The organism is Mycolicibacterium neworleansense, from assembly GCF_001245615.1.
GTDB lineage: Bacteria > Actinomycetota > Actinomycetes > Mycobacteriales > Mycobacteriaceae > Mycobacterium > Mycobacterium neworleansense.
Genome location: NZ_CWKH01000001.1, coordinates 1,885,963 through 1,941,270 on the forward strand (window position 1 = coordinate 1,885,963; position 55,308 = coordinate 1,941,270).

The 55,308-nt window shown below is 67.0% G+C and carries 63 protein-coding genes and 1 pseudogene (2 of these 64 cut by a window edge); 30 read left to right on the forward strand and 34 right to left on the reverse strand.

Annotated features, from left to right (window positions below):
* Window positions 1–47, forward strand: partial view of a limonene-1,2-epoxide hydrolase family protein gene (locus tag BN2156_RS08825; RefSeq protein WP_090512470.1) — the 3' portion only. Its footprint begins 388 nt before the window's first position; 47 of the gene's 435 nt are visible here — the last part of the coding sequence; the start codon falls outside the window, past its left edge; the stop codon is at window positions 45–47.
* A gap of 7 nt (window positions 48–54) precedes the next feature.
* Here BN2156_RS08825 and pspM read toward each other — a convergent pair whose 3' ends face one another.
* The 5 genes from pspM to pgsA all read right to left on the reverse strand — a co-directional run bounded on the left by pspM (window position 55) and on the right by pgsA (window position 3,416).
* Entirely contained in the window at window positions 55–873 is an 819-nt protein-coding gene (gene pspM / locus BN2156_RS08830) for a phage shock envelope stress response protein PspM (protein ID WP_090512473.1), read from the reverse strand.
* Between the two features lie 20 nt (window positions 874–893).
* Window positions 894–1,709: a phage shock protein PspA gene (gene pspA / locus BN2156_RS08835; protein ID WP_090512474.1), complete on the reverse strand. Its 816-nt coding sequence runs from the start codon at window positions 1,707–1,709 to the stop codon at window positions 894–896.
* A gap of 199 nt (window positions 1,710–1,908) precedes the next feature.
* On the reverse strand, window positions 1,909–2,250 hold the full coding sequence (clgR, locus tag BN2156_RS08840; protein ID WP_090512477.1) for a transcriptional regulator ClgR: 342 nt from the start codon (window positions 2,248–2,250) through the stop codon (window positions 1,909–1,911).
* Between the two features lie 94 nt (window positions 2,251–2,344).
* On the reverse strand, window positions 2,345–2,833 hold the full coding sequence (locus tag BN2156_RS08845; RefSeq protein WP_090425257.1) for a CinA family protein: 489 nt from the start codon (window positions 2,831–2,833) through the stop codon (window positions 2,345–2,347).
* Window positions 2,811–3,416, reverse strand: coding sequence for a CDP-diacylglycerol--glycerol-3-phosphate 3-phosphatidyltransferase (pgsA, locus tag BN2156_RS08850; protein WP_090512480.1), 606 nt, complete (start codon window positions 3,414–3,416; stop codon window positions 2,811–2,813). Before pgsA ends, BN2156_RS08845 begins: the two co-directional genes overlap by 23 nt.
* Window positions 3,417–3,458: 42 nt before the next feature.
* On the opposite strand from pgsA, the gene BN2156_RS08855 reads away from it, so the two are divergent.
* Window positions 3,459–3,980 carry an amino-acid N-acetyltransferase gene (locus BN2156_RS08855; RefSeq protein WP_264035412.1) on the forward strand — a complete coding sequence of 174 codons (522 nt, stop codon included), beginning with the start codon at window positions 3,459–3,461 and terminating at the stop codon, window positions 3,978–3,980.
* Between the two features lie 57 nt (window positions 3,981–4,037).
* Here BN2156_RS08855 and BN2156_RS08860 read toward each other — a convergent pair.
* A pseudogene (locus tag BN2156_RS08860) lies at window positions 4,038–6,439 on the reverse strand (DNA translocase FtsK).
* 158 nt (window positions 6,440–6,597) lie between these two features.
* Between BN2156_RS08860 and BN2156_RS08865 the strand changes: the two are divergent.
* The 3 genes from BN2156_RS08865 to BN2156_RS08875 are packed head-to-tail and all read left to right on the forward strand — an operon-like array spanning window position 6,598 to window position 8,605.
* On the forward strand, window positions 6,598–6,912 hold the full coding sequence (locus tag BN2156_RS08865) for a putative quinol monooxygenase (protein WP_090512483.1): 315 nt from the start codon (window positions 6,598–6,600) through the stop codon (window positions 6,910–6,912).
* Entirely contained in the window at window positions 6,912–7,739 is an 828-nt protein-coding gene (locus BN2156_RS08870; RefSeq protein ID WP_090512485.1) for a mycofactocin-coupled SDR family oxidoreductase, read from the forward strand. The genes BN2156_RS08865 and BN2156_RS08870 overlap by 1 nt, the downstream gene beginning before the upstream one ends.
* The gene (locus BN2156_RS08875; RefSeq protein ID WP_090512489.1) at window positions 7,736–8,605 is read left to right on the forward strand and encodes an SAM-dependent methyltransferase; all 870 of its coding nucleotides are present in this window, start codon (window positions 7,736–7,738) and stop codon (window positions 8,603–8,605) included. The genes BN2156_RS08870 and BN2156_RS08875 overlap by 4 nt, the downstream gene beginning before the upstream one ends.
* On the opposite strand, the gene BN2156_RS08880 is transcribed toward BN2156_RS08875, so the two are convergent.
* Window positions 8,602–9,009 (reverse strand): group III truncated hemoglobin, encoded by a 408-nt coding sequence (locus BN2156_RS08880; protein WP_090512491.1) that lies wholly within the window; start codon window positions 9,007–9,009, stop codon window positions 8,602–8,604. The two genes, BN2156_RS08875 and BN2156_RS08880, sit on opposite strands and share 4 nt — an antisense overlap.
* Window positions 9,010–9,083: 74 nt before the next feature.
* Between BN2156_RS08880 and BN2156_RS08885 the strand changes: the two genes are divergently transcribed.
* On the forward strand, window positions 9,084–9,704 hold the full coding sequence (locus BN2156_RS08885) for a helix-turn-helix transcriptional regulator (protein WP_090512495.1): 621 nt from the start codon (window positions 9,084–9,086) through the stop codon (window positions 9,702–9,704).
* Window positions 9,704–10,141, forward strand: a complete 438-nt coding sequence (locus BN2156_RS08890; protein ID WP_090512499.1) for a hypothetical protein — start codon at window positions 9,704–9,706, stop codon at window positions 10,139–10,141. Before BN2156_RS08885 ends, BN2156_RS08890 begins: the two co-directional genes overlap by 1 nt.
* 212 nt (window positions 10,142–10,353) lie before the next feature.
* On the opposite strand, the gene BN2156_RS08895 is transcribed toward BN2156_RS08890, so the two are convergent.
* The 3 genes from BN2156_RS08895 to thyX all read right to left on the reverse strand — a co-directional run bounded on the left by BN2156_RS08895 (window position 10,354) and on the right by thyX (window position 13,742).
* On the reverse strand, window positions 10,354–12,030 hold the full coding sequence (locus BN2156_RS08895; protein WP_090512502.1) for a ribonuclease J: 1,677 nt from the start codon (window positions 12,028–12,030) through the stop codon (window positions 10,354–10,356).
* Window positions 12,030–12,878 carry a 4-hydroxy-tetrahydrodipicolinate synthase gene (gene dapA, locus BN2156_RS08900; RefSeq protein WP_235625350.1) on the reverse strand — a complete coding sequence of 283 codons (849 nt, stop codon included), beginning with the start codon at window positions 12,876–12,878 and terminating at the stop codon, window positions 12,030–12,032. Before dapA ends, BN2156_RS08895 begins: the two co-directional genes overlap by 1 nt.
* Before the next feature lie 111 nt (window positions 12,879–12,989).
* Window positions 12,990–13,742 (reverse strand): FAD-dependent thymidylate synthase, encoded by a 753-nt coding sequence (gene thyX, locus BN2156_RS08905; protein WP_090512507.1) that lies wholly within the window; start codon window positions 13,740–13,742, stop codon window positions 12,990–12,992.
* A 182-nt stretch (window positions 13,743–13,924) separates the two neighbouring features.
* Between thyX and BN2156_RS08910 the strand changes: the two genes are divergently transcribed.
* The 7 genes from BN2156_RS08910 to BN2156_RS08940 all read left to right on the forward strand — a co-directional run bounded on the left by BN2156_RS08910 (window position 13,925) and on the right by BN2156_RS08940 (window position 19,849).
* On the forward strand, window positions 13,925–14,791 hold the full coding sequence (locus BN2156_RS08910; protein WP_090512510.1) for a DMT family transporter: 867 nt from the start codon (window positions 13,925–13,927) through the stop codon (window positions 14,789–14,791).
* 266 nt (window positions 14,792–15,057) lie between these two features.
* On the forward strand, window positions 15,058–15,264 hold the full coding sequence (locus BN2156_RS30540; RefSeq protein ID WP_131725147.1) for a hypothetical protein: 207 nt from the start codon (window positions 15,058–15,060) through the stop codon (window positions 15,262–15,264).
* Between the two features lie 437 nt (window positions 15,265–15,701).
* Window positions 15,702–15,983 carry a hypothetical protein gene (locus BN2156_RS08920; RefSeq protein WP_090512514.1) on the forward strand — a complete coding sequence of 94 codons (282 nt, stop codon included), beginning with the start codon at window positions 15,702–15,704 and terminating at the stop codon, window positions 15,981–15,983.
* Between the two features lie 70 nt (window positions 15,984–16,053).
* Window positions 16,054–16,839 carry a bestrophin-like domain gene (locus BN2156_RS08925; protein ID WP_090512517.1) on the forward strand — a complete coding sequence of 262 codons (786 nt, stop codon included), beginning with the start codon at window positions 16,054–16,056 and terminating at the stop codon, window positions 16,837–16,839.
* Between the two features lie 81 nt (window positions 16,840–16,920).
* A complete protein-coding gene (locus BN2156_RS08930; RefSeq protein ID WP_090512519.1) occupies window positions 16,921–17,532 on the forward strand; it encodes a TetR/AcrR family transcriptional regulator in 612 nt (203 codons plus the stop codon).
* Window positions 17,529–18,605 carry a DUF1214 domain-containing protein gene (locus tag BN2156_RS08935; protein WP_090512522.1) on the forward strand — a complete coding sequence of 359 codons (1,077 nt, stop codon included), beginning with the start codon at window positions 17,529–17,531 and terminating at the stop codon, window positions 18,603–18,605. Before BN2156_RS08930 ends, BN2156_RS08935 begins: the two co-directional genes overlap by 4 nt.
* The gene (locus BN2156_RS08940; protein WP_090512525.1) at window positions 18,602–19,849 is read left to right on the forward strand and encodes a sulfotransferase family protein; all 1,248 of its coding nucleotides are present in this window, start codon (window positions 18,602–18,604) and stop codon (window positions 19,847–19,849) included. The genes BN2156_RS08935 and BN2156_RS08940 overlap by 4 nt, the downstream gene beginning before the upstream one ends.
* Before the next feature lie 21 nt (window positions 19,850–19,870).
* Here the strand turns inward: BN2156_RS08940 and BN2156_RS08945 are convergent, their stop codons facing one another.
* On the reverse strand, window positions 19,871–20,659 hold the full coding sequence (locus tag BN2156_RS08945; RefSeq protein ID WP_090512527.1) for a FadR/GntR family transcriptional regulator: 789 nt from the start codon (window positions 20,657–20,659) through the stop codon (window positions 19,871–19,873).
* Window positions 20,660–20,729: 70 nt separating this feature from the next.
* Here BN2156_RS08945 and BN2156_RS08950 point away from each other — a divergent pair, with 70 nt between their 5' ends.
* On the forward strand, window positions 20,730–21,659 hold the full coding sequence (locus BN2156_RS08950; protein ID WP_090512530.1) for a proline iminopeptidase-family hydrolase: 930 nt from the start codon (window positions 20,730–20,732) through the stop codon (window positions 21,657–21,659).
* Between the two features lie 46 nt (window positions 21,660–21,705).
* A complete protein-coding gene (locus tag BN2156_RS08955; RefSeq protein ID WP_090512534.1) occupies window positions 21,706–23,112 on the forward strand; it encodes an APC family permease in 1,407 nt (468 codons plus the stop codon).
* Here the strand turns inward: BN2156_RS08955 and BN2156_RS08960 are convergent.
* Complete coding sequence (locus tag BN2156_RS08960) at window positions 23,089–24,291, reverse strand: winged helix-turn-helix domain-containing protein (RefSeq protein ID WP_090512536.1); 1,203 nt, start codon at window positions 24,289–24,291, stop codon at window positions 23,089–23,091. The genes BN2156_RS08955 and BN2156_RS08960 overlap by 24 nt on opposite strands.
* A 96-nt stretch (window positions 24,292–24,387) precedes the next feature.
* Here BN2156_RS08960 and BN2156_RS08965 point away from each other — a divergent pair, with 96 nt between their 5' ends.
* Complete coding sequence (locus BN2156_RS08965) at window positions 24,388–25,497, forward strand: DUF4303 domain-containing protein (RefSeq protein WP_090512539.1); 1,110 nt, start codon at window positions 24,388–24,390, stop codon at window positions 25,495–25,497.
* Here the strand turns inward: BN2156_RS08965 and BN2156_RS08970 are convergent.
* Both BN2156_RS08970 and BN2156_RS08975 read right to left on the reverse strand, forming a co-directional pair.
* On the reverse strand, window positions 25,479–25,985 hold the full coding sequence (locus BN2156_RS08970; protein ID WP_090512542.1) for a dihydrofolate reductase: 507 nt from the start codon (window positions 25,983–25,985) through the stop codon (window positions 25,479–25,481). The genes BN2156_RS08965 and BN2156_RS08970 overlap by 19 nt on opposite strands.
* The gene (locus tag BN2156_RS08975; protein WP_090512545.1) at window positions 25,982–26,782 is read right to left on the reverse strand and encodes a thymidylate synthase; all 801 of its coding nucleotides are present in this window, start codon (window positions 26,780–26,782) and stop codon (window positions 25,982–25,984) included. Before BN2156_RS08975 ends, BN2156_RS08970 begins: the two co-directional genes overlap by 4 nt.
* Window positions 26,783–26,824: 42 nt before the next feature.
* Between BN2156_RS08975 and BN2156_RS08980 the strand changes: the two genes are divergently transcribed.
* Entirely contained in the window at window positions 26,825–27,574 is a 750-nt protein-coding gene (locus tag BN2156_RS08980) for a dienelactone hydrolase family protein (protein WP_090512546.1), read from the forward strand.
* A gap of 22 nt (window positions 27,575–27,596) precedes the next feature.
* Entirely contained in the window at window positions 27,597–28,514 is a 918-nt protein-coding gene (locus tag BN2156_RS08985) for an HpcH/HpaI aldolase/citrate lyase family protein (RefSeq protein ID WP_090512549.1), read from the forward strand.
* Between the two features lie 7 nt (window positions 28,515–28,521).
* Here BN2156_RS08985 and BN2156_RS08990 read toward each other — a convergent pair whose 3' ends face one another.
* Genes BN2156_RS08990 through dapB form a run of 4 tightly spaced genes read right to left on the reverse strand, consistent with a single transcriptional unit; the run spans window position 28,522 to window position 30,656 of the window.
* Window positions 28,522–28,986: a hypothetical protein gene (locus BN2156_RS08990; protein ID WP_162839212.1), complete on the reverse strand. Its 465-nt coding sequence runs from the start codon at window positions 28,984–28,986 to the stop codon at window positions 28,522–28,524.
* 13 nt (window positions 28,987–28,999) lie between these two features.
* Entirely contained in the window at window positions 29,000–29,455 is a 456-nt protein-coding gene (locus BN2156_RS08995; RefSeq protein ID WP_090512551.1) for a flavodoxin family protein, read from the reverse strand.
* Window positions 29,452–29,922: a hypothetical protein gene (locus tag BN2156_RS09000; RefSeq protein ID WP_090512554.1), complete on the reverse strand. Its 471-nt coding sequence runs from the start codon at window positions 29,920–29,922 to the stop codon at window positions 29,452–29,454. The genes BN2156_RS08995 and BN2156_RS09000 overlap by 4 nt, the downstream gene beginning before the upstream one ends.
* Window positions 29,919–30,656 carry a 4-hydroxy-tetrahydrodipicolinate reductase gene (gene dapB, locus BN2156_RS09005; protein ID WP_090512556.1) on the reverse strand — a complete coding sequence of 246 codons (738 nt, stop codon included), beginning with the start codon at window positions 30,654–30,656 and terminating at the stop codon, window positions 29,919–29,921. The genes BN2156_RS09000 and dapB overlap by 4 nt, the downstream gene beginning before the upstream one ends.
* A gap of 197 nt (window positions 30,657–30,853) precedes the next feature.
* Between dapB and BN2156_RS09010 the strand changes: the two genes are divergently transcribed.
* Window positions 30,854–31,624 carry an META domain-containing protein gene (locus tag BN2156_RS09010; protein WP_090515688.1) on the forward strand — a complete coding sequence of 257 codons (771 nt, stop codon included), beginning with the start codon at window positions 30,854–30,856 and terminating at the stop codon, window positions 31,622–31,624.
* Window positions 31,625–31,626: 2 nt separating this feature from the next.
* Here BN2156_RS09010 and BN2156_RS09015 read toward each other — a convergent pair whose 3' ends face one another.
* Window positions 31,627–32,139, reverse strand: a complete 513-nt coding sequence (locus BN2156_RS09015) for an HTH-type transcriptional regulator AldR (protein WP_090512559.1) — start codon at window positions 32,137–32,139, stop codon at window positions 31,627–31,629.
* 94 nt (window positions 32,140–32,233) lie between these two features.
* Between BN2156_RS09015 and ald the strand changes: the two genes are divergently transcribed.
* The 3 genes from ald to BN2156_RS09030 all read left to right on the forward strand — a co-directional run bounded on the left by ald (window position 32,234) and on the right by BN2156_RS09030 (window position 34,595).
* Complete coding sequence (gene ald / locus BN2156_RS09020; protein ID WP_090512560.1) at window positions 32,234–33,349, forward strand: alanine dehydrogenase; 1,116 nt, start codon at window positions 32,234–32,236, stop codon at window positions 33,347–33,349.
* Window positions 33,350–33,447: 98 nt separating this feature from the next.
* The gene (locus BN2156_RS09025; RefSeq protein ID WP_090512563.1) at window positions 33,448–33,999 is read left to right on the forward strand and encodes a DUF4334 domain-containing protein; all 552 of its coding nucleotides are present in this window, start codon (window positions 33,448–33,450) and stop codon (window positions 33,997–33,999) included.
* Between the two features lie 125 nt (window positions 34,000–34,124).
* Window positions 34,125–34,595: an Hsp20/alpha crystallin family protein gene (locus BN2156_RS09030; protein ID WP_090512566.1), complete on the forward strand. Its 471-nt coding sequence runs from the start codon at window positions 34,125–34,127 to the stop codon at window positions 34,593–34,595.
* Here BN2156_RS09030 and bla read toward each other — a convergent pair.
* The 6 genes from bla to BN2156_RS09060 all read right to left on the reverse strand — a co-directional run bounded on the left by bla (window position 34,587) and on the right by BN2156_RS09060 (window position 41,219).
* Window positions 34,587–35,471: a class A beta-lactamase gene (gene bla / locus BN2156_RS09035; protein WP_090512569.1), complete on the reverse strand. Its 885-nt coding sequence runs from the start codon at window positions 35,469–35,471 to the stop codon at window positions 34,587–34,589. The genes BN2156_RS09030 and bla overlap by 9 nt on opposite strands.
* Before the next feature lie 18 nt (window positions 35,472–35,489).
* Window positions 35,490–36,821 (reverse strand): M16 family metallopeptidase, encoded by a 1,332-nt coding sequence (locus BN2156_RS09040; RefSeq protein WP_090515690.1) that lies wholly within the window; start codon window positions 36,819–36,821, stop codon window positions 35,490–35,492.
* Window positions 36,808–39,063: a polyribonucleotide nucleotidyltransferase gene (locus tag BN2156_RS09045; RefSeq protein ID WP_090512571.1), complete on the reverse strand. Its 2,256-nt coding sequence runs from the start codon at window positions 39,061–39,063 to the stop codon at window positions 36,808–36,810. Before BN2156_RS09045 ends, BN2156_RS09040 begins: the two co-directional genes overlap by 14 nt.
* 291 nt (window positions 39,064–39,354) lie before the next feature.
* A complete protein-coding gene (gene lppU, locus BN2156_RS09050) occupies window positions 39,355–39,855 on the reverse strand; it encodes an LppU family putative lipoprotein (RefSeq protein ID WP_456152350.1) in 501 nt (166 codons plus the stop codon).
* Window positions 39,856–39,865: 10 nt separating this feature from the next.
* Window positions 39,866–40,135, reverse strand: coding sequence for a 30S ribosomal protein S15 (gene rpsO / locus BN2156_RS09055; protein WP_003880490.1), 270 nt, complete (start codon window positions 40,133–40,135; stop codon window positions 39,866–39,868).
* A 97-nt stretch (window positions 40,136–40,232) separates the two neighbouring features.
* Window positions 40,233–41,219 carry a bifunctional riboflavin kinase/FAD synthetase gene (locus BN2156_RS09060; protein ID WP_039319177.1) on the reverse strand — a complete coding sequence of 329 codons (987 nt, stop codon included), beginning with the start codon at window positions 41,217–41,219 and terminating at the stop codon, window positions 40,233–40,235.
* A gap of 80 nt (window positions 41,220–41,299) precedes the next feature.
* On the opposite strand from BN2156_RS09060, the gene mntR reads away from it, so the two are divergent.
* The 3 genes from mntR to BN2156_RS09075 all read left to right on the forward strand — a co-directional run bounded on the left by mntR (window position 41,300) and on the right by BN2156_RS09075 (window position 44,476).
* Entirely contained in the window at window positions 41,300–42,019 is a 720-nt protein-coding gene (gene mntR / locus BN2156_RS09065) for a manganese-binding transcriptional regulator MntR (protein WP_090512576.1), read from the forward strand.
* A gap of 73 nt (window positions 42,020–42,092) precedes the next feature.
* The gene (locus tag BN2156_RS09070) at window positions 42,093–43,262 is read left to right on the forward strand and encodes an LLM class flavin-dependent oxidoreductase (protein ID WP_162490757.1); all 1,170 of its coding nucleotides are present in this window, start codon (window positions 42,093–42,095) and stop codon (window positions 43,260–43,262) included.
* Complete coding sequence (locus BN2156_RS09075; RefSeq protein WP_090512579.1) at window positions 43,259–44,476, forward strand: SfnB family sulfur acquisition oxidoreductase; 1,218 nt, start codon at window positions 43,259–43,261, stop codon at window positions 44,474–44,476. Before BN2156_RS09070 ends, BN2156_RS09075 begins: the two co-directional genes overlap by 4 nt.
* 10 nt (window positions 44,477–44,486) lie before the next feature.
* Here the strand turns inward: BN2156_RS09075 and truB are convergent, their stop codons facing one another.
* Genes truB through BN2156_RS09090 form a run of 3 tightly spaced genes read right to left on the reverse strand, consistent with a single transcriptional unit; the run spans window position 44,487 to window position 47,037 of the window.
* Window positions 44,487–45,407 carry a tRNA pseudouridine(55) synthase TruB gene (truB, locus tag BN2156_RS09080; RefSeq protein WP_090512582.1) on the reverse strand — a complete coding sequence of 307 codons (921 nt, stop codon included), beginning with the start codon at window positions 45,405–45,407 and terminating at the stop codon, window positions 44,487–44,489.
* A complete protein-coding gene (gene pptT, locus BN2156_RS09085; RefSeq protein WP_090512584.1) occupies window positions 45,404–46,078 on the reverse strand; it encodes a 4'-phosphopantetheinyl transferase PptT in 675 nt (224 codons plus the stop codon). Before pptT ends, truB begins: the two co-directional genes overlap by 4 nt.
* The gene (locus BN2156_RS09090) at window positions 46,075–47,037 is read right to left on the reverse strand and encodes an ACP phosphodiesterase PptH (protein WP_090512586.1); all 963 of its coding nucleotides are present in this window, start codon (window positions 47,035–47,037) and stop codon (window positions 46,075–46,077) included. Before BN2156_RS09090 ends, pptT begins: the two co-directional genes overlap by 4 nt.
* A 158-nt stretch (window positions 47,038–47,195) precedes the next feature.
* On the opposite strand from BN2156_RS09090, the gene BN2156_RS09095 reads away from it, so the two are divergent.
* Window positions 47,196–47,792 (forward strand): DUF3558 domain-containing protein, encoded by a 597-nt coding sequence (locus BN2156_RS09095; RefSeq protein ID WP_090512589.1) that lies wholly within the window; start codon window positions 47,196–47,198, stop codon window positions 47,790–47,792.
* A gap of 26 nt (window positions 47,793–47,818) precedes the next feature.
* On the forward strand, window positions 47,819–49,462 hold the full coding sequence (locus BN2156_RS09100) for a CocE/NonD family hydrolase (RefSeq protein ID WP_090512591.1): 1,644 nt from the start codon (window positions 47,819–47,821) through the stop codon (window positions 49,460–49,462).
* Here the strand turns inward: BN2156_RS09100 and BN2156_RS09105 are convergent.
* Window positions 49,451–50,014, reverse strand: a complete 564-nt coding sequence (locus BN2156_RS09105; RefSeq protein ID WP_090512594.1) for a DUF1802 family protein — start codon at window positions 50,012–50,014, stop codon at window positions 49,451–49,453. The two genes, BN2156_RS09100 and BN2156_RS09105, sit on opposite strands and share 12 nt — an antisense overlap.
* Window positions 50,011–50,277 (reverse strand): DUF2277 domain-containing protein, encoded by a 267-nt coding sequence (locus BN2156_RS09110; RefSeq protein WP_064884276.1) that lies wholly within the window; start codon window positions 50,275–50,277, stop codon window positions 50,011–50,013. The genes BN2156_RS09105 and BN2156_RS09110 overlap by 4 nt, the downstream gene beginning before the upstream one ends.
* A gap of 44 nt (window positions 50,278–50,321) precedes the next feature.
* Here BN2156_RS09110 and BN2156_RS09115 point away from each other — a divergent pair, with 44 nt between their 5' ends.
* Window positions 50,322–51,077, forward strand: a complete 756-nt coding sequence (locus BN2156_RS09115) for an enoyl-CoA hydratase (protein WP_090512596.1) — start codon at window positions 50,322–50,324, stop codon at window positions 51,075–51,077.
* Between the two features lie 12 nt (window positions 51,078–51,089).
* Here the strand turns inward: BN2156_RS09115 and BN2156_RS09120 are convergent, their stop codons facing one another.
* Window positions 51,090–51,533 carry a MerR family transcriptional regulator gene (locus tag BN2156_RS09120; RefSeq protein ID WP_090512599.1) on the reverse strand — a complete coding sequence of 148 codons (444 nt, stop codon included), beginning with the start codon at window positions 51,531–51,533 and terminating at the stop codon, window positions 51,090–51,092.
* A 45-nt stretch (window positions 51,534–51,578) separates the two neighbouring features.
* Here BN2156_RS09120 and BN2156_RS09125 point away from each other — a divergent pair, with 45 nt between their 5' ends.
* Window positions 51,579–52,190 (forward strand): class I SAM-dependent methyltransferase, encoded by a 612-nt coding sequence (locus tag BN2156_RS09125; protein WP_090512601.1) that lies wholly within the window; start codon window positions 51,579–51,581, stop codon window positions 52,188–52,190.
* Window positions 52,191–52,269: 79 nt separating this feature from the next.
* Here BN2156_RS09125 and BN2156_RS09130 read toward each other — a convergent pair whose 3' ends face one another.
* From BN2156_RS09130 to BN2156_RS09140, 3 genes are all read right to left on the reverse strand, one after another.
* Complete coding sequence (locus BN2156_RS09130; protein ID WP_110811027.1) at window positions 52,270–53,277, reverse strand: IS481 family transposase; 1,008 nt, start codon at window positions 53,275–53,277, stop codon at window positions 52,270–52,272.
* A 116-nt stretch (window positions 53,278–53,393) separates the two neighbouring features.
* Window positions 53,394–54,728, reverse strand: coding sequence for an MATE family efflux transporter (locus tag BN2156_RS09135; RefSeq protein ID WP_090512605.1), 1,335 nt, complete (start codon window positions 54,726–54,728; stop codon window positions 53,394–53,396).
* Window positions 54,729–54,730: 2 nt separating this feature from the next.
* Window positions 54,731–55,308: the 3' portion of a DHH family phosphoesterase gene (locus BN2156_RS09140; RefSeq protein WP_090515693.1), read on the reverse strand. 427 nt of this gene lie beyond the right edge of the window; the window shows 578 of its 1,005 coding nt (coding positions 428–1,005); the start codon falls outside the window, past its right edge — the gene reads right to left on this strand; its stop codon occupies window positions 54,731–54,733.

Consider the following 55,308-nt stretch of genomic DNA (forward strand, 5'->3'; position numbering starts at 1 on the left):
GCGGCCTGGTCGGCGCCGTCGTGCCGTCACTGCGCACGTCGTTGTAGGAGCGATTCAGGCGCGGCGCAGCTGACCGAGTTCGTCGAACGCCTGCGCCCAGCCGATCAGACGATCGGTGGCGCCGGTCAGCTCGCTGCGGTAGCGCTGCTGGGACAGCGGGGACGCCGCGCCCTGGCCGCTGTTCACCGTCGACACGAGTTGCGCTGCGGCAGTGACCATCTCGTTGTACTGCCGCACGCCCTGACCGAGCTGCGCGGTGAATGCGTTGATGGTCGGCACCAGGTGCTGACGCGACTGCGGGGCATTACTGATCGCCCGCTCCATCGAGACCACCTCGGTGGCGGTGGCCGCCATCGTCCGCGCGGTGTGGTTGGCCACCGCGGTGAGTTCCCGTAGTTCGTCGGCCGGGAGCATCCGACCACGCTCCAACACACCGAGTAACGAGAACATGCCCCGCTCGGAGGCCATCAGCGCCGCCATCGGTTGACGGGCCGCCGAGCCCCATGGCGGCAACCGACGCCCGGAGACCGGCCGCTGCACCGGAAGCGGTTCCGCGCGCAGCCACCGGTAACGCAACCAGAACAACGTCGCCGGGAAAGCCGCGCCGGCCGCCAGCGCCCCGCTGATGATCAGGCCCCAGACCGGTGTGCTCCACGACGCCAGCAGCGCCGTGACCAACACCCAGAACACGCTGGACAGGGTGAAGAACACCCCGAAGCGCACCGCCCACCGCCGTTTGCGCAACAGCTTCGCGCGCGGATCGGCGGCGGCGCTGAGCTTCTCGGTCAGCGCGCCGGACAGATCGGCCGCGGTGTCGATAGCCCGCTGCGCCAACGATCTCCAGGCGTCCGGTCGACCGGTCTTGGTAGCCATGATCTAGAACACTCGAATCGCTATTGCCCGAGCGGATTCTCGGGCGTGGCCTGAGGCTGGTTGGTCGCCGGGGAGGCCGGCGTGGCGGGAGCGGCGTCGCCGCTGGGCAACGCGTCACCGCGCATCGAGGCGCGGATCTGCTCGAGCCGCGAATGGCCGGCCATCTGAACGCTGGCCTGCTGGACCTCCATCATGCGGCCCTGCACCGAGTTCTGGGCCAGCTCGGCCTGCCCGATGGCATTGGCGTAGCGGCGCTCGATCTTGTCGCGGACCTCGTCGAGGCTCGGGGTGTTGCCCGGCGCGGCAACCTCACTCATCGAGCGAAGCGAGGCGCTGACCTGCTCCTGCATCTTGGCCTGCTCCAGCTGCGACAGCAGCTTGGTGCGCTCGGCGATCTTCTGCTGCAGCATCATCGCGTTCTGCTCGACGGCCTTCTTCGCCTGAGCGGCGGCCTGCAGGGCCTGATCGTGCAGACCCTTGAGGTCCTCGACGCTCTGCTCGGCGGTGACGAGCTGGGCCGCGAACGCCTCGGCGGCGTTGTTGTACTCGGTGGCCTTGGCCGCGTCACCGGCGGCCGTCGCCTGATCGGCCAGCGTCAGCGCCTGCCGGACGTTGACCTGCAGCTTTTCGATGTCGGCGAGCTGGCGGCTGAGCCGCATCTCCAGCTGGCGCTGGTTGCCGATGACCTGGGCGGCCTGCTGGGTGAGTGCCTGATGCTGCCGCTGCGCGTCCTCGATGGCCTGCTGGATCTGCACCTTCGGGTCGGCGTACTCGTCGACCTTGGAGCTGAACAGCGCCATCAGGTACTTCCACGCCTTGACGAACGGATTGGCCATGAGTTCGTTCCGCCTTATCTGTCGGGCTCGTAGGCCCTTGCCCGGGCCTGTTCAGGTTGCCGCAATTCCTCTGATGCCAACTTATCGGTTCCGGACAGGCAGCCACAGTCCCGCTGGCTGTTCGCATGGGGTGTTTTGCGAAAATTCGCGCCACGCCCCCGAGCAGCGCAATCAGGACGGCGCCGGAAGCACGCTCATCTCACGCAACGGCCATCGACACGGCCTGCGGAATGACCACCTTGGTGGCCATGTCGATGTGAGCGACATTGGCGTGGGCCGGCACCTGGACCGCTGCGTCGGCGTGTTCGCGCTCGGCCATGTTCTCCCCCGCATCGGTGAGAACCCGCGACAGTGGCACGTCCAGGGCGTCGCAGATGGCGCTGAGCAGTTCGCTGGAGGCCTCCTTGCGACCCCGCTCCACCTCGGACAGGTAGCCGAGGCTCACGCGCGCCGCGTCGGACACTTCGCGCAACGTGCGCCCCTGCTCGGTGCGGGCGGTACGCAGCACGTCGCCGATCACCTCACGCAGCAATGTCGTCATCGCGCTCTCCTTCGCCTCGCCTGTCAAGGTTCGCTAAAACACCAACGCCGCCGGCCGCCGCAAGGTTCCCGACCGCACCAGCGAGAGATTTCGGTTACTGGTTTTCGACCAGGAAGCGCAACCGGGCGATCGCCTCGTCGACGGCGGCGCGGCGGATATCCCAGCGTGAGCCGGACAGCGACAACTCGATGACCTCGGTGTCGACGGGGCCGGCCAGCCCAATGAACACCGTGCCCACCGGGTGTCCGCCGTGCGGTTCCGGCCCGGCCACGCCGGTCAGGCCGACGCCCCAGGTAGCTGCGCAACGCTGCCGGGCGCCAACCGCCAGGGCCCGTGCGGTGGGAGCCGCGACCGGGCCGACCGCGTCGAGGACCTGCGGAGCCACCCCGGCCAACCAGATCTTGGTGTCCTCGTTGTAGGTGACCAGCCCGCCCTGCAGAACCGCACTGGCCCCGGACACTCCCGCCAGCGTCGCCGCCAGCAGCCCGCCGGTGAGCGACTCGGCGGTGGCCACACTCTGCGAGCGCACCGTCAGGTCGGCGACCAGGGCCCTCGCGTCGTCAGTGAGCAGCGGATCGTCCACGCGAATCCCTGATCGCGGAGATGACGTAGTCGGCGCCGGTGAGCACGGTCAGCACGACTGCGGCCCACATGATCACCCAGGCGACGTTGAGCCAGATGGCCGGCCACGCATGCAGCGGTAGCACGAACAGCCCGATGGCCACGGCTTGCACCAGGGTCTTGAGCTTGCCGCCACGGCTGGCCGGGATCACGCCGTGGCGCAGCACCGCGAAACGCAGCACCGTGATTCCGATCTCACGGGTCAGCACCACGACGGTGATCCACCACGGCAGGTCGCCGAGCATCGACAGCCCGATCAGCGCTGCCCCGATCAGCGCCTTGTCGGCGATCGGATCAGCCAAAGTGCCGAACTCGGTGATCATTCCGTAACTGCGGGCCAACGCCCCGTCGAAGTGGTCGGTGATCACCGCGACCGCGAACACCGTGAAAGCGGCGATCCGCCAGCCGGTTTCATGGCCGTCGCCGGCGAACAGAAAAACGAGGAAGACCGGAACAAGCACCATCCGCACACCGGTGAGCACGTTGGCGAGGTTGGCCACGCGCGCACGCGGGACCACCGGATCGGTAGAAGGTTGGCCCGGCACCGCAACAGAATATCGGTTGCCGAAACGGATACTCTTGCGCCTGTGAACCCAGGCAGTGGCGAGTCGCGCAAACACCCCGTGGTGCGCCGCGCCAGCACGTCCGATGTCCCGGCGATCAAGAGTCTGGTCGACGTCTACGCGGGCAAGATCCTGCTGGAGAAGAACCTGGTCACGCTGTATGAGGCCGTCCAGGAATTCTGGGTGGCCGAACTCGACGGTGAGCTCGTCGGCTGTGGCGCGCTCCACGTGCTGTGGGCCGATCTCGGCGAGGTGCGCACCGTGGCGGTGCATCCGAAGGTCCGCGGCACCGGTGTCGGCCATGTCCTGGTCGAGCAATTGCTCGATGTGGCCCGCGATCTGCATCTGCGCCGCATCTTCGTGCTGACCTTCGAAGTCGACTTCTTCGGCAAGCACGGGTTCGAGGAGATCGAGGGCACCCCGGTGACCGCCGAGGTGTACGAGGAGATGTGCCGCTCGTACGACACCGGTGTGGCGGAGTTCCTCGACCTGTCCTACGTCAAGCCCAACACCTTGGGCAATACCCGGATGTTGTTGACGCTCTAGGTGATTTGTGGAGTTCTACCCGTGCTGGTCACGGGTAAAACTCCACAAATCACGGGTTCAGAACTCGTCCGGATCATCGTCGGCGTCGGCGCCGTTGGCGTCGGCCCCGCCGCGGATCAACATCAAGGTGCCGGCCAGTTCGTCGGGCTTGACGAGCACCTCGCGCGCCTTCGAACCTTCCGACGGGCCGACGATGCCGCGGGTTTCCATCAGGTCCATCAGGCGGCCGGCCTTGGCGAAGCCGACGCGAAGCTTGCGCTGCAGCATCGAGGTGGACCCGAATTGCGAGGACACCACGAGCTCGACGGCCTGCAGGAACACGTCCATGTCGTCGCCGATGTCCGGGTCGACGTCCTTGCGCTCACCGGCCTTGGCCGCGGTGACGCCCTCGACGAACTCGGGTTCGGCCTGCGACTTGGTGGCCTCGACGACGGCGTGGATCTCCTCGTCGGTGATGAACGCGCCCTGCATACGCAGCGGCTTGTTGGCACCCATCGGCAGGAACAGGCCATCGCCCATACCGATCAGCTTCTCGGCGCCGGGCTGGTCGAGGATGACGCGGCTGTCGGTCAGTGACGAGGTGGCGAACGCCAGCCGGGACGGCACGTTGGTCTTGATCAGACCGGTGACGACGTCCACCGACGGTCGCTGCGTGGCCAGCACCAGGTGGATGCCGGCGGCGCGGGCCTTCTGCGTGATGCGCACGATGGCGTCCTCGACGTCACGCGGCGCGGTCATCATGAGGTCGGCGAGCTCGTCGACGATGGCCAGGATGTAGGGGTAGGGCTTGTAGACCCGCTCGCTGCCCAGCGGCGTGCTGATCTCGCCCGAACGCACCTTCTCGTTGAACACGTCGATGTGACGCACCCGGGACGCCTTCATGTCCTGGTAGCGCTGCTCCATCTCCTCGACCAACCACGCCAGCGCGGCGGCGGCCTTCTTGGGCTCGGTGATGATGGGCGTGATGAGGTGCGGAATGCCTTCATACGGCGTGAGTTCCACCATCTTGGGGTCGATCAGGATCATCCTGACCTCCTCGGGGGTGGCCCGCGCCAGGAGCGACACCAGCATCGAATTGACGAAGCTGGACTTACCGGAGCCGGTGGAGCCGGCCACCAGCAGGTGCGGCATCTTGGCCAGGTTGGCCGAGACGAAGTCGCCTTCGATGTCCTTGCCCAGGCCGATCACCAACGGGTGGTGGTCGCGGCGCGTCGACGGCGCGGTGAGCACGTCCGAGAGCCGGACCATCTCTCGGTCGGTGTTGGGCACCTCGATGCCGACGGCGGACTTGCCGGGGATCGGAGCGAGCATGCGGACGCTCTCGGTGGCCACCGCGTAGGCGATGTTGCGGTGCAGCGCGGTGATCTTCTCGACCTTGACGCCGGGGCCGAGTTCGACCTCGTAACGCGTGACGGTCGGCCCACGGGTGCACCCGGTGACGGCGGCGTCGACCTTGAACTGCTCGAGGACCGAGGTGATGGCGTCGGTCATCTGATCGTTGGCGGCGGTACGCAGCTTCGGCGGATCGCCGGCGATCAGCAGATCCAGCGGGGGCAGCGTGTAGGGACCCTCGACCACCCGGTCCATCACCAGGGTGTCGTCGGTCTTCGGCTTGCTCTCGGCCTTCTTGCGGCGCGGCTTGACCGCGGGCTCGGGGATGGTCGGGGCGTCCTCCGACAGCGGGTAGTTGTCCATCGGGGTGCCGGTGGGCGCCTTGGGTGCCTCGATGGCCGGCGTCGGCCAGGCCTGGGCCGGTGTGTCGCCGCGCGAGGTGTCGTCGTCGTAGTAGCCGTCTGACAGATCGTCGTAGGCGTCGTCGTCCTCGTACTCGTCGGCGTAGTCCCCGTCGTATTCGTCGTCGTAGTCATCGTCGCGGAACACCCGGGTGCTGAACATCGTCCGCAGCGTCGATGGCACCTCGCGAATCGTCGTCCCGGTGACCAGCAGCAGGCCGAACAGCACGCCCATGAACAACAGCGGCGCGGCGATCCACTGGGTCAGTCCGTCCGAAAGCGGCCCGCCGATGGCGAAGCCGATGAATCCGGCGGCGTGCTGGCGGGCGATGGGGTCCTGGGGCGAGCCCGACCACAGGTGCCACAGGCCGAGCATCGGCAGCGCGATCATGGCCGACCCCAGGATCAGCCGGGGGCGCGACTCCGGGTCGGGCTCGGTGCGCATCAGCACGACGGCGATGGCGCCGAGGATGACGGGCACCAGTACCACCGGGCCGCCGATCAAGGTGCGCACCGCGGTGTCGATCCACTGGCCCACCGGGCCGGCTGCGTGGAACCAGGAGCTGGCGGCCACGACGACCGCGACGCCGAGCAATGCGAGCGCCACGGCTTCATCTCGGCCGGACGAGCCGGGCGGGCCGGCGACTGACGCCGCGAGCCACTCCGCGAGCTGGCGTTTGACCTGCTCGAACGCGCTCCGGATCGGCCGGCGGTCTTGTTAGCCATGACCGCAAGCCTAGTCGCATATGCCCCATAATCACCATCTGCCACACGGGTCACAAGACGGTATCAAATGACACTTAGCTATACGAACCGAATCGGGCCGTTTTGGCCTAGGGTGGACACTCGTCCAGTTTCGGCACTCATCGAGGAGTTCTCCACCCATGCCTGTTGTCGTCGTCGCCACCATGAAGGCCAAGCCCGAGTCCGTCGATACCGTGCGCGAGGCCTGCACAAATGCCGTTGCTGCAGTACACGACGAGCCGGGCTGCCAGCTGTATTCGCTGCACGAGACCGATGGCACCTTCGTGTTCGTCGAGCAGTGGGCCGACGCCGACGCGCTCAAGGCCCACAGCACCGCACCGGCGATCGGAGCCCTGTTCGGGACCATCGGGGAACTGCTCGACGGCGCCCCCGATATCAAGATGTTGCAGCCCGTCGTCGCGGGTGACCCGGCCAAGGGCCAGCTGCGAGCCTGATGTCCACCTCCGCTCCCCTGGCCGGGAAGGTCGCGTTCATCACCGGCGCCGCACGCGGCCAGGGGCGGGCCGAGGCCCTGCGCCTGGCCGCTGACGGGGCCGACATCATCGCGATCGATCTGTGCGAACAGATCGACTCGGTTCCCTACCCGCTGGCCACCCCTGACGATCTGGCCGCCACGGTCAAGCTCGTCGAAGAAGCGGGGGCCAGGATCGTGGCCCGGCAGGCCGATGTCCGCGATGAGGAGGCGCTGCGGGCGGTCCTGCAGACCGGAGTCGACCAGCTCGGCCGGCTAGACATCGTCGTCGCCAACGCCGGGATCGCCCCGATGCAGTCGGGGCCCGACGGGTGGCGCGACGTCATCGACGTGAACCTGACCGGGGTACACCACACGGTCGAGGCCGCGATCCCGACCATGGTTGCTCAGGGCGATGGCGGATCGATCGTGCTGATCAGTTCGGCGGCCGGCCTGATGGGTGTGGGCGGCGGCGACCGCGGTTCACTCGGCTACACCGCCGCCAAGCACGGGGTGGTCGGCCTGATGCGGGCCTACGCCAATTTCCTGGCTCCCCACAGCATCCGGGTCAACTCGATCCATCCCACCGGCGTCGATACCCCGATGATCAACAACGAGTTCACCCGGGACTGGCTGCGTCACATCTCCGAGGAGCTCAAGGCGCCAACGGATTTCAGCAATGCCCTGCCGGTCCAGGTGGTGCAGGCCGAGGATATCGCCAACGCAGTGGCGTGGCTGGTGTCCGATCAAGCCCGCTACATCACCGGCGTGACACTTCCGGTGGATGCTGGCATCGTCAACAAGCGATGACCGAATCAGTCGCCGCGACCGCAGTCGGCCCGATGGTGCTGGCCGCGGTCGAACAGTACGAACCAGTGCAACGCCGGTTGGTCGACGACGATCTGGCGTTGTCGTTCCTGCCGGCCGGGCTGCGCGCGTTCACCCGGACCACACGCTGGTCTGTCGCCCGCAGACTCCTGATCCAGGCGACCGAACGCTCGGGCCCGGGCCTGTGGGCGAACCTGACCTGCCGCAAGCGCTACATCGGCGACAAGCTCACCCAGGCACTGCCGAACATCGATGCCGTGGTGATTCTGGGCGCGGGCCTGGACACCAAGGGCTACCGACTGGCCCGGCACAGCGCCGTCCCGGTGTTCGAAGTGGACCTGCCGAGCAACATCGAGCGCAAACACTCGGTGGTGCGCAGCGCACTGGGAACCGTGCCCGAGTCGGTGCACCTGGTGCCGGTGGATTTCGAAAAGGATGACCTGGCAGCCGAACTCGCCAGGCACGGTCACCTCAGTGCACACCGCACCTTTTTCATCTGGGAAGGCGTCACACAGTATCTGAGCGCCGACGGTGTCCGATCGACATTCGAGTTCCTTCGTTCGGCGGCACCGGGCAGCCGGTTGGCGTTCACGTATGTCCGCGGCGATTTCATCGACGGCACCAACCGTTATGGGGCCGAATCGTTGTATCGCCGTTTCCGGGTCCGCAGCCGGCTGTGGCAGTTCGGCCTGACCCCGGACCAAGTGGCGGCGTTCATCGAGCCCTACGGCTGGCGGTTGATCGAGCAGGCCGGTCCCGACTACCTCACCGAGCACTACATTTCGCCGTCCGGGCGGAACCTGACCGCTTCACAGGTGGAATGGACCGCCTACGCCGAAAAGACTTAGCAGGCAACCAGAGCGTCGAGCTCGGCGGCGTCGCTGCCGGCCAGCCTGCGGTGCATGGCCTTGGCGATGCGCCCGGCCTGAAGCTTGGCCCGCTCGGCATACGGACCCTTGAACAACTCGTCGACCGTCTCGGTCCACAGGGTCAACCAGCGCACGAAGTGTTCCGCCGACAACGGATGACGGGCGTGCAGCTCTCGGTGCACGATCAGGGCGCTGCCCTGGTAGAGCCCCGCCCGGAACAGCACGGTCTCCCAAAAGTCGCACATCACGGGCAGGTGGGAGCGCAGCCCTTTCGCCCGCAACTCGGCGAACGGCTCGGCGAGCACCGGATCGGAAAGCGCCTTGCCGTAGAAACGCCACAGCAGCAGCTCGACATCGTCGTGGCCCGACAGGTCTTCAACCATCGGACAGATCCCCTTCCCGACCCTTGGCGAGGTCGCCCTAGTTTCTACAACCCCAAGTTGTATAAACTCTATCCATGATCACCGCGGTCGGGAAGCGCCGGGCCGACGTGCTGAGCACGTTGAAGGTCTCCCCGACGCCCATGACCATCGCGCAGATCGCCGCCAGACTCGAGGTCCACACCAACACAGTGCGGTTTCACCTCGAGCACCTGGAGGAAAGCGGGCAGGTCGAACGTGTGCAACCGCACCAGCACACACCCGGGCGTCCACCGCAGCTGTACCGGGCCGTGCGCCAGATGGACCCGACCGGGCCGACGCACTACCGGATGCTTGCCGAGATCCTCGCCAACGGGTTGGCCACCGATGACGATCCCGCCGCCAAGGCCGCCGAAATGGGCCGGGCCTGGGGACGCACGCTGCCACAGCCGTCGGCCTCCCCTACTGACGCCCTGGTGCGGATGCTCGACGACATCGGCTTCGCTCCGGAGCCGCCCGACGATGGCCGACTGCGGTTGCGCCATTGCCCATTTCTCGAACTGGCCCAGATCCGCGCCTCGGTGGTGTGCCCGATCCACCTGGGTTTGATGCAGGGGGCATTGGAGAGCTGGCAGGCACCCGTTGCCGTGGAGCGGCTCGACGCATTCGTCGAACCGGATCTGTGCGTGGCCCACCTGGGCCCGAAAGGAGACAAGTGATGAACGCCGGTCTGGCCGTCGCGGTAGCGGTCGCTTTCTGCTGGCTGGGCATGGTGCTGGCGATCTCGTTCATCGAGGCGCCGCTGAAATTCCGCGCCCCGGGCGTGACGCTGCAGATCGGACTCGGCATCGGGCGCAAGGTTTTTCGCGCGCTGAACTCGGTCGAAACCGTCTTTGCGGCGATCGTTGTCGTGATCCTGGCGGTGCAACGCCCGTCGACTGCCATCGTCGCGACGCTCGCGGTGGCCATCGTGGCGCTGGTCGTGCAACTCATTGCGGTGCGGCCCAAGTTGACTCAGCGTTCCGACGCCGTGCTGGCCGTTGCCCCGGGTGAAGAGGCCGCGGGCCGCTCACACGCGCACTACTACTACGTCGGCTTCGAGCTCATCAAGGTCGTCGCCCTGCTCACGGGCGGGACCCTGCTATTGGCCGGCTGACTCCAGGCTCGGCGTGCTGACCTCAACCACAAGTCCGTTCGACCACAATCAACAGGTATACGGATCAGATGCGGATACAGCAGTGCACGCTTCACTTCGTCCACCGTGTTCAACGGCGGATCGGACGGCGAGGCTCGAATGGCACCTGGGGTGCGGGCGGCTCACCGACCCAATCCAACGGCCGCAGCGGCGCGCCCGGTGCACCAGTTCGACTAGATCTCGATGACGGTCGGAACGATCATCGGCTGGCGGCGGTAGGTCTCGCCCACCCACTTGCCGACGGTGCGCCGGACTGCCTGGGCGATGCGGGTCGGGTCCGTGACGTTATCGGCGGCAAGGCTTTCCAGCTCGCGCTCGACATTTCGGGCCACCGGCTCCAGTGCCTTGGGATCTTCGGAGAATCCGCGGGAGTGCAGGTGGGCCGGGGCGGCGGGCTTCCCGGTCTCGCGGTGGACCACCACCGTCACCGCCACGAAACCCGAAGACAGGATGAGGCGTTCGCCGAGCGTGGCGTCGCCGACGTCCCCAGTGATCAACCCATCGACGAACATCTTGCCCACGGTCACCGCACCGGAGATCGAGGCCTTGCCGGCCACCAGATCCACACTGACACCGTTCTCGGCGAGCACGATGTTCTCCGGCGGGACCCCGGTGCTGGCAGCCAGCGCGGCATTGGCGCGCATGTGCCGCCAGGTGCCGTGCACCGGCATCACATTGCGGGGACGCACCCCGTTGTAGAGGAACAGCAGCTCACCCGCGTAGGCATGGCCCGAAACGTGTACGCGTGCTTGGGCATTGGTGACCACGCGGGCACCGATCTTGGCCAGTGCGTCGATGACGCCGTAGACCGCCTCCTCATTGCCCGGGATGAGCGACGAGGACAGGATGATCAGATCACCCGCGGTCAGCGTGATGCTGCGATGCTCGCCACGCGACATCCGTGACAGCGCTGCCATCGGCTCACCCTGGGTGCCGGTGGTGATCAGCACGACCTTCTCGGCCGGCATCATCTCGGCCGCGCCGATGTCGAGGATGTCGGAATCGGCGACGCGCAGGTAGCCCAGCTCGCGGGCGATGCCCATGTTGCGCACCATCGAACGTCCGACGAACGAGACCCGGCGGCCGAGCGCCACCGCGGCGTCGACGATCTGTTGTACGCGATCGACGTTCGAGGCGAAGCAGGCGACGATCACCCGGCCCTCGGCCCCGCGGATCAGCCGGTGCAGCGTCGGGCCGACCTCACTCTCCGACGGGCTGACGCCCGGGTGTTCGGAATTGGTCGAGTCACACAGGAACAGGTCCACACCAGCGTCACCGAGCCGCGACATACCCGGCAGGTCGGTCGGGCGGCCGTCGAGCGGCTGCTGGTCGAGCTTGATGTCCCCGGTGTGCAACACGGTGCCGGCGCCGGTGTGGATGGCCACGGCCAGACATCCCGGGATCGAGTGGTTGACCGCGAAGTACTCGCATTCGAAGACGCCGTGCTGGCTGCTCTGCCGTTCGGCGACCTCGACGCACACCGGCTTGATGCGGTGTTCGCGGCACTTCTCCCGGATCAGCGCGATGGTGAACTTGGAGCCGACCACCGGGATATCGGGGCGCAACTTGAGCAGGAACGGGATGGCCCCGATGTGGTCCTCGTGGGCGTGGGTGACGACGAGGGCTTCCACATCGTCGAGCCGGTCCTCGACGTGGCGCAGATCCGGCAGGATCAGGTCCACCCCGGGTTCGTCATGCCCCGGGAACAGCACCCCGCAGTCCACGATGAGCAATCTGCCCAGGTGCTCGAAGACCGTCATGTTGCGGCCGATCTCGCTGATTCCGCCCAGCGCGGTAACTCGCAGACCGCCGGGGGCCAGGGGCTTGGGAGGCGCGAGTTCGGTGGTCACTATCGCAACACCGCTGCCGCGCGCATATCGACTGCCAACGCCTCGATCTCAGACGGAGATGCCGGAATCTGCGGCAGCCGTGGCTGACCCGCTTCGAATCCCTGCAACCGCAGCCCCTCCTTGGACATGGTCACCCCACCGAGGCGGGCCTGGGCGGCAGCCAGCGGGGCCAGCGAGACGTTGATCTTGCGGGCCGTGGCGATGTCGCCAGAGTTGAACGCCGTCAACATGTCTCGCAGCTGACCGGCAGCCAGGTGCCCCCAGACACTGACAAAGCCGACGGCACCCATGGCCAGCCAGGGCAGGTTCAAGGCGTCGTCGCCCGAGTAGTACACCAGCCCGGTCTCGGCGATGATCTGGCCGCCACCGTGCAGATCACCCTTGGCGTCCTTGACGCCCACGATGTTCGGGTGCGACGCCAGGGCACGGATGGTCTCCCAGGCGATCGGGATCGACGACCGCGGCGGGATGTCATAGAGCAGGTTCGGCAGCTCGGTGGCGTCAGCCACCGCGGTGAAGTGGGCGACCAGCCCGGCCTGCGGGGGCCGTGAGTAGTACGGCGTCACCACGAGCAGGCCGTGAGCACCCTCGGCGGCGCAGGCCTTGGCCAGGTGCACGCTGTGGGCGGTGTCGTAGCTGCCGGCGCCGGCGACGATGCGGGCCCGGTCCCCCACGGCCTCCAGCACGGTGCGCAGCAGCGCCAGCTTCTCGTCGTCGGTGGTGGTCGGCGATTCGCCGGTGGTGCCCGACAGCACCAGCCCGTCACATCCGGCATCGACCAGGCGATTCGCCAAGCGGGCGGCGGTGTCGAGATCGAGCGAGCCGTCGGGCTTGAACGGCGTCGCCATTGCGGTCAACACCGTGCCCAACTGCGCTGTTACATCGATTCCGCTCGTACTCACGCGCCAAGATTACCCGGTGGTCTCAAGCCTCCGTGGCCGTGTACCCGGGCCACTCCGTCAAGCCTCCGTGGCCAAGGGAGACGTTGCCACCTCACTACCATCGGCCAACGTGTAAATCTCGAAATCAGAGAACACCGCGGGCGCCGCGTCGACGAGCTCGCGCAGGCAGGCGATCGCCAGCCTGCGGATCTCCACGTCGGCGTGCTCGCTGGCCCGCATCGCGATGAAATGGCGCCAGGCCCGGTAGTTGCCGCTGACCACGATGCGCGTCTCGGTGGCGTTGGGCAGCACCGCCCGGGCAGCCTGCCGGGCCTGCTTGCGCCGTAGGACGGCGTTGGGTTGATCAGCGAACTTGGCCTCCAGCCGGGCCAGCAGCTCGGTGTAGGTGGCGCGGCTCGCGTCGGCGGCCGCGGTGAAGATCTCCACCAGTTCCGGGTCGTCCTCGAACCCGGGCGGCACCACCACCTCGGCGTCGTTCTCGGGTACGTAGCGCTGCGAGAGCTGTGAGTAGGAGAAATGCCGGTGCCGGATGAGCTCGTGGGTGGCCGACCGCGAGATACCGGTGATGTAGAAGGATACCGAGGCGTGCTCGAGCACGGAGAAGTGCCCGACGTCGATGATGTGGCGGATGTAACCCTCGTTCGTCGCCGTCTTGGGGTTGGGCTTGGACCAACTCTGATAGCAGGCCCGGCCGGCGAACTCGGTGAGCGCGGGGCCACCCTCGGCGTCGGTGCTCCACGGCACGTCAGGCGGTGCCTGGAATTCCGTCTTGGCGATCAGCTGCACGCGCAGCGGCGCGATCTCGGCCACTCGCCCACCCTACTGTCGAGGGGGCTGGACCGTTGAAAGGTCCGGCGCGGATCGCCGCCACACCGATTCCACGCAAGGGCTGCCGCGCGAGCACAACGACGACCCTGCGGTAGAAAACAGCGCCGGCTCACCGAGCCAGACCGCTCGCGCTCCTACAATCGCCTGATGTCAGGCGGTTCGCAGTGCTGATCGGCGTGGCCGCCGCGCTGTTCGCATGCGCCGGTTACGGCACAGCCTCGGTTCTGCAGTCGTATGCCGCGGGACGTTCCGGCGCCGCAGCCGACACCGCGGACAGCGGACCCACCTTGCGGTCGACGATCATCGCGATGCTGGCACCGGTCTTCATCGTCGGCATCGCGCTCGACCTTCTCGGTTTCGCGGGCAGCCTGGTATCGGCCCGGTTGATCCCCCTCTTCTTGTCGCAGACCATCATCAGCGCCAACCTCGTGGTCACCGCGGTGTTGAGCATCTTTGTGCTCCACGTCCGGCTGCATCGGCGCGACTGGACCGCGATCGCGATAGTCCTTGTGTCACTGTGCATCCTGGGGGCCACCGCCGGCCGCCTGGGCGAGCGCGATCCCGGCGCGATCATGCATTGGGGTGTCCTCGTGGTGTCGGCCATCATTCTGGGCCTGGGCGCCGCGCTGGTCCGGCTGCTCGGGAAGAAGGCTGCCGTGCCCGCGGGCCTGATCGCCGGGGTGCTCTACGGGGCGATGGCAGTCGCGGTGCGCGTCGTCGACGGCCTCGAGCCCCTGAACGTGGCGGTGTTGCTCGCCGACCCCGCGCTGTGGGCCATCCTGGTCGCCGGCCTCGGCGGGTTCTACCTGTTCACCGTGGCGCTGCAGGTCGGCTCGGTGAACGGCGTCGCAGCGGCGTTGGTGGTCGGCGAAACCGTGGTCCCCGGGATCGTGGGCGTGGTTCTGCTGGGCGACGTTTCGCGACCGGGGTACGGCTGGCTGGTGGCCATCGCCTTCACCGCGGCCGTCGCCGGTGCCGTAGCCCTCGCCGTCTCCAGTGCCGCCGAGTACGAGCGGGCTCGGACTTCTTGAGCTGGACGTCGAGATACCGTGGCCACGCTCAACTCCACGGCCGTGAGGTCGGCCGATTCGAGTAGTCGACTACTCATGGCCGGCAGCCATCTCATATCTATCGTCAGGTGCCGAGAGTCGCGGCGCGCGGTTCGGCAGATCCGGAGGTTGGCATGGACCACTTGTTTTGGAATTGGCGCTTCTGCGGCAAGTGCTTTGGATTGTTCTGGGAAGAGGGTCAACACAAGGGCCACTGCAGTGAGGGAGGCGGCCATGAAGCTGCCGGTTTGAGCTTCTTCCTCCAGAGGGCGGACCAACTCGGGGAGTATCTCAATCGATCGGGAGTGTGGGAGGGCACTGGGGCGCAGGACAATTGGCGCTGGTGCCGCCACTGCTACACGATGTTCTTCGGAGGCTTCGACAAGCAGGGCAGTTGTCCGACCGGAGGTGCGCACGACAAATCCGAGAGCTACGGCTACGCACTCGAATACTGAACTACCGCAGTCGACTTCGCTGTCATTCGACCCCCGGTGCGCCTGCCTCGGAAGCCCCATCACAGCTTCTCGCGAGCCCTCACAGGTGGGACAACTTCAGCGCCTTGTTCGAAATGGCACTCGCGGCAGAACTCCTGCCTGCCACGTTCGACGGCAATCCCGTCGATGCGCAGGCCGATTGGATTCTGTAGATACCGTTCGTCGCTTCGGGCGCGACCTTCATCTCCCCGACGAAATGGTCGCAGATCGAGGAGCAGCGACCATTTTCATCCGCCGGGGTCCCCCGATCGGCGGATCCGGAGTTGGTCCGGGCCACTGCCCGATCGACGGACAGACCACTTATCCCGATTGAACGATGCTGAGGGGGCGAATCGATATCCCTACAGCACATCGCGTCTCCGCAACACCGAACGAAAATGATCATGAGGAGAGCCACCATGCACTACGAGATTCTGGACCTGGTCCGAGAACGCGCCAACGAGAAGGACTGGGATCTGATCTTCGACAGCGGCCCGAATGCGGAGTACCGCACCATGGTGTGGGAACACCCTCTGCTCAGCGCAACCGGCGTGGCGACCGAACTGGAGATCGGTTTCAGCCCGGACGGTCGCATCATCTTCTCAGAGCGACGCCTGGGCGGTGTGGCCCACAAGCGCATCAAGCCCGCCAACGCCTTCGTCTCGACCGATCTCTGCCTGGCGGCACTGCAGATGATCTGATCCGCATCGTGCGTCAAAACCGCACGATCCGCCTCCGCACCGAGAAGTTTGCTGGCATCCTTTGTCAACTATGGGCGACTTTGGGTTGTTCGGAACCTGGTTCCTGCTCGCCGTGGTGGTCATCGGCGCTGTGCTGCTGGCCATCGGCAGCGTGCTGCTGGCCAGCCGCGTCATCGCGCGTGACACGCGGCCAGAGCACAACTCGGTCCTGTCGCCGTTCCTCACCGTCGTCGGCCTGGTCTACGGCGCGCTCCTCGGCTTCACCGTGGTCGTCGGATGGCAGCAGTACCTCTCCGCCCAGACGAACGTGTCCAACGAAGCCTCGACGCTGGTAACCATGTACCGCCAAACGGTGGCCATGCCACAGCCGGAACAGACCCAGGTGCGTGAGCAACTGCGCGCATACGCGGCCGCGGTACAAGGTCCCGAATGGGGCAAGGAAGAATTCGGCCCCATCAGCAACAACGGTCGGCACGCGCTCACCGAGATGTACCGCATCGTCGGTACTGCCAAATCGGACTCAACCGCCGCCCCGATCAACAGTCAGTTCCTCAGCCAACTGGCCACACTGACGTCGGACCGCAGTGCGCGCATCCTCAATTCGAGTCCACGGATACCTGTCCTGTTGTGGAGTGCCCTGATCTTCGGCAGCCTGGTGCTGATCACGCTGGCGAGCTTCATGCGGCTCGAGAACAACCGCGCCCACATGATCTTGGTCAGCACCGTCACCGTGCTGCTCGCGTTGCTACTCTTCCTCGTCTTCATGCTCGACCATCCGTATGGCCCGGTAGGCGTTACCCCACAACGGTTTTCGCACGCCGTGATGGTGTTCGACCTGATCGACCAGGGCACCTGACCGACCGCGGGACCTCTCCGCCGGGTCGATGCGCCAAATCACCTCTTGACTCAATTACGTTACACATCGTAATTTAACGGTGTGTCCTCGCTCACAGGCCCGGGACGGCCGCGTGACCCCCAGACCCAGCGCGACATCATGAGCGCCACGCGTGACCTGCTGGCGCGCGACGGCTACGACCAGCTGTCCATCGAGGCCATCGCCCGCGAGGCCGGCGTCAGCCGCCCCACCATCTACCGGCGGTGGCCGTCGAAAGCCCACCTGGTCTTCGACGCCGCGTTCGAGCAACCGCCCGGCGGCGAACTGCTCTCGATGTCAGGAGATTTCGAGACCGACTTGCGCGCCTTCGCCCGCGGGGTGCTGACTTTCTGGTGTGACCCGGTGGTCGAGGCCGCCGCACTCGGCATCCTCACCGAACGCCGCCGCGACCCAGAACTACACATCCGGACCCAACAGCTTCTCGATGAGCGAACCAAGGACGCGTTCCGCTCCCTGGTCGCCTCCGGCGTGGAGCAGGGCCGGGTCCAACCCGGTGTCGACGTCGACATGGTCTACCAGGCGTTGATCGGCACGGCGTTCTACACCGCCCACATGGAACCGGACATCGATGTCGACGACACCGCAGATCGACTGTGCTCCTTGCTGATCGATGGAGCCAGACGTACCCACCCCCAAAGGAAGGACCAACCTTGACCGACACGACCGAGCTGTCCGCAGCGTTCAACGGCCTGCTCGACGAGGTGCGCGGCATCGAGCAGAAGCTGCTCAACGCCGACCCCGCCCTCAGTGAGCCCGATCTGCTCGACGGCTACCGGCTGGCATTCAGCGTGCTGCGCGTCGCCGTCGATGCGTATGTGTGGGGTGATCGCGACAAGCCGATCCTGGTCGACGTCATCAGCCCCTATCTCAAATGGGGTGGCGACAACTCCGACGCGTTCTATCAGCTCGCCCCACTGGACCCGGGCCGCACCTACCGCGTCACCGGCAACCGCGGCGATGCGGTGTACCTGTCGATGACGGTCTACGGCGGACCCGGCGAAGGCCGCTACAGCGACCGCATCGTCGGCACCATCAACAACCGTGACCTGGAGTTCGACGAGGACGGCAACTTCGAGTTCATCATGAGCCCGGACCCGCATCCGGGCGCCTGGCTCAAACTCGACCCTGATACCGAATTCGCCCTGACCCGTGACTATCTCAACGATCCGGCCACCGATCGCCGGCCGGAGTGGCGAATTGAGGCGGTCAACCCGCCGGCCCGGCGCTCCGACAGCGCCGCGGAGCTGGCCCGCCGCTTCCAGTACGCCAGAAACTGGCTGCGCGAACAGGTTTCGTTCCTGCCGACCAAGGTGGAGCCGGCCAACCAGCTGCACCCGCCGTTCCCTGTCCCCCAGAACGCCTACGGGTGGTCTGCGGCGGACGCGGCCTATGCGATGGGTTCCTACGATCTCGCGCCGGATCAGGCGCTGGTCATCGAGGGCACCTCACCCGACTGCGTGTTCTGGAACCTGTGCCTGTGGAATCCGTTCCTGCACACCTACGACTACACCCACGAGCGCGTCACGATCAACGGCGCCCACGTCGCCTACGAACCGGACGGGTCGTGGCGGATCGTCATCAGCGACAAGGACCCCGGCCACCCGAACTGGGTGTCCACGGCCGGCCGGTCCAAGGGCCTCATCTGGCTGCGCTGGTTCTTACCCGAGGAGACCCCGGCGCACCCGCAGTGCCGGGTGGTCGACGTGGCCGAGGTAGCGACCCTGTGACCACCAGCATGCAGCGGCCGGCACCGATCCGGTTCGACGACCTGGCCGATCCGGTATATCCCCCGGCGGCCCAACCGATCCGCGATGGGTTGGCTGCCTACGGCGCGAGCCTGGAGCTGAGCCCTGAGGTGCTGCTCGCGGCGGCAACCGAACGGTCCGGATTGGACGATTTCGGCGACCCGGCGTTCCGGGAACGTCTCGACGTGCTCTGTACGTCGCTCCGCGACGAGGCGGGGCTGAGCGATACCGGATTGGCGATCGCGTTCGAGCAATTGGTCGGGAACCTGGTCAACCGGTTGCGGCTGGAGGCGTTGATCGCCGACCATCCCGAGATCGAGGACATCGCGATCGAACGGCCGATCATCATCTGCGGTCTCCCCCGCACCGGCACCACGCATCTGCACAATCTGCTCGCTGCCGACCCGGCATTGCGCTATCTGCCGTACTGGGAGAGCCTCGAACCGGTTCCCGGGCCCGGCGAGAACACGCCGGAACCGCGTCGGGAGCGGTGCGGCGCCGGACTGGAACTGGTGAACACCTCGATGCCCGAGTTCCGGCGGATGCACGACATGACCGTCGAGCACGCACATGAGGAGATCCAGCTCCTGGCCAATGACATCTCCGGCATGCTGTTCGAAACCACTTATTACGTGCCGAGTTTCGCCGCTCACTACAAGGCGCACGACCAGTCGGCGTCCTACGCGTACGTCAAGCGCAGCCTGCAGGCGATGCAGTGGCTGCGCGGCGGCACTCGCTGGGTGCTGAAATCGCCGCAGCATCTGGAACAGTTCCCGACGCTGGCCGCCACCTTCCCGGACGCCACTTTCGTTGTCACCCATCGCGATCCGGTCGAGGTGACGCTGTCGATGATGACCATGATCTGCTACGCGACGCGGATGGCGGTGACCCGTCCTGATGTGGCGAAGTTGACCCGACACTGGCTGAACCGCATCGACGACCTGCTCGACGGGTGCATCCGCGATCGCGATGCGCTGCCCGCCGGGCAATCCATCGACGTCCGATTCGACGACTTCATGGCCGACGAGCGGGCCACCCTGGCCGACATCTACCGGCTTGCCGATCAGCCCTTCGGCGACGATGTACGCGCGGCGATGAGCGACTTCCTCACCGAACACCCACGCGGACGCTACGGGGGCGTCGTCTACGACGCGGCGGACCTGCATCTCGATCCGGTCGCCCTGGCCGAACGGTACCGGGACTATCGCGAGCGGTTCCTCGGCTAGACCGCCGAGCCTGGCCGCCGATCAGTCGGCCAGGCCTCCGGCACGCCGCATCGCGGCCCTGATGTGTTCGAAGTCGATCGCGAGGTGTGCGCGTGCCAGTGCTTCGGCGTCGTCCCCGCGACGCCCGGCGATCGCATCGATCAGCTGTTCGTGCTCCCGCAGCGCCCGTAGCTCCATCTCGCGCATGGTCGCCGACTCACCCCACAGGTGGGCCGGTGCGGCGATGCTCACAGAGGCCTCCAACTCCAGCAGCATCTGCTTGAGCACGGTGTTGCCCGCCGCGTCCATGATCGCCAGGTGCAACGCACTGTCCGCCTGCTGGGCGGCCAAGCCGCTCTCCGCGCAGCGGTAGGCCTCGAGCCGTTCCCTCAGCACCACCAGGTCCCGGTCCGTTCGGGCCTCCGCAGCCGCACGGCATACCGCGCCATGGATTCGACAGATGGCGTCGCAGCGGTCCCGCAGTTCGTCGAGCCGCGTGGTCAGGGTGCGCCCGACGGCAGGGGTCGACGACTCCGGCCATTGCTGCAACACATAGGTGCCGCCGCCGCGGCCGCTGCGGCGTGTTTCCACCAAGCCCAGCTCGACCAGCCGGGCCAGGGCTGCACGTACCGTCATCCGGCCGACCCGCAGGGCCGCGGCAAGTTCGCGCTCGGCAGGCAGGCGGGATCCGGGCAGGTATTCGCCGATCGCCACCGCGGTGACGAGACGGTCGGTGATCTCATCCACCCGCGACGAGGGTTCGAGTTCGCGCTCGAGCAGCCCGGGCGTGGTGCCCGTGGGCTCTGTCGGCTGCGGCTCGGGATTCCCCATGGGCAACACAATATCGACGTGCCAAATTAAATCCTCATTAATGGTCTTGTCACAAGACCATTAATGCTTCATGCTGACCGCCATGCCTAGTTCCACCCGCACGGTGCCCTTCCGCGGTCACGAGACCTGGGTTCAGGTCACCACACCCGGAAGTGCCCGCCCCGAAGCTCTTCCGTTGTTCGTCCTACACGGCGGACCCGGCATGGCCCACAACTACGTCGCCAATATCGCGGCCCTGGCCGACGAGACCGGCCGCACCGTCATCCACTACGACCAGTTGGGCTGCGGTAACAGCACTCACCTGCCCGACGCACCCGCAGACTTCTGGACTCCACAGCTCTTCGTCGACGAGTTCCACACCGTGCGTGAAGCACTCGGAATCGACCGCTACCACGTGCTCGGACAATCCTGGGGCGGCATGCTCGGCGCCGAGATCGCAGTGCGCGTGCCGTCGGGGCTGGCCTCGCTGTCGATCTGCAACTCCCCCGCCTCGATGCAACTGTGGGTCGAGGGTGCCGCCGAACTTCGCGCTCAACTACCGGCGGAAGCCCGGGCGGCGCTGGAGCGACATGAGGCCGATGGCACGGTCACCGATCCGGCATACCTGGCCGCCACGGAGGAGTTCTACCGTCGCCATGTCTGCCGGGTCGAGCCGATGCCGAAGGACTTCGCCGACACCGTGGCCCAGATGGAGGCCGAGCCGACGGTGTACCACACGATGAACGGCCCCAACGAGTTTCACGTCATCGGTACCCTGCGCGACTGGAGCATCATCGACCGGTTGCCATCGGTCACCGCCCCGACACTCGTCATCGCCGGCGAGTTCGACGAGGCCACCCCGGCGACCTGGCAGCCCTATGCCGACCTCATTCCCGACGCCCGCGCTCACGTGTTCGATGACACCAGCCACTGCACTCACCTGGAGAAACCCGAGGAGTTCCGTTCGGTGATCGCCGAGTTCCTGAATCAGCACGATCTGGCCGCTGCCGCCCGGGTCTGAACTACATCCCCCTCGACTCCGACCCTTCGACTCCGACAGGAACGCCATGGCAACCGAAGCGGCCGCCGCCCGTCTCACCACCGGTGAAGGGCAACGCGATCTCGAATCATTCGGCTACAAGCAAGAACTCAGCCGCTCCGTCTCCACGGCCGACTTGATCGTCTACGGCCTGGTGTTCATGGTGCCCATCGCACCCTGGACCATCTTCGGGACGGTCTACAACAGCGCGTCGGGCATGGTGCCCCTGGTCTACCTGATCGGCCTGATCGCGATGGTGTTCACCGCACTGGCCTACTCCCAGATGGCCAAGTCGTTCCCGTTGGCAGGCTCGGTGTACGCCTACGTGGGTCGCGGTATCCACCCCGGCCTCGGCTTCTTCGCCGGCTGGGCCATCCTGCTCGACTACCTGTTGATCCCAACCCTGCTCTACGTGTTCGCCGCCGAATCGATGGTCGGGCTCTTCCCGAGCACCCCGCGCTGGGTGTGGGCGATCGTCTTCGTGGTGGTGAACACGATCATCAACCTGCTCGGTGTGGGTTCGCTGAAGATCGTCAACCGCGTATTCCTGGCCGTCGAACTGGTTTTCGTCGTGCTGTTCGTGATCATCGCGGTGCGCGCCATCAACGGTCAGTCGCTTCCCGATGTCGGATGGAGCGCACTGCCGATCTGGAACTCCGAGTTTGTCACCGCGCCGTTGATCGCGGCGGCTCTGTCGATCGCGGTGCTGAGCTTTCTCGGCTTCGACGGCATCTCGACGCTTGCCGAGGAATCGACCGGAAAGAAGAATCCGGCCGGCCGCGCGATGATCGCTGCCCTGTTCGTGGTGGCGTTCCTGTTCATCGCCCAGACCTGGCTGGCCAGCCTGCTGGCCGGAGGCCGCGAATCGTTCAGTGACGACGAGGTGGGCAACGCGTTCTTCCTGCTGGTGCAGGCGGCGTCGAGCACCGGCTGGATGAACGCGTTCTTCGTGGTCAACGTGCTCGCCGTTGGTTTCGCCAATGCGATGGCCGCCCAGGCCGCCACCAGCCGGTTGCTGTTCTCGATGAGCCGCGATCGCCAGCTGCCCGCGTTCCTGTCGACGATCAGCTCCCGCAAGGTGCCGATCGCTGCCATCCTGATGGTCAGCGCCCTGAGCCTGGTGCTGGTGCTGTTCTTCGTCGGCCAGATCGGGTTGATCTCGTCGCTGGTGAATTTCGGTGCGCTGTTCGGCTTCTGCCTGCTGCACGCCTCGGTCATCTGGTACTACACGGTGCGCCAGAAGTCCAAGAACTACCTGCTGCACCTCGTGGTGCCGAGCATCGGCTTCCTCATCATCGGCTACGTGCTGATCAACGCCGACGCGCTGGCCAAGATCGGCGGCGTCGTGTGGCTGGTGATCGGTTCGATCATCTTCGCCACCAACATGATCCGAGGACGTGGGGTCCCTGAACTAGCTGAGGAACCGGCGACGTAACGGCTCGGCGAGGTCGCCACGGCCCCCCACCTCGACCTCGCCCACCCCCAGCCACGACGCCATCGTCCTCAGCTCGACGGCCAGGGCCTCCGCCACCCGCGCGAGGTCCTGGCCGTCTTCCATGAACGCCCCGGGCACCTGCAACGCGGCCTCGGTACGTTTGAGGTCCACCCGCGCCACCAGCTCGCCGTCGAGCAGGAAAGGCCATACGTAGTAACCGAATTGACGTTTGGGTGCGGGCGTGTAGATCTCGATCCGGTAGTGAAAATCGAACAACCGCTCCACCCGTGGCCGGAAGAAGATCAACGGGTCGAAGGGGCACAGCAGCGCCGTCCCGCGGTCCCGGCGCGGCACCGCCTGCCCCGCACGGAGGTACGCCGGGACACCGTCGATGTCGACGGGTTCCAGCTGCCCGTCGGCAACCAGCTTGGCGATCGCCGGCTTGACCTGCCGGGCCGCCAACCGGAAGTAGTCGCGGATATCGGCCTCGGTGCCGACCCCCAGGGCGGTGGCCGCCCGCAGGGCCAGCTCACGGACCGCCTCCTCGTCATCGACCTGCCGGGCCAGCACTTCCGGTGGCAGTACCCGCTCGGTGAGGTCGTAGTGGCGGGCGAACCCGACGCGGGTCGCCGTCGTCAAAACGCCCGCCGACCACAGTGCCTCGGCCACCCATTTGGTCTCACTGCGGTCCCACCAGGGCCCCTTGCGACCGCGCGGCTCGGCTTCGAGATGGGCCTCGATCTGGCCGGCGGTGGACGGGCCCAGCTCGGCGACCGCGGCCACGATGTCCTCGGCCAGCTTGGGATTCTTCCGGACGATCTCGGTGCCCCACCGGCCGTGGGTGTACTCGCGCATCCGCCACCGCAGCAGCGGCCAGTCCTCGACCGCCATCAGTGCGGCCTCGTGCGCCCAGTACTCAACCAGCAGCCGGGGTGAGCGCGCGCTGTGCGCCCACGCCGCGCGGTCCAGCGTGTCCCGGTCATACGGTCCCAGCCGGCTGAACACCGGGGCGTAATGCGCGCGTACGGCCACCGACACCGAATCCAGCTGCAGCACCTGGATCCGGGAGATCAGCCTGCGCAGGTGCGCACGGGTGACCGCACCGCGGGGCTTGGTTTCGTGAAATCCCTGGGCCGCGACGGCTATGCGGCGGGCCTGCGCGCTGGTGAGAGTGGCCACGATGCCATCGTTCCCTAGAGCACCGACAAGTAGCGGAGCGGATTGGAGCGAGCGCACCGACAAGTAGCGGAGCGGATTGGAGCGATACTGGTCCGCGTGGCGTTGGAGTGGGATGCGTTCGAGACGGAGTTGACCGTGGCCGCTGCGAATGCGGTCCGTGCGATGGTCGAGGCGGCCGGTTCGGAGACGCCGTACGCCGTGGCGTTCAGTGAGTTCTACGCCGAGACCACCGGGGTGATCTACCTACCCAACCTGGCGCTGGCCACCGAGGAATCGGTCGAGGATCCGGACTGCCGGTTCAGCCCGCCCGACTGGGAGTACCAGGACTACGAGTGGGGTGAGACCGATTCGCGGTGGGGTGAGCGGCTCAGCACGGCGGTCACGGGTCTGCCCCGTGCCCGATGGGAGCAGGAGTGGGGCCGGTTCGCACAGGCGATGCTGAACATCGCCGCAGGGATCCGGACCCTGCTGGTCGCCGACGGGACCCTGCCCGGCGACGCGGTGGTCTACCTCGACGACGAGGACGCGGATCTTCTGGTCCGGTCGTTGACCGCCGATGAACTACGCCGTCATTTCCCCGACTACCTGGCCGCGGCCGAGGCCGAACGCGACGTGCTGGCCATGCCGGTCCAGGAACGCGTGGGTGCCCTGGCAGCGGCGGCAGGGCTGACCGCCGGGCCGGACAATGGACTCGGCAGGGAACGCGCGACCCAACTGCTGCTGGACACCGGGGCGGCCGCGGTGCCGGCCGGACTCGCGGCCCTGGGCCACCGCGAGACCGCCTGGGCGGGCGCCAAACTTCTGGCTGACCTCAACATCGCGACGCCCGAGGTATTGGACGCGCTGTGGGCGGCGCTGCCGCTGCGCGGCAACGCGGGGCCCCCGCCGCTGGACTACACGCTGCTGGCCGCCGGGCTCGCCGACCCGGCGGTCGCGGCGATCGTGGGTGAGGATCTCAAGCCGGGTCGGGGCTACTGCACGCTCGACGCCGCGGACCTGCCCGGCGTCCGGCCCGGGCTTGAACACGCCGAGCCGTTGATCCGCCGCCACGCGGTCATCGTCCTCAGTGATCTGGTCGGGCCCATGGGTCCTGGAGACCTCGATCACGACGTGGTCAGCGCGCTGGAGGACCAGATCGATCGGCTCGCGGCCGATGACCCGGACAGCGAAGTACGCAGGCTGGCGGGCTACCGCGCCCGCACGTAGCTGCAGTAGCGGTACCGCAGCCCCGAGGTGCTGGTCAGCCATTCCCCGGTGGTCTTGGTCCACGAATCGTCGAGCACCGGCGCCATCGCGTCGCCCTCGACCGGTGGGAGGTCGATGTCGATCTCGGTGACCTCACAGCGATCCGCGAACGGGAGCGCCTGGGCATAGATCTGCGCCCCGCCGATCACCCAGCCGCGAAAGACGTCACCGAGTTCGGTGACCACCTCGGCGCCGTCGGCCACATATCCGGCGTTGCGGGTGATGACGACGTTGCGCCGTCCCGGCAGCGGGCGGACCTTGTCCGGCAGCGACTCCCAGGTCAGCCGGCCCATCGCCACGGTCTGTCCGAGCGTGAGTTGCTTGAACCGGGCCTGGTCCTCGGGTAGGTGCCATGGGATGTCGTTGCCCCGGCCGATGACGCCGGAGGTGGACTGCGCCCAGATCAGCGCCAGGCGCCGAAGACCGCCTGTCGAATGTGTTTCGGTCATACCGCGACGGGCGCCTTGATCGCCGGGTGCGGATCGTAATTCAGGATCGCGACGTCTTCATAGGTGTAGTCGAAGATCGAATCACGATGTGCTAGAACGAGTTCCGGATATGGACGCGGTTCACGACTGAGCTGCAGGGCCACCTGGTCGACGTGGTTGTCATAGATGTGGCAATCGCCGCCGGTCCACACGAATTCTCCGACACCGAGCCCGGCCTGCGCGGCCATCATGTGCGTCAGCAGGGCGTAGCTGGCGATATTGAACGGCACACCCAAGAAGAGGTCGGCACTGCGCTGGTACAGCTGGCAGGACAACTTGCCGTCGGCGACGTAGAACTGGAAGAACGCGTGGCACGGCGGCAGCGCCATCTGCGGGATCTCCCCGACGTTCCAGGCCGAGACGATGTTGCGCCGCGAGTCCGGGTCACGCTTGAGCAGGTCGAGAGAATTCGAGATCTGGTCGACGTGCTCACCAGACGGCGTCGGCCACGACCGCCACTGCACGCCGTAAACCGGGCCGAGATCGCCTGTCCCACTAGCCCATTCATCCCAGATGGTGACACCGCGCTCTTGCAGCCAGCGGACGTTGGAATCGCCGCGCAGGAACCACAGCAGCTCGTAGATCACCGATTTGGTGTGCACCTTCTTGGTGGTGATCAACGGGAAACCGGCGGCCAGGTCGTAACGCATCTGATGCCCGAACAGGCTGCGCGTGCCGGTTCCGGTGCGATCGGATTTCGCCACCCCCTGCTCGGTCACCTTCCGCAGCAGGTCCTCGTAGGGGGTCTGGATCGGCACACGTTCAGCTTACGTGCCGCCGCGGGGAGTAGAACGGTAGCCATGCCGACCACAAAGGACACCGTCACCACACCCGACGGCAGCTGCCCCGTCACCGTCGCGACGCCGGAGGGCGAGGGCCCCTGGCCCGGGGTGGTGCTGTTTCCCGACGCCGGCGGCCTGCGCCCCACCATGGAAGAGATGGCGGTCAAGCTGTCCGGGTTCGGTTACGTCGTGCTGGTACCCGACGTCTACTACCGCACCCCAGGCTGGGGACCCATCGACCTCAACACCGTGTTCACCGATCAGGAGCAACGCAAAAAGCTCTTCGAACTGATGGGCACTCTCACCCCGGAGATCCTGGCCGCCGACGCCGAGGCATTTTTCGACTACCTCGCCGCCCGGCCCGACGTCTCCGGCGACAAGTTCGGCACCACCGGGTACTGCATGGGCGGGCGGGCCTCCCTCATCGTCGCGACGCGGGTCCCGGAGCGGGTCGCGGCCGCGCTGTCGTTCCACGGCGGCAGGCTGGCCGTCGAGGATGATCCCGACAGTCCTCACCTGCTGGCCGACAAGATCCAGGCGACGGTCTACGTGGCTGCGGCCGAGAACGATGCCTCCTTCACCGAGGATGACGGCAAGAGGTTGCAGGACGCGCTGTCCGGCGCCGCAGTCGACCACACGATCGAGTTCTATCCCGCCGCGCACGGCTTCGCGGTGCCCGATCACACGGCGGTGTACGACGAGGCAGCCGCAAAGCGGCATTGGGAGAACACCGAGCGGGTGTTCGGGGCCGCTTTCGACCCCGCTTAGGCGGTAAGCGACGATTGACGGCGTGTATGACCAGCCCTTCTCCGACGAGTCCTCTTCCACCGAGCCCGGATTCCGGATCGACCCGGTACTGGCACGGAGCTGGTTGCTGGTAAACGGCGCGCAGTATGAGCGGTTCGCCCCCGCGGCCCGCTCACGCGCCGACATCGTCGTCCTCGACATCGAGGATGCCGTCGCTCCCAAGGACAAGGTCTCCGCCCGCGAGAAGGTGACCCGTTGGCTTGCCGACGGCAACCGCGACTGGGTCCGGATCAACGGCTTCGGCACCCCGTGGTGGGCCGATGACCTGGAGATGCTGGCCGGTACCTCGGTGGGCGGCGTCATGCTCGCCATGGTGGAGTCGGTGGACCACGTCACCGAGACCGCTCGGCGGCTGCCCGAGGTGCCCATCGTCGCTCTGGTGGAGACCGCCCGCGGCCTCGAACGGATCACCGAGATCGCCTCGGCCAAGGGGGCATTCCGGCTCGCGTTCGGCATCGGCGACTTCCGGCGCGACACCGGTTTCGGCGACAACCCGGCAACGCTGGCGTACGCGCGGTCCCGGTTCACCATCGCGGCCAAGGCCGCCGGGCTCCCCGGCGCCATCGACGGCCCCACCGTGGGGTCCAGCGCACTGCGGCTGTCGGAGGCCACCGCGGTTTCGGCCGAGTTCGGCATGACCGGCAAGATCTGCCTGACACCTGACCAGTGCCCGACCGTCAACGAGGGCCTGGCTCCGTCGCAGGACGAGATCAGTTGGGCCAAGGAGTTTTTCGCCGAATTCCAGCGCGACGGCGGGGAAATCCGCAACGGGTCAGACCTGCCCCGTATCGCCCGGGCCAACAAGATTCTGGACCTGGCGCGGGCGTACGGCATCCACGAACCCGAGTACAGCGACGACCCCGATCACGTGCCGGCCCCGTCCGACACGTATCACTACTGAGGTTGGCTCAGGCCTTCGGTTTGTCGTCGTTGCGGTGCAGGAAGGTGTTGATCGCGCGGGCGATGCCGCGGCCGGCGTAGATGCCGGCCGCCACCGACACGATGATCATCGCGATGAACATCACCAGCCAGTTGCTCCGACTGTGGCTGACGTTCCACCAGATGAAGGTGAACAGCAGTGCGCAGACGAAAACGACGATGTCCCGCCAATTCCCGCGGTAGGACATCGCGGCTTCCCGGATCTCGCGACTGCGGTCACTCGCCTCGATCAGGCCGTCGATACGTTCGTCGATGCTGGCCTTGAGTCGCGCCTTGCGTTCGACATCTTCGGCGGGTAACCGGTCCAAGAGATCTAGGTCCTTGGTGATCATCCCGCGGATGTCCGGTGGCTTGAGGTTGCCTGCGATCACCCCGAGCATCGCACCACCGGCGATGGGCGCGGCTCCGAGTGCAAGTTCGGCGATCCCCGGCATAGCTGTCCTCTCGTCAGTCCATCAGTGTGGCAGCCAACGTCCCGCCCAGCTCGTAGGCCCGCTCCCGGACACCGCCGTCGACCGCACCCGTAACTTCGAGCACGGCGGCCGCTTTGACCAACGCCAGCCCCGTGGCGATCTTGTCGACCGCACTCGCCGCACCGACGGTGTCGTTGTTGCCATGCACCCACAGCCCGTACGGACGCCCGGCCACATGATCGAGGCTCGGGTAGTACACCGTATCGAAGAAGTGCTTCAGCGCACCGCTCATATAGCCGAAATTCGCTGTGGTACCGAACAAATAGCCGTCGGCGGACAACATGTCGGAAACCGTCGCAGCTAAGGCGGGCTTCGATTCCACCGTGACGCCGGAGAGGTCCGGATCGTGTGTCCCGGCCAACACCGCCTCCAGGAGCTCACGCGTCGCCGGAGACGGCGTGTGATGCACCACCAGCAGCGTTTTGGTCATGCGGACTGTTGCTCCTGCATCCGCACCGCGGTACGCATTGTTTCGCGCGCACGGCCGCGGTCACCGGCGAAGTCGTACGCGCGCGCCAGCCGATACCAGCGAACCCAATTGTCCGGGTCGGCTTCCAGTTCGGCCTTGACCGTCATGAACAGTCCATCGGCCGCATCGCGTTCGATCCGGCCCGATGGCCGTGTCGGCAATTCGCTGACGTCGAGTTCCATGCCCTGTTCGCGGGCGAGCCGGGCCAGCCGTTGGTGCGCCAGACCGGCGCGCAGCGTGGTGACCAGGACCCAGACACCGATCAGCGGGAACGCCAGCAGCGCCACACCCAGTCCGATCGCGGCCGGCTCCCCCGAGCTGATGAAGACGAGCGCGGTGCGTCCCAGCATCAGGAAGTAGACGATCAGCGCCAGGCACATGAAGCCGATCACCAGTTGGATGCGCAGCGACCGCGCGCCGTCACTCACGACAGATCGAGCAGCGGTTCAATGCCGATGGTCAGGCCCGGCCGCTCGGCGATCTTGCGGACCGCCAGCAGCACGCCCGGCACGAACGAGGACCGGTCCAGGCTGTCGTGCCGGATCGTCAGCGTCTCCCCCTGGGTGCCGAACAGCACCTCCTGGTGGGCGACCAGCCCGGCCAGCCGCACCGAGTGCACCGGCACGCCGTCCACATCGGCACCGCGGGCACCGTCGAGGCCGGTGCTGGTGGCGTCCGGGTTGGGCGGCATGCCTTTTCGCGCCTCGGCGATGAGCTTCGCGGTGCGTGCGGCCGTGCCGGACGGGGCGTCGGCCTTGTGCGGGTGGTGCAGTTCGATGATCTCCACCGACTCGAAGTAGCGCGCCGCCTGCTGGGCGAAATGCATGGACAGCACGGCGCCGATGGCGAAGTTCGGCGCGATGAGCACCGCGGCCTCAGGCTTTTCCTTGAGCCAGGCCTCCACCTGTTCGATGCGGTCCCAGGTGAACCCGGTGGTCCCGACAACGGCGTGAATGCCGTTGTCGATGAGGAACTTCAGGTTGTCCATCACCACATCGGGATGGGTGAAGTCGATGACCACGTCGGTTTTGGTATCGGTGAGCAGGGTCAGCGGATCACCCACATCGACCCCGGTCGAAAATGTCAGATCCTGCGCGGATTCGACCGCGTGGACCATCGTCGCGCCGACTTTGCCCTTAGCCCCGAGAACACCAACTCGCATGGTTGGGAGCCTACTGCCCAGGGCGGCGCCGCCTCTTTTGCACTCTTTTGCACCGCGAGCGTGCGTGTTTGTCGGTGAACACGCCGTGTTTTGTCGACACTCTGTGCACGCTCGCGAGTGAGTGGCCTGAGCTGCGCGAAGGTGTCAGATATCGAATGTATGTCCGAATCATGTCGGACGCCATCTACGGTGGAGGCATGCGTCTGATCCAGCTGGTGCCGTTCGCCGTCGCCGTTCTGGCCTTCGTGGGGTGTTCCGACAACGCGGCCGCCGACGATGCCGACCTGAACGGTCGCACGTTCATATCGCAGCAGGTGGAAGGCGAGCAGATTCCCGGCGGTGGACCGCTGACGGTCGGTTTCGACGGGAAGCAGATCAGCACCTTCGCGGGCTGCAACCACGGTTCGGGCGCCGCCGACCTGTCCGAGGGGCGGATCACCACCCAGTTGGCGATGACCATGATGGCCTGCCCGCCGCCGGTCGGCGATGCCGACGCCTGGGTGTCAAAGTTCTTCGACGCCAAGCCAAGCTGGTCACTGTCCGGCGATACCCTCACATTGCGCACCGATGCGGCGGCCGTGACGTTACGGGACAAGAAGGTGGCCGATCCTGATCGCCCGCTGACCGGCACCACCTGGCAGGTCACCAGCCTGGTGTCCGCGCAGGCGGTCAGTACCTCGGTCGCACTCGAACAGTCCAAACCGACGCTGACCATCGGGGTCGACGGCGCGGTGAGCGGTTCGACGGGCTGCAACCGGATCACCGGCCACGCAACCGTTTCCGGGTCTCCGGCGGTGATCGAGTTCGGTCCGCTGGCCACCACCCGAATGGCCTGCCCGCCCGAGGTGGCCGAAGTCGAACAGGCCGTGCTGCGCGTGCTCCAGGGCACGGTGCAGACCGCCATCGACGCCGACGAGCTCAAGCTGTCCGGTACCGACGGCAACGGTTTGGTACTGCGGGCGCAATGAACTTACAGCGGTGACGCCCCGCGCAGATGCTCGAAGATCAGCGAGGTCTGCGTGCCCGCGACATCGGCGTCGGCGTTGAGGTTCTCCACCACGAACGCCCGCAGATCCTCGGTATCGCGCGCGGCCACATGAAGGATGAAGTCGTCTCCCCCGGCCAGGAAATACACGTCCATCACCTGGGGCCGGGTACGGATGTGGGCGATGAAGTTGCGGATCTTTCCGCGCGCGTTCGACTGCAGGCTCACCGAGATCATCGCCTGCAGGCTGAGACCGACGGCGGCCGGATCGATGTCGGTATAGAAACCCCGGATCACCCCGATGTCCTGCAACCGGCGCACCCGGCCGTGGCAGGTCGAGGCAGCGATCCCGACCGCGTCGGCCAATGCGCTGTTGGACATGCGGGCATCGGCATGCAGCGCCAAGAGGATGCGCCGGTCCACCTCGTCGAGTTCAGGCCGAACATCCTTCGGCGAACGGGTTCCACGCCCGGGCAAGTTTGACGATTCTTCAGTCACTTGAACACTCTAACGAATCTTTATCGGAGATATTGCTCAATAATCGCAGTTTCTTCACACTTATGTCAGCACCCCAAACTGTGAAGGAGCGATCATGCTCGTCGGCGTCCCGACCGAGATCAAGAACAACGAGTACCGAGTGGCTATCACCCCGGCAGGTGTGGCGGAGCTGACCCGCCGCGGCCACGACGTGATCATCCAGGCCGGCGCCGGCGAAGGTTCAGCCATCACCGACAACGACTTCAAGGCCGCCGGTGCCGAGATCGTCGCCACGGCCGACCAGGTCTGGGCCGACGCCGAGCTCCTGCTCAAGGTCAAGGAGCCCATCGCGGCCGAGTACTCGCGCATGCGCAAGGGCCAGACCCTGTTCACCTATCTGCACCTGGCGGCGTCCAAGGAGTGCACCGACGCACTGCTGGCCTCGGGTACCACCTCGATCGCCTACGAGACGGTGCAGACCGCTGATGGCGCGCTGCCTCTGCTGGCCCCGATGAGCGAGGTCGCCGGCCGCCTGTCCGCCCAGGTCGGCTCCTACCACCTGATGCGTACGCAGGGCGGGCGCGGGGTGCTGATGGGCGGCGTCCCGGGTGTCGCTCCGGCCGAGGTCGTCGTCATCGGCGGTGGTGTGGCCGGCTACAACGCCGCTCGCATCGCCAAGGGCATGGGCGCCCACGTCACCGTGTTCGACCTGAACATCAACACGCTGCGCAAGATCGACAACGAGTCAGGCGGCAGCATCGAGACCCGTTACTCGTCGTCACTGGAGCTGGAAGAGGCGGTCAAGAAGGCCGACCTGGTGATCGGCGCGGTGCTGATCCCCGGCGCCAAGGCCCCCAAATTGGTCACGAATTCGACGGTGGCCCATATGAAGCCGGGTGCAGTGCTGGTCGACATCGCCATCGACCAGGGTGGCTGCTTCGAGGATTCGCGGCCCACCACACATGACGACCCGACGTTCGCCGTGCACGACACGGTGTTCTACTGCGTGGCCAACATGCCCGGCTCGGTGCCGCGCACCTCGACGTTCGCACTGACCAACGCCACCATGCCGTACGTGCTCAAGCTGGCCGACAAGGGCTGGCAGGCCGCTTGCGCGGCCGACCAGGCGTTGGCCAAGGGCCTTTCGACGCACGAGGGTGCGCTGCTGTCCGAGCAGGTCGCCGTCGACCTGGACATGCCGTTCACCGATCCGGCCGGCCTCCTGGTCTGATCCCGTCCCTACCGTCGCCCGGCCGGAGTCCGCTCCGGCCGGGCGACGCGCATCCGGGCGCATAGCCATTCTTGACACGTGTCAAGTATGGTGGCGTCATGTTGCAGCAGCTGTTTCCGACCGTTCCGACGACCACGACTGAGGCGCTCGACGTCTTCGACGCCGCCGAAGCCGTCGAACCGGCGTTCATGCTCGGAACCTGGCACGGCGCCGAACTGCCCACCGGGCACCCGATGGACGGCCTGCTGGAGGCCAGCGGCTGGTGGGGCAAGCAGTTCGTCGACGGCGAGACGGTGCACCCGCTGCTGTTCCCCGCCGGTGACGGCACATCGCTGTGGGCCCTCAACCCGGCGCTGGCGTTCGGCGGGCTTGCCGTGTCGAACAAAATTCCTCTCCTGCGGAACCGGCCGATGGTCGCACCGATCGCCGCGTTGCGGCCCGTACTGCAAACCCGCGCTCCCAAGGCCAGGTTGCGCACCACTCGCTACCGCGGCGTCGACACCGCGACGATGGTCTACGACCAGCTGCCCATCAACGACGTGTTCCGACGTCTGTCCGACGACGCCGTGATCGGGGCGATGGATCTCCGGAACTCGCCGGCGCCGTACTTCTTCGTCCTGCGGCGCGACGACTCGCTACCGGTGACCTAGCAGCCGCGCGTACCCACGCTGTTCACCGCACATTCGACCGGTGGCTCCACGGCGGTGCTTGGATCGAAAGAGCAAGCGCTACAAGGACTTTTCCAGGACCTACATCAAGGACTTAGGAGTCACCCATGGTTAACCTGCCCGTCGCGCACCAGCCCCGCCCGCTGCTGCCCGAGCTCTCGGAGTTTTTCGCCGGAATCACACCGTTCGCCAGCCTGCGACCGATCTTCGAGCGCAACCTCATGCGCATCGAGGACGAGGTCACCGAGGACCACTACGAACTGCGCGCCGAGATCCCCGGCATCGATCCCGCCAACGACGTCCAGATCACCGTGGCCGACGGCCAGCTGACCGTGAAGGCCGAGCGTTCGGAGCGCACCGACACCACCGCCCGCTCCGAGTTCTCCTACGGTTCCTTTCTGCGTACCGTGACGCTGCCCGCCGAGGCCGACGAGGACAACATCACCGCCGGCTACGAGCGTGGCATCCTGACCGTGCGCGTACCGCTGTCGGAGAACCCCGCCGGAGCCCGCCAGATCGCGATCCAGGACACCGAGAACGGCTCGACCGCAATCGAATCCGCCGAGCACTCAGAGTAACGACGGCAGTACGAGCGCCGTCAGCTCACCGATGAGCGGGCGCAGGTTGTCGGCCTTCGGGTCGTCGGCCTGCGACCGCGTCATCATCGCCAACAGCAGTCGTTGACCGTCGGGCCCATACGCGATGCCGACGTCGTTGGTGCTGCCGTAATCCCCGCTGCCGGTCTTGTCCGCGGTGGTCCAGCCGTCCGGCAGGCCGGCGCGCATGCTCGACGTCTGGTTGGCCCGCATCCAATCCTCCAACTGGCGGCGCTGGGGCGGGCTCAACGCGTCACCGGCCAGCACCGCGCGGTACCCGCCTGCCAACGCCGCCGGGGTGGAGGTATCCCTCGGATCACCGGGGATCGCCGAGTTCAACTCGACCTCCCAGCGGTCCAACCGGGTGCGGTCATCACCGATGCTGCGGGCGAATGCGGTGATACCGGCAGGCCCGTCAATCGTTTTGAGCAGCAGGTTGCCCGCCGTGTTGTCGCTGCGCTGCAGCGCCGCCTGGCACAACTCCGCCAAGGTCATCTCGGCACCGGCATGGGTCTCGGTGACCGGCGAGTTGGGTACGATTGCCGCCGGCTCGACAAACACCCGGTTCTCCAGCGAAATCTGGCGGCGCCCGACCATCTGCAGCACACGCGCGGCGGCGTACCCCTTGAACGTCGAGCACATCGCGAACATCTCGTCGGGCCGATGAGTGAGTGTCCGCCCGGAATCCAGATTGACCGCGTACAGCCCGATCAGCGCGTTGTGCCGACGTTCCAGTTCGGCTATCTGGTCATCGATCGGCGCCGCGAACGCCGGCGCGGAGGTCCCCACACCGGCACCGACCGCCACCGCCGCCACGAGCGAACCGATAAGAACATTGCGTCGAGAGAATCCGGTCACCGGACCCAGCGTAGCGGGTCAGCCGGTGAGTGATCGAAGCTGTTGCGGCAGAGTCTTTTTCGAGCAGTACGGGCCGAGCACGGCGGCACCGTAGTCGCGGGAGAGCAACTGGTGAGCGACGGCGTTGACCTCTTCGAGCGTGACCGCCTCGATCTGGGCGAGCGTGTGATCGATCGTCCGGTGCTCACCGTAATTGAGCTCGCTACGGCCGATCCGGTGCATACGTGATCCCGAATCCTCGAGGCCGAGCACCAACCCACCACGCAACGAGCCCTTGGCGATTCGACATTCGTCGGCGGTGATCCCGTCTCTGGCAACGCCTTCCAAAACTTCGGTGGTCAACCGGACCACTTCGTCGAACCGCTCCGGCTGGCAACCGGCGTATACCGACAACGCGCCGCTGTCGGCGAAGGTGTCGACTGTCGAGTACACCGAGTAGGCCAGGCCGCGGGATTCCCGAATCTGTTGGAACAGGCGCGAACTCAAGCCTCCACCGAGTGCCGTGTTGAGCACCGACAGCGCCCACCGGTGTTCCCAGTGCCGGCCGGGGGTGCGAACGCCCAGCGACACGTGGGTCTGCTCCCCCTCACGGTCGACGACGAGCAACGACGGCTTGCCGCCCACGCGCCCCGCCCCCTTGCGCGGAGCCACCGCGGTGCGCCCGGCTTCCAGGCGCGGACCGAAATGCTGCCGGACCAACGACACAACCACGTCGTGATCGATGTTGCCCGCCACCGCCACGATCATCCGTTCGGGCGTGTAACGACGGACGTGGAACGAGTGCAGCTGCGCACGCGTCATCGTCTCGATCGACTCGACGCTGCCGATCACCGGACGTCCGACCGGATGATCGCCGAACATCGCCGTCAGGAACACATCTCCGAGACTGTCCTCGGGATCGTCGTCGCGCATGGCGATCTCTTCGAGGACGACGTCGCGTTCCACCTCGACGTCCTCGCTGGCACAACGACCCCGCAACACGACGTCGGCCACCAGGTCGACCGCGAGTTCCAGGTCGGAGTCGAGCACATGTGCGTAATAGCAGGTGTGCTCGCGCGTGGTGAACGCGTTCAGCTCACCGCCGACGGCATCGACAGACTGCGCGATGTCGACTGCGGTGCGCGTCGGGGTGGCCTTGAACAGCAGGTGCTCCAGGAAGTGGGCGGCACCCGCGACGCTTCGTCCCTCGTCGCGGGAACCGACTCCCACCCAGACCCCGACGGATGCCGAACGCACCGACGGGATGTATTCAGTGACCACCCGGAGTCCGCCGGGCAGAACCGTCCGGCGGACATGTGCGGTGTTCAGTGCAGACGCCTTGGATCGAGCTGGTTGATCAGGACTCGGCAGCGGGAGCGGCTTCGGCCGGCGCCGCGGCACCGTCAGCGGCCTTGTCGCCGCCCTCAGCCTGCTCCTCGTCGACGAGCACCAGCGAGATCTTGCCGCGGTTGTCGATGTCGGCGATCTCGACGCGCAGCTTGTCGCCGACCTTCACCACATCCTCGACCTTGGCGATGCGCTTGCCACGGCCCAACTTGGAGATGTGGACCAGGCCGTCACGACCCGGCAGCAGCGACACGAACGCACCGAAGTCGGTGGTCTTGACGACCGTGCCGAGGAAGCGCTCGCCGATCTTGGGCAGCTGCGGGTTGGCGATGGCGTTGATCTTGTCGATCGCGGCCTGCGCGGACTCGCCGTTGCTGGCGCCGACGAACACGGTGCCGTCGTCCTCGATGGAGATCGACGCGCCGGTCTCCTCGGTGATCGAGTTGATCATCTTGCCCTTGGGCCCGATGACCTCGCCGATCTTGTCCACCGGAACCTTGATGGTGGTGATCCGCGGTGCGTAGGGGCTCATCTCGTCCGGAGCGTCGATGGCCTCGGCCATGACGTCCAGGATGGTCAGACGCGCGTCCTTGGCCTGGCTCAGTGCGCCCGCCAGCACCTTCGAGGGGATGCCGTCGAGCTTGGTGTCGAGCTGCAGGGCGGTGACGAAGTCCTTGGTGCCTGCGCACTTGAAGTCCATGTCGCCGAAGGCATCCTCGGCGCCGAGGATGTCGGTCAGCGTCACGTAGCGGGTCTCACCGTCAACCTGGTCGGAGACCAGACCCATGGCGATGCCGGCCACCGGCGCCTTGAGCGGCACACCGGCGTTCAGCAGCGACAGGGTCGAGGCACACACCGAGCCCATCGAGGTGGAGCCGTTGGAGCCCAATGCCTCCGACACCTGGCGGATCGCGTAGGGGAACTCCTCGACGCTGGGCAGCACGGGAACCAGCGCGCGTTCGGCCAGCGCACCGTGGCCGATCTCTCGGCGCTTGGGCGAACCGACGCGACCGGTCTCACCGGTCGAGAACGGCGGGAAGTTGTAGTGGTGCATGTAGCGCTTGGTGGTCTCGGGCCCCAGCGAGTCGATCTGCTGGGCCATCTTGACCATGTCCAGCGTGGTGACACCCATGATCTGGGTCTCGCCGCGCTCGAACAACGCGCTGCCGTGCGCACGCGGGATGATGGCCACCTCGGCCGAGAGGGCGCGGATGTCGGTCACACCACGGCCGTCGATACGGAAGTGATCGGTCAGGATGCGCTGGCGCACAAGCTTTTTGGTCAGCGAGCGGTAAGCGGCGCCGATCTCCTTCTCACGGCCGGCGAAGGTCTCGCCGAGACGCTCGAGCACCTCGACCTTGATCTCGTTGGTGCGGTCGTCGCGCTCGTGCTTGCCGGCGATGGTCAGGGCCTCCGACAGCGCGTCGGTGGCCACCGCGGCCACGGCGTCGTAGACGTCTGCCTCGTAATCCGGGAACAGCGGGTACTCGGCGATCTCCTTGGCAGCCTTCTCCGCCAGCGCGGCCTGGGCATCGCACAGCGTCGCGATGAACGGTTTGGCCGCCTCAAGGCCCTCGGCGACGACGGCCTCGGTGGGAGCCTGCGCGCCACCGGCGACCAACTCGATCACGTTCTCGGTGGCTTCGGCCTCGACCATCATGATCGCGACATCGTCGCCCACCTTGCGGCCTGCGACGACCATGTCGAAGACAGCCTTCTCAAGCTGCTCGACGGTCGGGAAGGCGACCCACTGACCGTCGATCAGGGCGACGCGCACGCCGCCGACCGGACCGGAGAACGGCAGACCGGAGATCTGCGTCGACGCCGAGGCGGCGTTGATGGCCAGCACGTCGTACAGATCCTTGGGATCCAGGCTCAGGACGGTGACCACGACCTGGATCTCGTTCCGCAGACCGCTGACGAACGACGGGCGCAGCGGCCGGTCGATCAGGCGGCAGGTCAGGATCGCATCGGTGGAGGGACGGCCCTCACGACGGAAGAACGAGCCGGGGATCCGGCCCGCGGCGTACATCCGCTCTTCGACGTCGATGGTCAACGGGAAGAAGTCGAAGTGGTCCTTCGGCGTCTTGCTGGCGGTGGTGGCGCTCAGCAGCATGGTCTCGTCGTCGAGGTAGGCGACGACGGAACCGGCGGCCTGCTGCGCGAGCCGCCCGGTCTCGAAACGAATGGTGCGGGTGCCGAAGCTCCCGTTGTCGAGGGTCGCGGTGGATTCGAACACACCGTCTTCAAGTTCAACTACAGACATAGAGTCCGTTGGCCTCTTTCGAATTCATTCAACTGTTTTCGCGGCGTCACAATGGCGATCCGCCACGGGCCCTGGATGCGGCTACGGCCGTCGATCGAAGCGGCCGGATAGGCCCCGACAGCGGGGTTCCGGCAGCCACTACCGAAGACCGCCCGACCAGGCGGGCCCGATATGACTCGCAGGAACAACGCCCGCGGATCGCGGGTGTCGCACCTGTGTCCAGCGCAGATTTCGGCCGCTGAACGCCCTCATGTTACACGGCAGCAACGGCCCGATCGGCATCCGTGCCAGCTAGGACACGTCCTCCACGCACACGGTGAACTGGCGTTCCGGGTATGCGTAGCCGACTCCGCTGGCGCACTGATCGACCTGCGACACGCCGCTGAGAACCTCGGTGGCCCGTTGGCGGTGCGGCGCAGACGAATCCGCGCAGTCGACCCGGTACGGGTCTTTGTCGTTCTCCGGATCGATGCTCATGCAGCGGCCGGTAACCCAATCGATGTCCAGGCAGAGCGTCTGCGTCTCTTCACTGAATGCGCTGCGCACCGAGTAATAGGTGTCGACGTCGCCCGGGCACTGGTCGCTGTCGGTGACGGTAGAGATCACCTTGTAGTTCGACGCGTCGCTGCCGCATTCGGCCCGGCTGGCGTCGGGGCGCTCGTAGGTGCCGCTCATCTTGAGGCAGTCCCCTGCCTTCATGTCCGCGGCAGCCGCGGACGAGCATGCGGTCAATCCGCCGATGAAAAGTATCGCGGCTGCCCCCAGAGGGGCAGCCGCGGAAAGTGGTGACACCGACGCCGCGTCAGCGACGCAGCCCGAGGCGCTCGATCAGCGAGCGGTAACGCGCCACGTCAACCTGGGCGACGTACTTCAGCAGCCGGCGACGACGGCCGACGAGCAGCAGCAGGCCGCGACGCGAGTGGTGGTCGTGCTTGTGCTGCTTGAGGTGCTCGGTCAGGTCCGAGATCCGCTTGGTCAGCAGGGCGACCTGGGCCTCCGGCGAACCGGTGTCGGTCTCGTGCAGACCGTAGCTGCTCAGGATTTCTTTTTTCTGCTCGGCAGTAAGCGCCACGAAAGTAACTCCATCATTTCAGTCCCGCGAACATTTTCTCGGCACAGCCACCGCGGACTGCAGCATGCACCGGATCGGCGGAAAGTCTAGCAGCCCTCTACTGCGCAGCCAGAATCGCGCGGGCCCGGTCGGTATCGCCTTCCATGGCCACGACCAGATCCTTGACCGATTCGAACTTCTCCTGGCCCCGGATCCGGGCCACGAAATCGACTGCGACATGCTGCCCGTACAGGTCGGCGTTGGTGTCGAGCACGAACGCCTCGACCGTGCGCGTCCGCCCGGAGAACGTCGGGTTGGTGCCCACCGAGACCGCGGCCTCGTACCGCTCGCCGGGGATCACGGTGCCCATCACCGGGCCGTGCCCCAACACCGTGAACCAGGCGGCGTACACGCCGTCGGCCGGGATCGCCGAGAACATCGGCGGCGCCACGTTCGCCGTCGGGAAGCCGAGCACCCGGCCTCGTCCGTCGCCGCGCACCACCACCCCCTCAACACGGTGCGGACGGCCGAGGGCTTCGGTGGCGGCCACGACATCGCCGGCATCGACGCAGGACCGGATGTAAGTCGACGAGAACGTGACCCGCTCGTCGCGGTGCTCGGCGTCCAGCGTCTCGGTCACCAGCGACATGCTCTCGACGGCGAATCCGAAGCGTTCGCCGGCCGCGCGCAGCATCGCGACGTTGCCTGCCGCCTTCTTGCCGAAGGTGAAGTTCTCCCCCACGACGACCTCTACCACGTGCAGGTCTTCCACCAGCAACTCGTGGATGTAGCGCTCAGGGGTGAGCTTCATGAAGTCCGAGGTGAACGGCATGACCAGGAAGACGTCGACGCCGAGTTCTTCGACCAGCTCGGCCCGCCGGGTCAGTGTGGTCAACTGCGCCGGATGACTTCCCGGAAACACCACCTCCATCGGATGGGGGTCGAAGGTCATGAGAACCACCGGCACTCCGCGTGATCGGCCGGCTTTCACCGCATGGCTGATCAACTCCGCGTGTCCACGGTGAACCCCGTCGAACACCCCGATGGTGACTACACACCTGCCCCAGTCCGTGGGGATCTCGTCCTGCCCACGCCAGCGCTGCACGCAATCAGCCTACGACCCGAACGCGGCACGGTCTGCTCTAGATCCCCCGATCAGGTGATGATTGCCTAAACTTTCCTACTGTGAGTCCCGACGGTAACCATCAGGACCTCTCCACGGTTGCCCAGGACTACCTGAAAGTCATCTGGACAGCCCAGGAGTGGTCTCGCGAGAAGGTCAGCACGAAACTGCTGGCCGAGCGGATCGGCGTGTCCGCCTCCACGGCGTCGGAATCGATCCGCAAGCTCGCCGACCAGGGCCTGGTCCACCACGAGAAGTACGGGGCGGTGACGCTGACCGACGCGGGCCGGCGGGCGGCGCTGGCCATGGTGCGCCGGCACCGGCTCATGGAGACCTTCCTGGTGCAGGAACTCGGTTACAGCTGGGACGAGGTGCACGACGAGGCCGAGATCCTCGAGCACGCGGTGTCCGACCGGATGCTCGACCGGATCGACGCGAAGCTGGGACATCCCACCCGCGATCCGCATGGCGATCCGATCCCGGCCGCCGACGGTCAGGTGCCCACGCCACCGGCCCGCCAACTGTCGGCGTGCCAGGACGGTGACGCCGGCACGGTGGCCCGCATCTCCGACGCCGACCCGGAGATGCTGCGCTATTTCGACAGCGTCGGAATCAGCCTCGATTCCCGGGTGCGCGTGCTGGCGAGACGTGATTTTGCCGGCGTGATCTCGGTTGCCATAGAAAGTCCCGGAAATCCGTCCGCTGAAGGCGGAGATGACGCCGGCGTGCAGGTCGAACTGGGCAATCCGGCGGCCGAGGCCATCTGGGTCGTCGCGAGCTGACGGCACGCGGAACACGATCACCGCGATTTTTACCCGTGTGCGATCGCCTCTTCGGCACCAAGATGTCCTGTTCGTGACTGTCTCTCTGCACTGGTTCCTGCCCACCTACGGCGACAGCCGGCTGATCGTCGGAGGGGGCCACGGCACGCCCGCCGGCTCGGCCGGTGGTGACCGGGAAGCCTCGATCGACTACCTCGCGTCGATCGTCCGTTCGGCCGAGCGGTTCGGCTTCACCGGCGCGCTCATCCCGACCGGGGCCTGGTGCGAGGATGCGTTCATCACCGCGGCGCTGCTGGCCCGTGAGACCACGTCCCTGGCTTTCCTGGTGGCGTTCCGTCCCGGCCTGGTCAGCCCGACGCTGTCGGCGCAGATGGCGGCCACGTTCGCCCGGCACGCACCGGGCCGGATCCTGCTCAACGTCGTCGTCGGCGGTGAGGCGCACGAGCAGCGGGCGTTCGGCGACCACCTGGACAAGGACGCGCGGTACGCGCGCTGCGACGAGTTCCTCGATGTGGTCCGGCGGCTGTGGGCCGGCGAGACCGTCACCCACAAGGGCGAGTACATCGACGTCGAAGAGGCCTCATTGGCGCTGCCCCCGACCCCGGTGCCACCGCTGTACTTCGGCGGCAGCTCGAAGGCCGCCGGCCCGGTGGCGGCCCGGCACTCCGACGTCTACCTGACGTGGGGTGAGCCGCCGGCCGCGGTGCGCGAGAAGATCGAGTGGATCCGGGCGCTCGGCGAGGAGCAGGGCCGCAAGCTGCGTTTCGGTATCCGCCTGCACACCATCTCGCGGGACACCTCCGAGGAGGCGTGGGCCCAGGCCGACCGCCTGGTCGCTGCCCTCGACGAGGAGACCGTCGCCGCCGCGCAGGCCGGGTTGGCCCGCAGCCAGTCCGAGGGCCAGAAGCGCATGCTGGCCCTGCACGAGACCAACCGCGCCAACGGCACCTGGAGTGACGCCCGCAGCCTCGAGATCGCGCCGAACCTGTGGTCGGGCGTGGGCCTGGTGCGCGGCGGCGCGGGCACGGCACTGGTGGGGAGCCACACCGAGGTCGCAGACCGGATCGCCGAGTACGCCGAGATCGGCATCGACGAGTTCATCTTCTCCGGCTATCCCCATCTGGAGGAGCTGTTCTGGTTCGGCGAGGGTGTGGTGCCGATCCTGCGCGAACGCGGCCTGTTCGGCGGCGGTTCGCAGGCGGGCACTCCCGCCTCGATCCCGTTCGTCGGTACGCCGCGATGACCGATCTGACCGGTGCCACCCGGATCTCGTCGGCCCGGGCAGCGCTGTCGGTAGCCGCTGCGCTGTCGAGGTCGTTCGCCGAGGGGGCCGGTGCCCGCGACGCGCACCGGATCCTGCCGCACGAGCAGGTACAGGCGCTCAAAGAGTCGGGGCTGCTGACCCTGACCGTGCCCGCCGAGCACGGCGGCCTCGACGTCCCGGTCGCCGTGCTCGCCGAGGTGCTACGCCTGGTAGCCCACGGCGACCCGTCGATCGGTCAGATCCCGCACTCGCACTTCACGTTTCTGGAGGCGCTGCGGTTGCAGGGCACACCGGAGCAGCAGGCCTACTTCTACGGGCTGGTGCTGGACGGGGCGTTGTTCGCCAATGCCCAGTCCGAACGCGGACCGCATCCCGTCGACGTGGACACCACGACGCTCACGGCCGCGGGCTCCGGCTATATCCTCAGCGGCCGCAAGTACTACTCGACCGGGGCGTTGTTCGCCGACTGGCTGATCGTGCGGGCCTCCCGTTCCGATGGTTCGGGGCAGGTGCCGACGGCGACGACGCCCAAGGCCATCGCGTTCGTGCCGCGCGACGCGGCCGGGGTCGAGATCGTCGACGACTGGGACGGTATGGGTCAGCGGACGACGGCGTCGGGCACCGTCACGCTCGACGCCGTCGAGGTACCCGCCGCGCACGTCATCGAGTTCAGCCCCATCTTCACGCGGCCCACGGTGTACGGCGCCCGGGCCCAACTGCTGCATGCCGCCCTCGACGTGGGAATCGCCACGGCCGCATTGGAGGAGGCGGTTCGTCAGGCCGCCAAGGCCCGCCCGCATTTCGAGGCCTCGGTGTCCAGCGCGGTCGAGGATCCGACCCTGGTGCAGGTGGCCGGCGAGCTGACCGTCACGGTGCGCGGTGCTCAGGCGCTGCTCGCCGAGGCGGCCCGCCACGTCGATACGGCCAGCGCCGATCTCACCGAGGACAGCGCCGCGGCCGCCTCCATCGCGGTGGCGATCGCCAAGGTATCCGCCGCGCGGGCTGCAGTGCAGGCCGGCAGCGCACTGTTCGAATTCGGCGGCACCCGCAGCGCCTCGGCCTCGGGCAACCTGTCGCGGTATTGGCGTGACGCGCGCACCCATACGTTGCACGACGCCACGCGGTGGAAGATCCGCCACATCGGCAACTACACCCTGTCCGGGACGAAACCGCCTCGCCACGGCCAACTTTGAGTCCGCAAGGCTACAACGTGGCCGGCCGCAACACCACGACGTTCTTGGTGCGTTTGGACCCATCTTCGAGCAGTGCGATGACCCGACCGTCGGGGGCGGTCGCGGCGTACACCCCGTCGATACCGGCCGGCGTCAACGCCCGCCCGTGCCGGCAGCCCTCGGTCTCCTCCATGCTCAGGTCACGGCGCGGGAACCCGACCAGACAGGCCTCGTCGAGCGAGTAGCTCAGCCGCGCCTCCTCAGCCAGGTCGTCGAGCGTGCGCGCCTCGTCGAGGCCGTACCGGCCGACCTTCGTGCGCCGCAACGCCGTCAGGTGCCCGCCGACACCGAGAGCGATACCGACATCGCGGGCCAGGGCGCGGATGTAGGTGCCCGACGAACAGTCCACCTCGACATCCACGTCGACGAAGTCGTCCACCCGCCGGACGGCGAGCACGTCGAATCGGTCGATGCGCACGGGCCGGGCGGCCAACTCGACGGTCTGTCCTTCGCGGGCCAGTTTGTAGGCCCGCTGGCCGGCGACCTTGATGGCGCTGACCGCCGAGGGTACCTGTTCGATGTCCCCGCGAAGCGCCGCGACCGCGGACTCGATCCGCTCATCGGTGACGTGCACGGCCGAGACCGTCTGCAGCACTTCGCCTTCGGCGTCCTCGGTCGTCGTCGTCTGCCCCAGCCGGACCGTCGCCGAATAGGACTTGTCGGTGGCGGTGAGCAGGCCCAGGATCTTGGTCGCGCGTTCGATGCCGACGACAAGCACACCGGTCGCCATCGGGTCCAGCGTTCCGGCGTGGCCGACCTTGCGGGTACCGAACAGCCGACGGCACCGCCCCACCACGTCATGACTGGTCATCCCGGCCGGCTTGTCGACGATCACCAGTCCGGGAGCTGGATTGCTCCTCGCGTGCGCGGCGTCCGGAACCGGCCGGCTCACAGCACGATCGCCGTCAGCGTCACACCGTCACGTACCGACCAGCGGCCGTCCAGCGCGGTCAGCGGTGGACCATGTTCGGCGGCCGGGTCGATGAGGATCTGCGACCGAAATGTCCCGGCAGTGCCAGAGGCCTCCACCGCGAACGTGATGTGGGCGTCCTCGAAACCGAGCCAGCGGTGGGTCAGTGGATACCAGACCTTGTAGGTGGCCTCCTTGGCGCAGAACAGGATTCGGTCCCAGTGCAGACCGTCGGGCAGCCCGCTGAGTTCGGAACGCTCCAACGGCAGTGAGATGGCACCAAGGACCCCGTCGGGCAGCACATCATGCGGTTCGGCATCGATACCCACGGAACGGACCCCACCGACCCGGCCGACCACCGCTCCGCGGAAGCCCTGACAGTGCGTCAGGCTGCCGACGATCCCATCGGGCCAGCACGGCTCGCCCTTGTCCCCCTTGAGGATCGGCACCGGACCCACGCCGAGCTCGCCCAGCGCCTGGCGGGCGCAGTAGCGCACCGTGGTGAACTCGTTGCGTCGCTTGGCCACCGCCTTGGCCACCAGGGCGGCCTCCTCGGGCAGCGCCGTGAGACCCGGCGGGTCGTCGTACATCTCGGCCGAGGCGAGTTTGTCCGGCATGTCGGGCAGCACCTGCCCCAGCAACGTGTCGCTCATGCGCGCCTGGCCTTGATCCGCTCCTGCATCTGCTGGGCGTGCGCACGCATCTCGTCGGTGATCTGGAAATGACCGCCGAACTCGTTGAGGTAGCCGGGTGTGTAGTTGGGGTCGGGCAGGATCTGGCGCAGCCACCGGAAGGGTTTGCGGCGCCGCCACTCCCGCGGATAGCCCACCGACACCTCCTCGAAGCGCACGTCGTCGTACCACGTGGTGCGCGGAATGTGCAGATGGCCGTACACCGAGCAGATCGCGTTGTATCGGGTGTGCCAGTCCTTGGTGGCGGTCGTGCCGCACCACAGCGAGAACTCGGGATAGAACATCGCGTCGCAGGGTTCGCGGACCAGCGGGAAATGGTTGACCAGGACCGTCGGGGTCATCCAGTCCAGATCGTCGAGTCGCTTGCGGGTGGCGGCCACCCGGTCGCGGCACCAGGCGTCGCGGGTCGCGTAGGGCTCGCTGGACAGCAGGAACTCGTCGGTGCCCACGACGTTGCGGTCGCGTGCGATGGCCAGCCCCTCGGCCTTGGTGGAGGCACCTTCGGGCAGGAACGTGTAGTCGTAGAGCAGGAACATCGGCACGATCGTGGCCGGGCCACCTTGTTCGGTCCACACCGGGAACGGGTGCTCAGGGGTGATCACACCCATCTGGTCGCACATGTCGACCAGGTAGTCGTAGCGCGCCCGGCCGAAGATCTGCATCGGGTCCTTGTTGGTGGTCCACAGCTCGTGGTTTCCCGGAACCCAGATGACCTTCGCGAACCGCTTGCGCAGCAGGTCCAGGGCCCATCGGATCTCGTCGGTGCGTTCCCCGACATCACCGGCGACGATCAGCCAATCGTCGGGCGAGGCCGGGTACAGCGACTCGGTGACCGGCTTGTTCCCGGTGTGCCCGGTATGCAGATCGCTGATCGCCCACAGAATCGGCTGTCGGTCTCTCGACTCGTGATCAATCACCACAGTTGCACCACCACAACGGACCAGCCTAACCGGGCGCCGGCGCACCGGGCCTTTGACAACTAGAACAGGTTCTCATTTATGGTCGAGTCCGTTGCGACCGACCGCTACACTCCCCGCAAGCCGGGGAACGTTTTGCCACCAAACTATGAGGGGGTGTGATGGCCGCCAAATTGCGTCGACTGTCGGCATCGACAGGCCTGGTTGCGGCGCTGGTATCGGCGGTGATCGTGGGGTGGCAATCGGGCCCGTCGGAAAGCGCCGGTGTCGGTCCGCTTCACCTCGATGCCACCGATCTCCCGATGACCAACGTGTCGACGACGATCAAGTGGCCGGTCATCGAGACCACGGATCCGTCACCGTTCGATCCGTGCAACGACATCCCGTTCGACGTGGTCCAGCGCATCGGCCTGGCCGTCACCCCGCCGGAGGCCGAGGACAGCCTGCGGTGCCACTACGACGCCGGGAACTACCAGATGGCGGTCGAGGCCTTCGTCTGGCGTACCTACGAGCAGACCATCCCGCCCGACGCGGTCGAACTCGACATCGACGGACACCGGGCGGCCCAGTACTGGATCATGAAGCCGACCGACTGGAACGACCGCTGGTGGATCACCTGCATGGTCGCGTTCAAGACCAGCTACGGCCTCATCCAGCAGTCGCTGTTCTACTCGCCCATCCACTCCCCGGACCGGCCGGACTGCCTGCAGACCAACCTGCAGCGGGCCCACGAACTGGCGCCCTACTACAAGTTCTGACGGCCGGCGATACGTAGCCTGGCTACGTGAGCACATTGCGCCGGTACACCGGCAAGGTAGCCAGCCGCATTCTGGGCCTGCCGCCGCACGAGACCGACTTCACCGTGCAGCACGGGCTGCGGATACCGATGCGCGACGGTGTCGAACTGGTCGCCGACCACTACGCGCCCGTCACGGACCGCCCCGCGGGCACGTTGCTGGTGCGCGGCCCCTACGGCCGCCGCTTCCCGTTCTCACCGGTGTTCGCGCAGGTGTACGCGGCGCGCGGTTATCACGTGGTGCTGCAGAGTGTGCGCGGCACATTCGGCTCCGGCGGGCAGTTCACCCCGATGGTCCACGAGATGGACGACGGGGCCGACACCGTGGCCTGGTTGCGCGACCAGCCCTGGTTCACCGGGTCGTTCGCGACGGTGGGTCTGTCGTACCTCGGCTTCACCCAGTGGGCGCTGCTGGTCGACCCGCCCGCGGAGATGAAGGCCGCGGTCATCACCGTCGGCCCGCACGATTTCAGCGAATCCGCCTGGGGCACCGGATCGTTCTCCCTCAACGACTTCCTCGGGTGGAGCGCGATGGTGGCCCGCCAGGAGGAGCCCGGTGTGGTTCAGGCCCTGTCGCGGCAGCTGCGCGGGCCCGCCGAGCTTGCCAAGGCGACCGCCGGCCTGCCCATGGGCGCGGCCGGCCGCCGGCTGCTGGGCACCGGCGCACCGTGGTACGAATCCTGGCTGGAGCACCCCGAACGCGACGATCCGTTCTGGGACCGGCTGCGGTTCGAGGAGGCACTGCAGCGCGTCGAGGTACCCATCCTGCTGCTCAGCGGCTGGCAGGACCTGTTCTTGGACCAGACGCTGGAGCAGTACGAGCAGTTGCACCGGCGCGGCGTCCCGGTCGCGTTGACGGTCGGGCCGTGGACGCATACACAACTGCTGACCAAGGGGCTCACCACCCTGGTCGGCGAATCGCTGGACTGGCTCGGCACCCACCTGGGAGGTGACGGCGAAACCGACCGCAGCACGGTACGGGTACACGTCAACGGCGAAGGCTGGGTGGAGCTGGCCGACTGGCCGCCCGTCATGCCCGAGTACGAGTTGTTTCTGCAGCCGGCGGGACGGCTGGCCCCGACCCCGCCGCCGGAATCCGCGCCCAGTTCCTCGTTCGTCTATCACCCGGCCGACCCGACCCCCACCGTGGGTGGCCGCCTGCTCGCCGCGACCGGCGGTTACCGCGACGACACCCGGCTGGCCCGCCGTCGCGACGTGCTGACGTTCGACGCCGACCCGCTGACCGCCGATCTGTATGTGGCGGGCAATCCGATCGTCGAGCTGGCACACAGCTGCGACAACCCGCACCACGATGTCTTCGTCCGGATCAGCGAGGTGGACGCAAAGGGCCGGTCCCGCAATGTGTCCGACGGATTCCGCCGTCTGAACGGCCACACCGGGCCGGTGCGTCTCGAGTTGGACGCCGTCGCACACCGTTTCCGGACGGGATCGCGGATCCGGGTGATGATCGCCGGCGGCTCACATCCACGGTTCGCCCGCAATCTGGGCACCGCGGAGCCGCCGATCTCCGGCTCTCTGCTGGTGCGCGCCACCCACACGGTGCACCACGGCGAGGGCGGACTGTCCCGGGTGGTGCTGCCCGCCGGGGGTGTCCCGCCGTCAGCCCACTGACCGACGCACCCGCTCGGCGACATCGCCCAGCGTCGCGTCGTCGTGCACGGGTGAGCCCCAGTCCGCCCGCACCGGCAGATCGACCCAGCTCTTGCAGCCGGCGAACTCGGGCGTGCGGGCCAGCCGGATGGGCGTGTGCAACGGACTCACCTGGACGACCAGGACTATCAGTCGGTGTCTGGGGCGGAAATCGAGCCGGTCGGCCCGCACCGATTCGGCCGTCCAGATGTGCAGCGGCGCCAACTCCTCGATCGATTCGGGCCGGTTCACCTCCACTGCGGCAACCACTTTCGCGCCGGCCCGGATGGTCACCGCGTCCTCGGTGCTGTCGAGGGCGGCCGCGTCGAGCAGGTCTGCGTGTTGGGGGCGTACCCGTGCGGCATGGCTGTGCGCGACCGTCGGGAACAGGATGAACTCGGGAGCGGCCACCGAAAACCGCTTCTCGTGGATACCGCCTTTGCGCAGCAGTACGGTCTGACGACCATCGAGCAGTGCGTGCACCGCCGCGCTCCACTCCTTGAGCGCGGGTTGGGTCGCCAGGCTCTGGGTCACTGCGCGGCCAGCCGGGCGCGAACCTCCGGACGGCGCAGCGGCGGAACGGTCTTGGGCGGCTGCCGGCGTGGGGCCAGTCCGTCCAGCAGCCGGGTGGTCGTCGCGGTGACCTCGGCGACGGCGGCCTCGAACGCCTCGACGTTGGCCCCGGTCGGACGGGTGATACCGCTGACCTTTCGCACGTACTGCCGGGCCGCGGCCTCGATCTCTTCGTCAGTGGCTGCGGGCTCCAGCCCGCGCAGTTCGGTGATATTGCGGCACATGACACCACGATAGGCGGCGGATCACGTCACGATAGATTGATCGAATGAGTGATGACGTACTGCTGATCGACACCACCGACCGAGTTCGCACCTTGACCCTGAACCGGCCCAAGTCGCGCAACGCCCTCTCGACCCAGTTGCGTACCGAGTTCTACGGCGCCCTGCGTGCCGCGCAGGCCGACGACGACGTCGACGTGGTCATCCTCACCGGCGCCGATCCGGTCTTCTGCGCGGGCCTGGATCTCAAGGAGCTCGGCGACACCACCGAACTTCCCGACATCTCCCCCAAGTGGCCGGCCATGACCAAGCCGGTGATCGGCGCGATCAACGGAGCCGCGGTCACCGGGGGCCTGGAACTGGCGCTGTACTGCGACATCCTGATCGCCTCCGAGCAGGCCAAGTTCGCCGACACCCACGCGCGGGTGGGGCTGCTGCCGACCTGGGGCCTGAGCGTACGACTGCCGCAGAAGGTCGGCGTCGGCCTGGCTCGGCGGATGAGCCTCACCGGTGATTACCTCTCCGCGGCCGAGGCGCTGCGCGCCGGTCTGGTCACCGAGGTTGTCCCCCACGACGAGCTACTGCCCGCGGCCCGGCGGGTGGCGGCTTCGATCGTCGCCAACAATCAGGCCGCCGTACGTGCCCTGCTCGCCTCGTATCACCGCATCGACCAGTCCCAGACCAACCAGGGCCTGTGGATCGAAGCGGCTTCGGCCCGCGAGTGGATGGCGACGGCGAGCGGTGACGACATCGCGGCCAGCCGCAGTGCCGTGATCGAGCGGGGTCGCTCGCAGGTGCGCTGAGGTTCAGGCTCGTCAGTCGACCAGCCAGCCCCTTCCGGTCTGGTCGGCGGCGAGTTCCTCGACGCTCATCCCGTCGATGAGCCGGTCCAGCGCACCGATCATCGTCGCGCATTCGCGCGCCGGGTGGTCTTTCGGGCAACTCAACGCATGGGCCAGGAACTGTTGCGCCCCTTGTGCTTGCGCGATCACCCGATCAAGCGCGGCGATCTGCTCGCGGACCGTTTCGCGCCACTGCTCACTGGGCGCGTCCAGCACTGCGGCCGCGGTGTCGAGCGGAAGACCCAACCGGTTCACGATCTTGAGCAGCGCCAGCCGGCGAAGCTCCTCGGGCCCGTACATCCGCTTGCCGGCTCGCCGCAGCGACGGCGACACCAGCCCGCGTTCGTCGTAGTATCGCAACGCCGACGGGCTCATCTGCAAGCGCGCAGCGGCCTCACCGATCGGGATCAGGTCCATTCCGCCATTTGACTTCAACCTGGCTTGAACCGGCAAGGTCTACCTATGGACGCCGCGCGTGCGATCAATCACCACGCCGACCACCCCGGGTTCGCGGGGGCCGGCGGGGTGTTGTGCGGGTTGGTCTTTCTCCTGGTGGGCCGGGCAAAAGCCAGGCTGGCCGCCGATACTGCGCAGATTTCGGCGCAGGACCATGTCGTGGATGTGGGCTGCGGGCCGGGTACTGCCGCACGCGTGGCCGCTCGTCGCGGGGCGCGGGTGACGGGTGTGGATCCGGCCCCGATAATGCTGCGGATCGCGCGTCTGGTCACGCCGAGGCGGGCGCCCATCACGTGGAGCGAGGGCACCGCCGAAGCCCTGCCGGTGCGGGACGGCTCGGCGACGGTGGTGTGGGCGCTGGCCACCGTGCACCACTGGCAGGACGTCGACAAGGCGGTGGCCGAGGCACGACGGGCGCTGGGCCCGAGCGGGCGGTTGATCGCGATCGAGCCGCACTCACCGGCGGATGCGACCGGATTGGCCAGCCACGGCTGGACGCAGCAGCAGGCCGAGGCATTCGGTGCGTTGTGTCGGGATGCCGGATTCGGAGACGTGTCCGTGGCCGGGCACGGCAGCGGCAAGGGGGCCGTCTGGGTGGTCAGCGGAACGCGCCTGTAGCCCGCAGGTGCGCGACCGTGCGCAGAATGTCGGCGCGGCGCGGCGTGTCGGGGTGCAAACACGCACGCTCGCGGGGCGACTAGGTGTGATGTCCAGGGAGGTTGGTCAGTCGTGTGACTGGTGGCTGGCCTCCGATGGCGGAGTGGGCTCGATGATGATTGTAGAAATGCAGCCAGCCCGGCAGGGCGATGTCGCGCTGTTCGGTTGATTCATAAAGCCGGGCGTAGGCCCAGCCGTCAGCCAGAGTGCGATGGAATCGCTCAATTTTGCCGTTGGTCTGAGGACGATAGGGACGTGTCCGCTTAGGGGTGATTCGCAGTTCGGCGCAGGCTTCACGCCACGCGTAGGAAATGTAGGCCGACCCGTTGTCGGACAACACCCGCTCGACAGTGACCCCCCGTTCGGCGAACCAGGCCACCGCGCGCTGCAGGACCCCGACTGCCGTGACCGCTTTTTCGTCGGTGCAAATCTCGGCGTAAGCGACCCGGGAGTGATCGTCAATGACAGTGTGCACGAACGCCGTTCCAGTCCTGGGACGCCAATTCTTGGTGCGGTCGCCTCGATTACCGGTGCGGCGGGCCGTCAGTACCGCGTTGTGCTTACTTTGTTGTCGGCTCACGAACTTGTGACCACCCCCGTCGGGGATGTTGCCGAACTTGGTCACATCGACGTGAATCAGCGCGCCGGGATAGGGATGCTCGTAGCGGCGCAGCGGCTCACCAGTAATGCGGTCGATGGACGACAGGCGGTTGATCCGGCAACGGGTGAGCACCGCGTGCACGGTCGAGGCCGGCACGCCCAGACGCCCCGAGATCTGCACCGGACCGAGGCGATGACGCCACCGCACGCCCACGATCTGCCGCACCATCGCCGGTCTAGTACGCGTAGGACTTGTACGCGGTCGCGAGCTGCGATCGGCCATCCCCAGTGCCCCTTCAGCGCGGAACCGGTCGGCCCACTTCTTGGCAGTTCGCGGCGCGACCATGAACATCTTGGCGGCTGCGGCGTAGGTCCACCCGGACTCGACGATCAGCTGGGCCAACCTCAATCGCGCACGAGGGGTCAGAGCAGCGTTAGCGTGGGACACGAAGGCCTCCTGGTTGGTGAAGCGGTTCCTAGACAGCTCCACTTCACAACCGGAGGCCTTCACCTGTCACACAGGCTCACCGATACCGTTCGGGACAACGTCCCTGGACATCACAACTAGGCGGTCCCGGGTACCAGCCATCGGCCTGAGAACGCACGCCAGCCCACGAAGATCAGCCGCAGCACCATGAACGTGCTCAGTCCCGACCAGATCCCGAACAGGCCCCAGCCGTAGATCAGTGACAACCAGATCAGCGGCAGGAAGCCCACCAGGGCGCTGGTCAGCGTGGCGTTGCGCATGAACTTCGCGTCACCGGCGCCCAGCAGCACCCCGTCGAGCGCGAAGACGATGCCGGCCACGGGCAACTGGGCCACCATGAACCACCATGGCACCCCGATGGCCGACAGCACCGACTCGTCGTCGGTGAACACCGACGGCAGCACCGACGAACCGACGGCGAACACCAGGGCCAGCACCACCCCGGCCAGGGTGGAGAACAGCGTGACCCGCCAGGCCACGCTCTTGGCGTGTGCGAGCTGCCCGGCACCCAACGCCGCCCCCACCAGTGACTGTGCTGCAATCGCGAGCGAATCCAGCACCAGCGCAAGGAAACTCCAGACCTGCAGCACCACCTGATGCGCTGCCACGGCGGCCGCCCCGAACCGTGCGGCCACCGCCCCGGCGGAAAGGAAGCAGGCCTGGAACGCCAGCGATCGCAGCAGCAGGTCACGGCCCATGGTCAACTGCGCCCGCAGTACGGCGGGCTGCACCCTTAGCGCGACCTTCTCGATCACCAGGGCACGCAGGAACAACAGCGCGGCCACCCACTGCCCCACCACGTTCGCCACCGCCGAGCCGGGCAGTTCCATCCGCGGCAGGCCCAGCCAGCCATACACCAGCAGGGGGCACAGCACCGCCGACACCGCAAACCCGAACACCACGTAGTGCAGGGGGCGGGCGGTGTCCTGCACCCCGCGCATCCAGCCGTTCCCGGCCAGCGAGACCAGGATCGCCGGGGCGGCCAGGATGGCGATGCGCAGCCACGGCAGCGCGGCGTCGGCGATATCGGAACGTCCGGCGATCGCCGCCAGCAGCGGCACCGCCACGGTCTGAACGATCACGACGATGAGCAGTCCCAAACCGAGGGCCAGCCAGGTGGCCTGCACGCCTTCGCCGACCGCCGCCTTCCGGTCGCCGGCCCCGAACAGACGGGCCGAGCGTGAGGTGGTGCCATAGGACAGAAATGTCCCCTGCGAGTTGACCAGGCCGAGGATCAGGCCGCCGATGGCCAGCCCGGCCAGGCTGAGCGCGCCGAGACGTCCAACGATCGCGATGTCGAACAGCAGATAAATGGGTTCGGCCGCCAGGACCCCCAACGCCGGAAGCGCCAGGCCGGCAATGCGACGGGTGGTGGCCGGTGCGACCGGGATGTCGCCTTCCGGCTCAACCATGGCTAGGCAAGAGCTTGAGCCAGCGCCTGTACGACATCATCGGCAGGGCCCGCCGCCGAATAACCGGCCGCGTGCGGATGCCCGCCGCCCCCGAACGAACTGGCGACCGTGGCCAGATTCAGCGACTTGGCCCGCATCGAAACCGACCAGTGTTGGGGTTCGATCTCTTTGAACACCGCGGCCACCTCCGCCTGTTGGGTGGTGCGCACGATGTCGACGATGCTCTCCACTTCCTCGGGCCGGGCACTGGACCACTCGTCATGCGACACAACGGCATACACCAGACCACGGCCTCCGACGGCCTCGGGCAGCAGGCGCGCCGAGGCCAGCACCCGCGACAGCATCGGCAGCCACGCGAACGGGTGGGTGTCGAGCAGGGCGCGACTGATCGAGGCGTTGTCCACCCCGAGCTCGACCAACCGGGCCGCCAACCGGTGCGCTCGGGCGGTGGCCCAGCGGAACGAACCGGTGTCCGTGGTCAGCCCGGCGTACAGGCAGTGCGCCACCCGCTTGTCGATGGGTTTGTCCCAGGCGTCGAGAAGTTCGGCCACCAGCATCGTGGTGGAGTCCGCCGTGGGAT

Coding starts and splice junctions, on each gene's coding strand:
- BN2156_RS08950 (WP_090512530.1), top strand. CDS start 20,730: ATGCTGACCGCCATGCCTAGTTCCACCCGCACGGTGCCCTTCCGCGGT.
- BN2156_RS08925 (WP_090512517.1), top strand. CDS start 16,054: ATGGGCGACTTTGGGTTGTTCGGAACCTGGTTCCTGCTCGCCGTGGTG.
- dapB (WP_090512556.1), bottom strand. CDS start 30,656: ATGCGAGTTGGTGTTCTCGGGGCTAAGGGCAAAGTCGGCGCGACGATG.
- dapA (WP_235625350.1), bottom strand. CDS start 12,878: ATGGCGACGCCGTTCAAGCCCGACGGCTCGCTCGATCTCGACACCGCC.
- BN2156_RS08945 (WP_090512527.1), bottom strand. CDS start 20,659: ATGGGGAATCCCGAGCCGCAGCCGACAGAGCCCACGGGCACCACGCCC.
- BN2156_RS09010 (WP_090515688.1), top strand. CDS start 30,854: ATGCGTCTGATCCAGCTGGTGCCGTTCGCCGTCGCCGTTCTGGCCTTC.
- BN2156_RS08875 (WP_090512489.1), top strand. CDS start 7,736: ATGACCGAATCAGTCGCCGCGACCGCAGTCGGCCCGATGGTGCTGGCC.
- BN2156_RS08865 (WP_090512483.1), top strand. CDS start 6,598: ATGCCTGTTGTCGTCGTCGCCACCATGAAGGCCAAGCCCGAGTCCGTC.
- BN2156_RS09075 (WP_090512579.1), top strand. CDS start 43,259: ATGACCGATCTGACCGGTGCCACCCGGATCTCGTCGGCCCGGGCAGCG.
- BN2156_RS09125 (WP_090512601.1), top strand. CDS start 51,579: ATGGACGCCGCGCGTGCGATCAATCACCACGCCGACCACCCCGGGTTC.
- BN2156_RS08955 (WP_090512534.1), top strand. CDS start 21,706: ATGGCAACCGAAGCGGCCGCCGCCCGTCTCACCACCGGTGAAGGGCAA.
- BN2156_RS09115 (WP_090512596.1), top strand. CDS start 50,322: ATGAGTGATGACGTACTGCTGATCGACACCACCGACCGAGTTCGCACC.
- BN2156_RS08890 (WP_090512499.1), top strand. CDS start 9,704: ATGAACGCCGGTCTGGCCGTCGCGGTAGCGGTCGCTTTCTGCTGGCTG.
- BN2156_RS09110 (WP_064884276.1), bottom strand. CDS start 50,277: ATGTGCCGCAATATCACCGAACTGCGCGGGCTGGAGCCCGCAGCCACT.
- pspM (WP_090512473.1), bottom strand. CDS start 873: ATGGCTACCAAGACCGGTCGACCGGACGCCTGGAGATCGTTGGCGCAG.
- BN2156_RS08920 (WP_090512514.1), top strand. CDS start 15,702: ATGCACTACGAGATTCTGGACCTGGTCCGAGAACGCGCCAACGAGAAG.
- BN2156_RS08885 (WP_090512495.1), top strand. CDS start 9,084: ATGATCACCGCGGTCGGGAAGCGCCGGGCCGACGTGCTGAGCACGTTG.
- pptT (WP_090512584.1), bottom strand. CDS start 46,078: ATGAGCGACACGTTGCTGGGGCAGGTGCTGCCCGACATGCCGGACAAA.
- BN2156_RS08970 (WP_090512542.1), bottom strand. CDS start 25,985: ATGACCGAAACACATTCGACAGGCGGTCTTCGGCGCCTGGCGCTGATC.
- ald (WP_090512560.1), top strand. CDS start 32,234: ATGCTCGTCGGCGTCCCGACCGAGATCAAGAACAACGAGTACCGAGTG.
- BN2156_RS08870 (WP_090512485.1), top strand. CDS start 6,912: ATGTCCACCTCCGCTCCCCTGGCCGGGAAGGTCGCGTTCATCACCGGC.
- BN2156_RS09030 (WP_090512566.1), top strand. CDS start 34,125: ATGGTTAACCTGCCCGTCGCGCACCAGCCCCGCCCGCTGCTGCCCGAG.
- BN2156_RS09120 (WP_090512599.1), bottom strand. CDS start 51,533: ATGGACCTGATCCCGATCGGTGAGGCCGCTGCGCGCTTGCAGATGAGC.
- clgR (WP_090512477.1), bottom strand. CDS start 2,250: ATGACGACATTGCTGCGTGAGGTGATCGGCGACGTGCTGCGTACCGCC.
- BN2156_RS09135 (WP_090512605.1), bottom strand. CDS start 54,728: ATGGTTGAGCCGGAAGGCGACATCCCGGTCGCACCGGCCACCACCCGT.
- BN2156_RS08995 (WP_090512551.1), bottom strand. CDS start 29,455: ATGACCAAAACGCTGCTGGTGGTGCATCACACGCCGTCTCCGGCGACG.
- pspA (WP_090512474.1), bottom strand. CDS start 1,709: ATGGCCAATCCGTTCGTCAAGGCGTGGAAGTACCTGATGGCGCTGTTC.
- BN2156_RS08980 (WP_090512546.1), top strand. CDS start 26,825: ATGCCGACCACAAAGGACACCGTCACCACACCCGACGGCAGCTGCCCC.
- BN2156_RS09025 (WP_090512563.1), top strand. CDS start 33,448: ATGTTGCAGCAGCTGTTTCCGACCGTTCCGACGACCACGACTGAGGCG.
- BN2156_RS08880 (WP_090512491.1), bottom strand. CDS start 9,009: ATGGTTGAAGACCTGTCGGGCCACGACGATGTCGAGCTGCTGCTGTGG.
- BN2156_RS09045 (WP_090512571.1), bottom strand. CDS start 39,063: ATGTCTGTAGTTGAACTTGAAGACGGTGTGTTCGAATCCACCGCGACC.
- BN2156_RS08990 (WP_162839212.1), bottom strand. CDS start 28,986: ATGCCGGGGATCGCCGAACTTGCACTCGGAGCCGCGCCCATCGCCGGT.
- BN2156_RS09095 (WP_090512589.1), top strand. CDS start 47,196: ATGGCCGCCAAATTGCGTCGACTGTCGGCATCGACAGGCCTGGTTGCG.